General features: G+C 57.1%; 47 protein-coding genes and 1 pseudogene (1 of these 48 running past the window's edge). 25 read left to right on the forward strand and 23 right to left on the reverse strand.

The window, feature by feature from the left end:
* The first annotated feature begins 483 nt into the window (after positions 1 to 483).
* Positions 484 to 1,005 (forward strand): hypothetical protein, encoded by a 522-nt coding sequence (locus HC757_RS07260; protein WP_169563666.1) that lies wholly within the window; start codon positions 484 to 486, stop codon positions 1,003 to 1,005.
* Positions 1,006 to 1,090: 85 nt separating this feature from the next.
* The gene (locus HC757_RS07265) at positions 1,091 to 1,543 is read left to right on the forward strand and encodes a hypothetical protein (protein WP_169563667.1); all 453 of its coding nucleotides are present in this window, start codon (positions 1,091 to 1,093) and stop codon (positions 1,541 to 1,543) included.
* 1,091 nt (positions 1,544 to 2,634) lie between these two features.
* Here the strand turns inward: HC757_RS07265 and HC757_RS07270 are convergent.
* From HC757_RS07270 to HC757_RS19035, 5 genes and pseudogenes are all read right to left on the reverse strand, one after another.
* The gene (locus tag HC757_RS07270; RefSeq protein ID WP_169563668.1) at positions 2,635 to 3,012 is read right to left on the reverse strand and encodes a DUF6404 family protein; all 378 of its coding nucleotides are present in this window, start codon (positions 3,010 to 3,012) and stop codon (positions 2,635 to 2,637) included.
* Positions 3,013 to 3,145: 133 nt separating this feature from the next.
* Positions 3,146 to 3,310 (reverse strand): hypothetical protein, encoded by a 165-nt coding sequence (locus tag HC757_RS07275; RefSeq protein WP_169563669.1) that lies wholly within the window; start codon positions 3,308 to 3,310, stop codon positions 3,146 to 3,148.
* Positions 3,311 to 3,877 carry a hypothetical protein gene (locus HC757_RS07280; RefSeq protein ID WP_169563670.1) on the reverse strand — a complete coding sequence of 189 codons (567 nt, stop codon included), beginning with the start codon at positions 3,875 to 3,877 and terminating at the stop codon, positions 3,311 to 3,313.
* 584 nt (positions 3,878 to 4,461) lie between these two features.
* Positions 4,462 to 5,814 carry a glutathione-disulfide reductase gene (gene gorA, locus HC757_RS07285; RefSeq protein ID WP_169563924.1) on the reverse strand — a complete coding sequence of 451 codons (1,353 nt, stop codon included), beginning with the start codon at positions 5,812 to 5,814 and terminating at the stop codon, positions 4,462 to 4,464.
* 160 nt (positions 5,815 to 5,974) lie between these two features.
* Positions 5,975 to 6,223 (reverse strand): annotated as a pseudogene (locus tag HC757_RS19035) (hypothetical protein); the annotation flags it as partial.
* A 346-nt stretch (positions 6,224 to 6,569) separates the two neighbouring features.
* Between HC757_RS19035 and prlC the strand changes: the two are divergent.
* Both prlC and HC757_RS07300 read left to right on the forward strand, forming a co-directional pair.
* Positions 6,570 to 8,606: an oligopeptidase A gene (prlC, locus tag HC757_RS07295; RefSeq protein WP_169563672.1), complete on the forward strand. Its 2,037-nt coding sequence runs from the start codon at positions 6,570 to 6,572 to the stop codon at positions 8,604 to 8,606.
* A gap of 146 nt (positions 8,607 to 8,752) precedes the next feature.
* On the forward strand, positions 8,753 to 9,283 hold the full coding sequence (locus tag HC757_RS07300; RefSeq protein WP_169563673.1) for a thioesterase family protein: 531 nt from the start codon (positions 8,753 to 8,755) through the stop codon (positions 9,281 to 9,283).
* A gap of 6 nt (positions 9,284 to 9,289) precedes the next feature.
* Here the strand turns inward: HC757_RS07300 and HC757_RS07305 are convergent, their stop codons facing one another.
* Complete coding sequence (locus HC757_RS07305; RefSeq protein WP_169563674.1) at positions 9,290 to 9,943, reverse strand: glutathione S-transferase family protein; 654 nt, start codon at positions 9,941 to 9,943, stop codon at positions 9,290 to 9,292.
* Between the two features lie 252 nt (positions 9,944 to 10,195).
* Here HC757_RS07305 and HC757_RS07310 point away from each other — a divergent pair, with 252 nt between their 5' ends.
* The 5 genes from HC757_RS07310 to HC757_RS07330 all read left to right on the forward strand — a co-directional run bounded on the left by HC757_RS07310 (position 10,196) and on the right by HC757_RS07330 (position 17,583).
* Complete coding sequence (locus tag HC757_RS07310; protein ID WP_169563675.1) at positions 10,196 to 10,885, forward strand: DNA-3-methyladenine glycosylase I; 690 nt, start codon at positions 10,196 to 10,198, stop codon at positions 10,883 to 10,885.
* Positions 10,886 to 11,333: 448 nt separating this feature from the next.
* Positions 11,334 to 12,476: an efflux RND transporter periplasmic adaptor subunit gene (locus tag HC757_RS07315; protein WP_169563676.1), complete on the forward strand. Its 1,143-nt coding sequence runs from the start codon at positions 11,334 to 11,336 to the stop codon at positions 12,474 to 12,476.
* A gap of 12 nt (positions 12,477 to 12,488) precedes the next feature.
* A complete protein-coding gene (locus tag HC757_RS07320; protein WP_169563677.1) occupies positions 12,489 to 15,626 on the forward strand; it encodes an efflux RND transporter permease subunit in 3,138 nt (1,045 codons plus the stop codon).
* A 581-nt stretch (positions 15,627 to 16,207) separates the two neighbouring features.
* Positions 16,208 to 16,777 (forward strand): LemA family protein, encoded by a 570-nt coding sequence (locus HC757_RS07325; protein ID WP_169563678.1) that lies wholly within the window; start codon positions 16,208 to 16,210, stop codon positions 16,775 to 16,777.
* Between the two features lie 167 nt (positions 16,778 to 16,944).
* Positions 16,945 to 17,583: a lytic transglycosylase domain-containing protein gene (locus HC757_RS07330; RefSeq protein WP_244623342.1), complete on the forward strand. Its 639-nt coding sequence runs from the start codon at positions 16,945 to 16,947 to the stop codon at positions 17,581 to 17,583.
* A 28-nt stretch (positions 17,584 to 17,611) separates the two neighbouring features.
* Here HC757_RS07330 and HC757_RS07335 read toward each other — a convergent pair whose 3' ends face one another.
* Positions 17,612 to 18,454: a 23S rRNA (adenine(2030)-N(6))-methyltransferase RlmJ gene (locus tag HC757_RS07335; protein WP_169563680.1), complete on the reverse strand. Its 843-nt coding sequence runs from the start codon at positions 18,452 to 18,454 to the stop codon at positions 17,612 to 17,614.
* Between the two features lie 216 nt (positions 18,455 to 18,670).
* Here HC757_RS07335 and HC757_RS07340 point away from each other — a divergent pair, with 216 nt between their 5' ends.
* Positions 18,671 to 19,432 (forward strand): class I SAM-dependent methyltransferase, encoded by a 762-nt coding sequence (locus HC757_RS07340; protein ID WP_169563681.1) that lies wholly within the window; start codon positions 18,671 to 18,673, stop codon positions 19,430 to 19,432.
* Positions 19,433 to 19,472: 40 nt separating this feature from the next.
* Here the strand turns inward: HC757_RS07340 and amrS are convergent, their stop codons facing one another.
* Entirely contained in the window at positions 19,473 to 20,558 is a 1,086-nt protein-coding gene (gene amrS / locus HC757_RS07345) for an AmmeMemoRadiSam system radical SAM enzyme (RefSeq protein WP_169563682.1), read from the reverse strand.
* A 60-nt stretch (positions 20,559 to 20,618) separates the two neighbouring features.
* On the opposite strand from amrS, the gene amrB reads away from it, so the two are divergent.
* Entirely contained in the window at positions 20,619 to 21,407 is a 789-nt protein-coding gene (gene amrB / locus HC757_RS07350; protein WP_169563683.1) for an AmmeMemoRadiSam system protein B, read from the forward strand.
* Complete coding sequence (gene amrA, locus HC757_RS07355; protein ID WP_169563684.1) at positions 21,385 to 21,966, forward strand: AmmeMemoRadiSam system protein A; 582 nt, start codon at positions 21,385 to 21,387, stop codon at positions 21,964 to 21,966. The genes amrB and amrA overlap by 23 nt, the downstream gene beginning before the upstream one ends.
* Before the next feature lie 176 nt (positions 21,967 to 22,142).
* Here amrA and HC757_RS07360 read toward each other — a convergent pair whose 3' ends face one another.
* The 3 genes from HC757_RS07360 to HC757_RS07370 all read right to left on the reverse strand — a co-directional run bounded on the left by HC757_RS07360 (position 22,143) and on the right by HC757_RS07370 (position 24,965).
* On the reverse strand, positions 22,143 to 22,772 hold the full coding sequence (locus tag HC757_RS07360) for a c-type cytochrome (RefSeq protein WP_169563685.1): 630 nt from the start codon (positions 22,770 to 22,772) through the stop codon (positions 22,143 to 22,145).
* Positions 22,773 to 22,802: 30 nt separating this feature from the next.
* Entirely contained in the window at positions 22,803 to 24,056 is a 1,254-nt protein-coding gene (locus tag HC757_RS07365; protein ID WP_169563686.1) for a porin, read from the reverse strand.
* Between the two features lie 723 nt (positions 24,057 to 24,779).
* Positions 24,780 to 24,965, reverse strand: coding sequence for a hypothetical protein (locus HC757_RS07370; protein WP_169563687.1), 186 nt, complete (start codon positions 24,963 to 24,965; stop codon positions 24,780 to 24,782).
* Positions 24,966 to 25,148: 183 nt separating this feature from the next.
* Here HC757_RS07370 and HC757_RS18920 point away from each other — a divergent pair, with 183 nt between their 5' ends.
* Positions 25,149 to 25,358, forward strand: a complete 210-nt coding sequence (locus HC757_RS18920; protein WP_211164315.1) for a hypothetical protein — start codon at positions 25,149 to 25,151, stop codon at positions 25,356 to 25,358.
* A 280-nt stretch (positions 25,359 to 25,638) separates the two neighbouring features.
* Here HC757_RS18920 and HC757_RS07380 read toward each other — a convergent pair whose 3' ends face one another.
* Positions 25,639 to 29,934 carry an NACHT domain-containing protein gene (locus tag HC757_RS07380; RefSeq protein WP_169563688.1) on the reverse strand — a complete coding sequence of 1,432 codons (4,296 nt, stop codon included), beginning with the start codon at positions 29,932 to 29,934 and terminating at the stop codon, positions 25,639 to 25,641.
* 623 nt (positions 29,935 to 30,557) lie between these two features.
* Between HC757_RS07380 and HC757_RS07385 the strand changes: the two genes are divergently transcribed.
* The 3 genes from HC757_RS07385 to HC757_RS07395 all read left to right on the forward strand — a co-directional run bounded on the left by HC757_RS07385 (position 30,558) and on the right by HC757_RS07395 (position 32,186).
* A complete protein-coding gene (locus tag HC757_RS07385; RefSeq protein ID WP_169563689.1) occupies positions 30,558 to 31,088 on the forward strand; it encodes a DUF2087 domain-containing protein in 531 nt (176 codons plus the stop codon).
* A 2-nt stretch (positions 31,089 to 31,090) separates the two neighbouring features.
* On the forward strand, positions 31,091 to 31,507 hold the full coding sequence (locus HC757_RS07390) for a GNAT family N-acetyltransferase (protein ID WP_169563690.1): 417 nt from the start codon (positions 31,091 to 31,093) through the stop codon (positions 31,505 to 31,507).
* A 205-nt stretch (positions 31,508 to 31,712) separates the two neighbouring features.
* Positions 31,713 to 32,186 (forward strand): peroxiredoxin, encoded by a 474-nt coding sequence (locus HC757_RS07395; protein ID WP_169563691.1) that lies wholly within the window; start codon positions 31,713 to 31,715, stop codon positions 32,184 to 32,186.
* Between the two features lie 142 nt (positions 32,187 to 32,328).
* Here the strand turns inward: HC757_RS07395 and HC757_RS07400 are convergent, their stop codons facing one another.
* The 8 genes from HC757_RS07400 to HC757_RS07435 all read right to left on the reverse strand — a co-directional run bounded on the left by HC757_RS07400 (position 32,329) and on the right by HC757_RS07435 (position 43,557).
* Entirely contained in the window at positions 32,329 to 34,383 is a 2,055-nt protein-coding gene (locus tag HC757_RS07400) for a methyl-accepting chemotaxis protein (protein ID WP_169563692.1), read from the reverse strand.
* Positions 34,384 to 34,514: 131 nt separating this feature from the next.
* Positions 34,515 to 35,828 carry a two-component system sensor histidine kinase EnvZ gene (gene envZ, locus HC757_RS07405; RefSeq protein ID WP_169563693.1) on the reverse strand — a complete coding sequence of 438 codons (1,314 nt, stop codon included), beginning with the start codon at positions 35,826 to 35,828 and terminating at the stop codon, positions 34,515 to 34,517.
* A 10-nt stretch (positions 35,829 to 35,838) separates the two neighbouring features.
* Positions 35,839 to 36,564 carry an osmolarity response regulator transcription factor OmpR gene (ompR, locus tag HC757_RS07410; RefSeq protein ID WP_169563694.1) on the reverse strand — a complete coding sequence of 242 codons (726 nt, stop codon included), beginning with the start codon at positions 36,562 to 36,564 and terminating at the stop codon, positions 35,839 to 35,841.
* Between the two features lie 267 nt (positions 36,565 to 36,831).
* A complete protein-coding gene (locus HC757_RS07415; RefSeq protein WP_169563695.1) occupies positions 36,832 to 38,052 on the reverse strand; it encodes a lipocalin-like domain-containing protein in 1,221 nt (406 codons plus the stop codon).
* A complete protein-coding gene (locus tag HC757_RS07420) occupies positions 38,049 to 40,607 on the reverse strand; it encodes an ABC transporter permease (protein WP_244623288.1) in 2,559 nt (852 codons plus the stop codon). The genes HC757_RS07415 and HC757_RS07420 overlap by 4 nt, the downstream gene beginning before the upstream one ends.
* The gene (locus HC757_RS07425) at positions 40,600 to 41,268 is read right to left on the reverse strand and encodes an ABC transporter ATP-binding protein (RefSeq protein WP_169563696.1); all 669 of its coding nucleotides are present in this window, start codon (positions 41,266 to 41,268) and stop codon (positions 40,600 to 40,602) included. Before HC757_RS07425 ends, HC757_RS07420 begins: the two co-directional genes overlap by 8 nt.
* A gap of 205 nt (positions 41,269 to 41,473) precedes the next feature.
* Positions 41,474 to 42,880 carry a heavy metal sensor histidine kinase gene (locus HC757_RS07430; RefSeq protein ID WP_169563697.1) on the reverse strand — a complete coding sequence of 469 codons (1,407 nt, stop codon included), beginning with the start codon at positions 42,878 to 42,880 and terminating at the stop codon, positions 41,474 to 41,476.
* Entirely contained in the window at positions 42,874 to 43,557 is a 684-nt protein-coding gene (locus HC757_RS07435) for a heavy metal response regulator transcription factor (RefSeq protein ID WP_169563928.1), read from the reverse strand. The genes HC757_RS07430 and HC757_RS07435 overlap by 7 nt, the downstream gene beginning before the upstream one ends.
* Before the next feature lie 176 nt (positions 43,558 to 43,733).
* Here HC757_RS07435 and HC757_RS07440 point away from each other — a divergent pair, with 176 nt between their 5' ends.
* The 6 genes from HC757_RS07440 to HC757_RS07465 all read left to right on the forward strand — a co-directional run bounded on the left by HC757_RS07440 (position 43,734) and on the right by HC757_RS07465 (position 50,520).
* Positions 43,734 to 45,650 (forward strand): copper resistance system multicopper oxidase, encoded by a 1,917-nt coding sequence (locus HC757_RS07440; protein WP_244623295.1) that lies wholly within the window; start codon positions 43,734 to 43,736, stop codon positions 45,648 to 45,650.
* The gene (locus HC757_RS07445; RefSeq protein ID WP_244623296.1) at positions 45,647 to 46,621 is read left to right on the forward strand and encodes a copper resistance protein B; all 975 of its coding nucleotides are present in this window, start codon (positions 45,647 to 45,649) and stop codon (positions 46,619 to 46,621) included. The genes HC757_RS07440 and HC757_RS07445 overlap by 4 nt, the downstream gene beginning before the upstream one ends.
* 39 nt (positions 46,622 to 46,660) lie before the next feature.
* Positions 46,661 to 46,981, forward strand: a complete 321-nt coding sequence (locus HC757_RS07450; protein ID WP_169563698.1) for a hypothetical protein — start codon at positions 46,661 to 46,663, stop codon at positions 46,979 to 46,981.
* A gap of 76 nt (positions 46,982 to 47,057) precedes the next feature.
* Complete coding sequence (locus HC757_RS07455; RefSeq protein WP_169563699.1) at positions 47,058 to 47,600, forward strand: c-type cytochrome; 543 nt, start codon at positions 47,058 to 47,060, stop codon at positions 47,598 to 47,600.
* A 35-nt stretch (positions 47,601 to 47,635) separates the two neighbouring features.
* Positions 47,636 to 49,978, forward strand: coding sequence for a heavy metal translocating P-type ATPase (locus tag HC757_RS07460; RefSeq protein WP_169563700.1), 2,343 nt, complete (start codon positions 47,636 to 47,638; stop codon positions 49,976 to 49,978).
* A 59-nt stretch (positions 49,979 to 50,037) separates the two neighbouring features.
* Positions 50,038 to 50,520, forward strand: a complete 483-nt coding sequence (locus tag HC757_RS07465) for a DUF4440 domain-containing protein (protein WP_169563701.1) — start codon at positions 50,038 to 50,040, stop codon at positions 50,518 to 50,520.
* Here the strand turns inward: HC757_RS07465 and modC are convergent.
* Genes modC through modA form a run of 3 tightly spaced genes read right to left on the reverse strand, consistent with a single transcriptional unit; the run spans position 50,517 to position 53,207 of the window.
* A complete protein-coding gene (gene modC, locus HC757_RS07470) occupies positions 50,517 to 51,620 on the reverse strand; it encodes a molybdenum ABC transporter ATP-binding protein ModC (RefSeq protein ID WP_169563702.1) in 1,104 nt (367 codons plus the stop codon). The two genes, HC757_RS07465 and modC, sit on opposite strands and share 4 nt — an antisense overlap.
* A complete protein-coding gene (modB, locus tag HC757_RS07475; protein WP_169563703.1) occupies positions 51,614 to 52,366 on the reverse strand; it encodes a molybdate ABC transporter permease subunit in 753 nt (250 codons plus the stop codon). Before modB ends, modC begins: the two co-directional genes overlap by 7 nt.
* Complete coding sequence (gene modA / locus HC757_RS07480) at positions 52,356 to 53,207, reverse strand: molybdate ABC transporter substrate-binding protein (RefSeq protein ID WP_244623302.1); 852 nt, start codon at positions 53,205 to 53,207, stop codon at positions 52,356 to 52,358. The genes modB and modA overlap by 11 nt, the downstream gene beginning before the upstream one ends.
* Before the next feature lie 198 nt (positions 53,208 to 53,405).
* On the opposite strand from modA, the gene greB reads away from it, so the two are divergent.
* The 3 genes from greB to HC757_RS07495 all read left to right on the forward strand — a co-directional run.
* A complete protein-coding gene (greB, locus tag HC757_RS07485) occupies positions 53,406 to 53,891 on the forward strand; it encodes a transcription elongation factor GreB (protein ID WP_169563704.1) in 486 nt (161 codons plus the stop codon).
* A 129-nt stretch (positions 53,892 to 54,020) separates the two neighbouring features.
* The gene (locus HC757_RS07490) at positions 54,021 to 55,829 is read left to right on the forward strand and encodes a thiamine pyrophosphate-binding protein (RefSeq protein ID WP_169563705.1); all 1,809 of its coding nucleotides are present in this window, start codon (positions 54,021 to 54,023) and stop codon (positions 55,827 to 55,829) included.
* A 122-nt stretch (positions 55,830 to 55,951) separates the two neighbouring features.
* Positions 55,952 to 57,671: the 5' portion of a Tex family protein gene (locus HC757_RS07495; protein ID WP_169563706.1), read on the forward strand. It continues 659 nt past the right edge of the window; the window shows 1,720 of its 2,379 coding nt (coding positions 1-1,720); its start codon is at positions 55,952 to 55,954; the stop codon falls past the right edge of the window.

A 57,671-nucleotide genomic window follows, 5' to 3' on the forward strand; every position in this document is an offset into this window, starting at 1 on the left:
ATATATCGTTGGATATTACAGCCAGGTCAGGCCGCATCAATATAATGGCGGTCTGACACCAAGTGAGTCAGAGAGAAGGTTCTGGCTTGCGTATAAAACCGTGGCCAAAAAAGGTTGACCACTACAGATCGATCCACAGGCGACGCCGTTTTATCACGTGATAAATCGTTGTGTACGCAGGGCTTTCTTGTGTGGCGAGGATCAACTTACCGGTAAGAGCTATGAGCACAGACGCGGCTGGATTGTCGATAAAATCAAGGTCTTGTCGGCCATTTTCTGTATCGACATCTGCGCCTATGCTGAGGTCAGCTTGTCGCTGACGTGGCTTGGGCGGTGAAATTTATAGCTGAAACCTGTAAACGAAGTCCCCAGGTAAAATCAAGGAAAGACAATAGTTTAGATGGAATTAGGCGGCACTTGAATGCTTAAGGCCCAGTGTATGAGGATTCCTGTGTATGTTTTTGAGGCGCAAGGTTGTAAGCCGTGAAGAGTAATTATCCTAAATTAAAAGTTTTTTTATGGTTTTCACTGTGTCCATTTTTTGCTGGGATTATTTTTATTTCCGTGGCTGAATTGTGGGCGTTTTTTAAATATGGTGATCCTGCAGTATTCCATAAACCTGGGTGGGAGGGTGGTTTGTGGCGGTATGTAGTATTTGGGATTTTTGGATTTATTTTTTATAGTATACCTTCAACCATTCTTGCTGTATTGTATGTTTATTTTCGCTTATATACGTCTATAAAAAATTACATATTAGTTTTTATATTAGGGGGGGGAGTGGCGCACTTTTGGACCTGCATGTTTGTCATGCTGATGTACCCTAAACGTTCTTCTATTTTTTTCCCCAACTCATCCAGCTTGTTAGACCCACATTATTTCCAGTTTTTTTTGCTTGGTGCTGTTTCTTCCTTGCTGATTTCTTTTTTTACTCTTCCGGAAAAAGAGAAAAAAGAGAAAAAAGAGAAAAAAGAGAAAAAACAGCCAAAAAATAGAGAAATAAGCTGAATACCGGCATGGCAATGACGGTGGGATTGCCAATTACCAGTGTCGCTTCCCTGTATGCTTTGGGGGGAGAGGAACTTTCATTTCGTTGACCACAGCAGGTGGTTTTGATGTCGCGGGCCAAACCATCCAAGGCGGCGATTATCGCCCGGACCAGACGGTGAATGCGATGGCGACAGCCCTGACCTTTGGGCCGCTGGCCAGCAACTCATGGAAAGCTAATGCGCTGCTCGGTGCAGTGGGAGCGGGCAGCAATACGGCGACAAATAATTATTTTTACGACGAGAATAAATCTGTGAGGACAAGTGTTGTATTTGGTGGTTTATTTTATGGCTTAGGATCGGGGATGAGTAGTCGTGTGACTCAGCAGCCGTTGCCGGCTCAACTCAGTATCCCTTATTTTCAGACCAATGCAACGATAGGTGTAACCTTGCCATCGTCGCAACAGCTTAGTTCTGGCATAGAGACATTGATGCAAAATATCCCGGCGTTTATAGCCTTACCTGAATCCACTACTCAGCCGGAACATGGAGGAGACTAATGAGTAAAATTAAATATACATGGCGTGCCTATGGGTGGAGGACCATCAAAAATATTTTCACCTTCGGAGGTGGGGTCATAGTTATTTGGCATTTGGATACTTTGCTGAGTATCGTTTTTGATTACTTTCAGTGGGAGTTAGGATGTGAGTGATATGACAAAACCTAGATTAGGTGCGTTAATTCTCTTTGGGATGCTTTTGTATCTTTTGTTTGTTGATACTCTTTGTACTTGGTATTACACCAAACACCCCGAGGAGATCCCCAAGAACGATGCAAATGGGAAGGAAAGTAACGAGCATTCCTGATCCTGGCAAAGAGAAATAACAGCCAAAACATGTTGATAAATGGTCTGATTGATTACTCTCAAAATCAGACTATTTATATTGGGTTTGTGTTTCTTTTATTGCCGAACTTCGTTTGGAGAAAGTCGTGGGTTTTTAATCCACACCCGGCCAAGAGGGGGCTCAGCAGCAAGTCCCCTCTTACTTTTTTGAAAACCTGGCCAGTGCTGCCCGATGGAATCGTACTCCTTGTGCTTATTAGAAAATAACTAACGCTTCCGATGGGGCATCCATGCCCAGCGAAAGCTAAGCTGACATCCTGTCAGCCCCACGCTATTTTCTTCAACGCCCAGCGGCAACTTCGAAGGGGAATTGGGTGCACTCTTTCGGCTGTGTGTTCACAAGAGAGTTGTGACTGTTCCAACTATTTTAAATGCTTAAGGTCCAGTGTATGAGGATGTCCTGTCCATCTGTTCATCTGTTCATCTGTTCATCTGTTCATTTAATAACTCAGTTGCTGATACTTAAACCTTATTTATACCCAATAAGTTTCCTAATAAAAGGGAATATAACGTAAATTATTATTTTCCATGCAATCCAAATAACACCTAAGAATAGGCCTGCATAGATTGTGTAATAAGCCCAGTTTGGACCATGAGCAAAAGCAGGGAAAATTATTGAATTTAGGATGAAAAAATGGTTAGATTTGACCTTCCCTGTTTCATTGATACTCAATTCCTATTTAAGTTATAACGAATGCATAAACAGGAGCAAAGTCAAACAGTTCTGAGTCATTGTTTAATGCCTTGCTAGTCATTTATTTCTGCCCAGTTGGGGATCTTATTCTTTTTCTTCACCTGCAAAATATTAAATGAAACTGCAAGTCCAAATAGAACAGATACTAAAACATTTTCTAAATACAATGTCGCTACTTGTGACCCTGTTGGTAGGTTTAAACCAATATCATTGGCGAAAAGTGAAACAAAAAATAAAACAACAGCAAAAATACTGAAGAAAAAAGTTGCCTGCACCATTAAATTAACTTTGAATTCAGATGCATGAGGTGGCTTTATTTTAACACCGCATTTCCATAACCATCTGTATAACGGTGGAGCATAGGTATTTTTTGAAAAACCTTTGTCACTCATCAAACTACGATAAATTTCTACTTTGTTTTGAAATGACATATAACCCCGATTGATGGCTAACGCCTCATTAAGAGGCAAAAAAGTTGGTTAAAATAAGCGGCGAAGGAGCAAAAATCAACTGTTTTTGTCCTGCTTTATTGCCTTGTTGGTTGGTTGCTACACCATAATCTGATTATTGATTACCTGCCATCTGAAACAGAAATAGAACAAAGCCACCAAAAACTATAAGCCCAACTACGACCATGATTGTTAACGTTTTTGATTTTTGCATTGAATCGGCTAAATCTTTTGCTGGCAATAACCCTAATGCTATTAGAATATTTAGAATAAAGTCCATTTAATACTCTCTGTGTATCTTAACCTGCTTTTGCTTGTTAGCTGCATTTAGTGCACTGACTGTTTTATCAGCCAGCTCAATATATTTTTCTGCATCAATGAAATCAAAGTCAGCATCCATTCCGTGGGTAACTCGGTTTCTTAACTTACGAAGGTCCATTACGCGATTAATCATTTCTTTATCGAAATCTGGAATTTGGTATAAAAATTCTTCTAGAGCCCTTGGGCTAAACCTTGGCATTGTAGCTCCAGCCACCATTCCAAGTTCAATACAAGCAACCTCTATTGCTGTCCAAGCTTCAATTATTGCAGCTCTTGGATTTAACTTTGCAATCTGCAGCATTTCAGAAAGCCATTTACTGCTCTCGCCAGATTTTTCTATTGTGGAATCAGGTAGTTTTTGTTCAATTTCTTCCAGCTCTTCGTTAAACATCATTTTTGCAGCCGAGGTTTCAACTTTGACGAGCCTCCTTAGTACACTGCCCAGATCTTTTTTGAATTGAAACATGGCTACTAATACCACCAATGGCCAAGCTAATATTTCTAGTATTTTTACAAAGTGCTCCATACTTTCCTCTGTGAGCAGCTAACATTTTAATAGCGCGCATACGCACATGCGCATATGTACATTAGTCTAATACAAGCCACGTTATCACAAGTTACTGTTGTGTAAAGCATTAAGTTCGATTTTAGTCCAATGCCTTCCGGCTAAACGCGCAAGAAAGGTGGGACAGGCACCACTCTCCTTACTACTCTCCTCACGACTTAACCCCAATATTGCCGCAGACGCCAATGCCCTTGGGTTACTTCGAAGGTGAGCTGATGTTCTCTGTGATCTTCCCCTGAGATTTATCACCTGGTTATTGGGTCGTGTTATTAAAACTGACACTGAAGCCAGGGTGGAAAACCTGTATAGGCACTGCTGCGCCAATGACAGTCGAAAGCAGGGATGCGTTCGTCGAGCGGCCAGGGATGGCTTCACAGCGAGTCATTGGGGTAGCAGTGTGACAGCGCGTCGCCGGCGATGTATCACAGCCAAAAAAAAAGCTGCCTGGTTTCCCCGGCAGCTTTTCATTTATCAGACAAGGGCTCAGTGTCGGCCCTTGGCGCATGCTCTGTTCTTAGTGCATGCTCTGCTCTTAGCGCATGCTCTTATCTCATGGTAACGAACTCTTCGGCACCTGTCGGGTGGATGGCGACCACGGCGTCGAAGTCGGCCTTGGTGGCGCCCATCTTCAGTGCCACGCCGAATCCCTGGAGTATCTCGTCCATGCCGAAGCCTATGCCGTGGATGCCGACGACCCTCTCGTTGCCGCCGACACACACCAGTTTCATCTGACAGGCCTGACGGTGGGCGGTAACGGCCGTGTACATGGAGGTGAAGGTCGAAGTGTAGACCTTCACCTGGTCGCCATACTGCTCGCGCGCCTGCGGCTCTGTCAGCCCCATGGTGCCGATCGGCGGGTGGCTGAAGACCACTGTGGGGATGGCGCTGTAGTCCATCCTGGCCTCTGTCATGCCGTTGAACAGCCGCTCGGACAGCAGGCGTCCGGCCTTGACGGCCACAGGCGTGAGTTCGACGCCGCCGGCCATGATGTCGCCGACGCAGTAGATGCCGGGATCGTTGGTATTCTGCTGCTCGTCTGTGATTATGTAGCCCTTGGCGTCGCGGGTCACTTCGGTGTTTTCCAGGCCTATGTTGTCGGTTGCCGGTGCGCGGCCTATGGCCCAGATCAGGCAGTCGACCGTCAGGCTCTCACCGTTTTCGAGGAACAGTGTCAGGCTGCCATCGGCATGCTTTTCCACCGATTTGGGCACGCTGTAGGTGTGCAGCGTCGGGCCTTCTTCGGCCATGGCATCCACCAGTGCCTGATTGAGCATGGGATCGAAGTCGCGCAGCGGTGAGTGTTTGCGCACCAACAGATGGGTGTCGCTGCCCAGCGCATGCAGCACGCCCGCCAGTTCGACTGCTATGTAGCCGGCGCCCACCACTGCGACGCGCTTGGGCTGTTCGCGCAGGGCGAAGAAGCCATCCGAGTCTATGCCGTGCTCCGAGCCGGGAATATTGGGGATGGTCGGTGCGCCGCCGGTGGCGATGAGGATATGGTTGGCGCTGTAGCGCTCGCCGTTGACTTCCAGGGTGCGGTTGTCGACGAAGCGACCGAAGCCGTTGATCAGGGTCACGCCGTTGCCGGCCAGGCCGCGATCATAGCCGGCGTGGATGCGTTTGATATAGGCCTCGCGGCTGGCGACCAAGGTGTTCCAGTCGAAGTTATTGACCGTGACGTCGAAGCCATAGTCTTTGGCATAGAGCTGCATGGCTTCGGCGACATGGGCGCCATACCACATGACTTTCTTGGGAACACAGCCCACATTTACACAGGTGCCACCGACCTGCTTGGCCTCTATGAGCAGCACCTTGGCGCCGCGCATGGCGGCACGGTTTGCCGAGGCGATACCGCCGCTGCCTGCGCCCAGGCAGATATAGTCAAAATGTTGGGCCATCATGGTCTCCGTTTTAAATTCAAATCAGTGGGTAAGGCTTGGGGCCATTGTAGGGGGGATTAAAGTGTCAGACCAGCTTTGCTTTAGTCGCGGCTTTGGCCTCCAAGCAAAGTGGTGTCCGATAAGACCCTGGATGCCGGCGGAATATTTCCCGCCGTCCTTAGCGTCTGTGCTGGCAGTGGTTGTGATCGGCCTGACTCGGGCCTTCGGCCCCACACTTCAGGCATTGCCACTCGCGGCTGCGAGTGGCGAGTTCGCTGCGGTAGCCCTGAACGAAGCTGTTGTTTTTGACCCTGAGCTGGGCTTCGAGCTGATCCATGCGATTATCCAGCCAGCGGCAGCCGGGATCGTTGGCGACATGGGCGCGACTGGCGAGTGTTTGCTTGCGGCTCTGCGGGCGTTTCTGGGCTGTGCCGGCTATCCCGGATGGCACCGGCACATGCGTCGTCAGTCGGCGTGCCGTCACCGCATGGGGGGATGAGTCCTGGCCCAGGCACTGGCAGCTGGCGCAGCTCAGGCAGGCGGCTATGATGAGATGACCGAGTCCGGTTGACATTCCTTGTCTCCTTAATCTTCAAACCTTAATTCTCAAGCCTCAAGCCTTAATCCCTGGCCAGAGTATCGTGGCCAGAGGTTAAGCTTAGTCGCCCGGCGGGCGAGTGCCAGCGGCAGCGACTTTCGCGCGCCGGCCTTGATTAATGCCACCGGCGCCCCTATCTATAGGAGATTACCTATCAGAGTGCTAAGGACAAATCATGAGCAACCCTTTGCTGGTTCCCGCGGAGCTGCCGCCTTTTTCACAGATCAAGCCCGAGCATATCCAGCCGGCCGTCGAACAGGCTCTGGCCAAGTGCCGCGCCAAGATAGAAGAAGTGCTGACCGCCGAGGTACCCAGCTGGGATAATCTGGTGGCGCCGCTGGAGCAGGTCGACGATGAGCTGAGCCAGATCTGGTCGCCCGTGTCCCATATGAACTCTGTGCTCAGCACAGATGCCTGGCGCGCCGCTCACGATGCCTGTCTGCCGCTGTTGTCCGAATATGGCACCTATGTCGGCCAGCACCAGGGCCTGTATCAGGCCTACAAGGCTTTGAGGGCCGCGGATGAATTTGCCGGCCTGAGTCAGGCGCAGAAGACAGTGATAGAACATGCGCTGCGTGACTTCGAGCTGTCCGGCATAGGCCTGGACGATGAGCAGAAGCTGCGCTACGGCGAGATAGTCAAACGTCTGTCCGAGCTTACCAGCCGTTTCTCGAATCAGTTGCTCGATGCCACCCAGGCCTGGAGCAAGCTGGTCACCAATGAAGCCGAGCTTGCGGGTTTGCCCGAATCCGCACTGGCGGCGGCCAAGGCCATGGCCGAAGCCAAGGAACAGCCAGGTTGGTTGTTCACCCTGGATTTCCCCTCATACCTGCCTGTGATGACCTATTGTGAGAATCGCGCGCTGCGGGAGGAGTGTTATCGCGCCTTCGTGACCCGGGCCTCGGATCAGGGTCCCAATGCCGGCGAGTTCGACAACGGCCCGCTGATGGATGAAATACTGGCGCTGCGTCATGAGGTCGCCAATCTGCTGGGGTTCGACAGTTACGCCCACGAATCCCTGGCGACCAAGATGGCCGAGACGCCCGAGCAAGTGCTCAACTTCCTCAACGAACTGGCCAAGCGCACCCAGGCCCAGGCCAAGACAGAGCTCGCCGAACTCAAGGCCTTCGCCGCCAAGGAACATGGGGCCGAGGAGCTGCAGGCCTGGGATCTGAGTTTCTATGCCGAGAAACTCCAGCATCACAGATATCAAGTGTCCCAGGAGATGCTGCGGCCCTACTTCCCCGAGAACAAGGTGCTGTCCGGCCTCTTCTATACCGTCTCGCGCCTGTTCGGCCTGACGATAGCCGAACGCCAGGGTGTGGATGTCTGGCATAAAGACGTGCGTTTCTTCGACATTCTGGATGAAGACAAGGTCCACAGGGGCAGCTTCTATCTGGACCTCTATGCCCGCAGCGGCAAACGCGGCGGCGCCTGGATGGACGATTGCCGGGTGCGGCGGATGACGGCCGCCGGGCTGCAGAAGCCTGTGGCCTACCTGACCTGTAACTTCAACGGCCCGGTCAACGGCAAACCTGCGCTGTTTACCCATGATGAAGTGATCACCCTGTTCCATGAGTTCGGTCATGGCATCCACCATATGCTGACCAAGATAGAGGTCGGCGGGGTCTCGGGCATCAATGGTGTTGCCTGGGATGCGGTGGAGTTGCCGAGCCAGTTCATGGAGAACTGGTGCTGGCAGGAAGAGGCATTGGCGGAAATATCCGGTCACTATGAGACCGGCGAGCCCCTGCCCAAGTCCCTGCTGGACAAGGTGCTGGCGGCGAAAAACTTCCAGTCAGGCATACTCATGCTGAGGCAGTTGGAGCTGTCGCTGTTCGATTTCAGGCTGCACTATGAATATGATCCCAAGCTGGGAGCCAGGGTGCAGCAGACCCTGGATCGCGTGCGCAGCGAGGTGGCCGTGATAGTGCCGCCGGCCTTCAATCGTTTTCAACATGGTTTCGCCCATATCTTCGCCGGCGGTTATGCGGCGGGTTATTACAGCTACAAGTGGGCCGAGGTCCTGTCTGCCGATGCCTTCTCCCGCTTCGAGGCCGAAGGCATATTCAATGCCGACACAGGGCGCAGCTTCCTGCATAACATACTGGAGATGGGCGGATCCGAGGAACCCATGGTGTTGTTCAAGCGCTTCATGGGGCGTGAACCCAACATAGATGCCCTGCTGAGGCATTCGGGCATACAGGCCTGATCCCGGCCCGTCGGCCGTGCTATGGCTGTGGCAAATAAGGCGTCTCCGGACGCCTTATTTTTTGTCTGCTTGAGCCCGGGCGGCTCCCTTGCCCTCTGGTACGACCTCTGTTAGCCTGTGTGGCTTATTCAAGGGGAAAACGAGTTATGAATCTGTATTTTAGGTTGTTCTGGTTATTCATCTGGCGCACCCGCCACTGCAAGTCGATAGGCTTCCTGGGCACCAGTCACATCAGGTACCGCGCCCTGCCGAGCGACTGCGATGTCAATTTTCACCTCACCAACTCGCGTTATCCGGCCTTCATGGATCTGGCCAGGACCTATATGCTGGCCGAGATGGGACTGCTGAAGCGTTTTCTCAAGCTCAAGTGGATGCCGATAGTCAACGCCGCCGAGTTTACCTATATCCGCGATATCAAGCCGTTGCAGATATTCGACATAGAAACCAAGCTGGTGGGCTGGGACGAGAAATACTTTTATATAGAACAGAGGTTCGTCAGCAAGCGTGGCCTGCACTGTATCGCCTATGTGCGCGGCGTGTTCGTCTGCAAGGGCAAACAAGTGCCGATACCGCAGCTGCTGGACGCGGCGGATTTCGACGCAGCGCCCCCTGAGTTGCCGGCGGATGTGCTGCATTGGAAAGAGTTTTTGCAGCTGAAGAAGCAGCGCAACACTTAACCTTGGCTAGATCTGTGTCTGCAGCCCGTTGAGTTCATTCATATGCGCCAGATCGACTTCTTCCTGCACCAACACCCAGGCACCGCGCAGCTGTGCCTGTTGCCAGTATCTGGCCAGATGCTCCAGCTCCAACAGCGACAGCAGGTCCTGGCAACGGGACAGGCAGGGAATGAAGGCGCAGTCGGCCAGGGTCAAGCTGTCGCCACAGAGCCAGTGTTGCCCGGCCAAGCGCAGATCCAAGGCCTCCAGCGCTAACTTGAGTGATTTTTCCAGGGATTTGATTTGCAGGCTGTCTTGTTTGTCTGCCTGGGGTTGTCTGAGTTTATCCAGTTGAAATAGCGGGGCATTGAGATCTTGATCTATCAGCCTGTCATAGAGGCGCACCTCCAGGTTGCGGTCGGGATCTTCGGGCAGCAGCCGGGTGCCGGAATCGAACCTGTGGTCCAAATATTCGGCTATGATGCTGGCGTCCGGCAACAGCCTGCCATCCAGGCATTTGAGCATGGGCAGTCTGGCGAGGGGAAATAAGGCCCGGAAATGGCCCCTGGTCACAGGATCCCGCAGATCTGTCACCCTGGGATAGAAATTGACTTGCTTTTCATACAGGGAAAGCAAGACCTTCTGTGAGTAGCGGGATAAGGGGTGGTAAAACAGCTCCATAGAGCGAGCTCCATTCGTGTGCCTAAATTAACTTTAGACCTTGGTAGCCGAATAGGAAAAGGGCCTGCAAAAAATCGCCAACCCCCGTGGTGGCTGGTATTCAGGGGAGATCTCGCCCCTGGGGCCGCGGCTCAAATTGACATCCGGGCGACAGGCCATTGTTTCGCAGACAAGTATCTGACTTATAATGAGTCGCGTTTTCTTTCGCCTCGGCATAGTTGCCATAGCGCCATGACCCATGAGGAAATCAATATGCATTCAGCAGAAGCTTTTGCCGCCATTTACCGGCGTGCCTGTGACCGCAAGGGCGGCGAGGCCGGCCTGCAGGCGCTCTTGCCCCAGGTGTTGAGCGCCGAGGAGCTAGCGCAATATGCGGATGCCGAGCTGCTTTCTGCCATGAGCCGACAGGTATTTCAGAGTGGCTTCGTCTGGCGGGTGGTGGATAACAAGTGGCCCGAATATGAGACCGCCTTCTTCGGCTTCGAGCCTCACAAGGTGCTGATGTTGTCGCCGGAGCAGTTGGCGGCCAGGGCGAGCGATCCCAAACTCATTCGCCATGCCAGTAAGACCCAGGCCATCTATGACAATGCCGCCATGGTGCTGGATATCGCCAGGGAACATGGCAGCTTCGCCCACTATCTCGCCGCATGGCCAACGGCGGACATTACCGGCCTGTGGCAGGCGTTGAAGAAGCGCGGCGCCCGTTTGGGTGGCAATACCGGGCCCTATTTCCTGCGCGGCATAGGCAAAGACACCTTCCTGTTGACCGATGATGTCCAGGGCTATTTCAAGGCCCACAAGTTGGTGGATGCCGGCTTCGGCTCCCAAACCGGCCTCAGGCAAGTGCAGCAGATCTTCAACGCCTGGCAGCGCGAGTCCGGTCTCAGCCTGGCATGTATCAGCCGTGTCCTGGCCTGCAGCGTCGGCGATAATCGTATCTAAGCCGCTGCTGTGAGCCATGAAGGGCCTGTGGTCCGGCCGCCTCATGGTTCCGTTATCCGGGACCAATGATTCCAAACAATCCCGTTTATCGAGGCAATCCAAGCTGTTATCTTCCTCCTCCCTAACTGCGCCTTGGAGCGTTTTTTGCCTGGCGGCTATGCTGTTTCAAGCCGCATCAATCTCAGACCCAAAGCTCATCCGGGTCGATAGCATAAATTTAACAAACGCTCACCCTCAAGGTTTTCTGTAACATACAGATAATAAGAGTAGCGGGTGAAGGATCAGAATTTTCATTAGTTTACAATTTCAATACCGGCTTTTCTTGTTGATTACCTTAGGGTGTGAGATAAAAGCGGGATATCGAAAATTGATTAAATAGCGTTCTGCACATCCAGGAGCTGAAAAGGTTTTTCGGCTCGGTGCGCGACAGACATAGACAGGAGTTCACATGCGGCATGTATTGAAAGTTGCCTCTATTATAGGTTTGGGCTTATGGGTCGGCGGCTGCAAACCCAGCGCGGATCAAGCCTCGGCCCCGGGTCCCGCCCCCATGGAAGTGGGTACCATGAATGTCGTCGCTCAGCCCCAGGCACTCCAGGTGGAGTTGCCGGGCCGCAGTCACGCCTTTCTCGAGGCCGAAGTCCGGCCCCAGGTCAGCGGTATCATCACCAAGCGCAGTTTCACCGAGGGGGGCCTGGTCGCACAGGGCGAGTCCCTGTATCAGATAGATCCCGCGACCTACCAGGCGGCGCTGGTGAGTGCCGAGGCGCAGAAGGCCAGGGCGGTGGCGGCGTTGGCATCGGCCAAGGCCAGGGCGAAGCGTTATGCCGAGCTGGTGAAGACCAAGGCCATCAGCCAGCAGGATTTCGACGAGGCCCAGGCCGCCTACCAGGAGAGTCTGGCCAGTGTGACTGTTGCCGACGCGGCGATCAACACGGCCAAGATCAACCTGCAATACACCCAAGTGTTGGCGCCCATTTCCGGGCGTATCGGCAAGTCCAGCGTCACCGCAGGTGCCCTGGTGACTGCGAATCAGGGCCAGGCTTTGGCGACCATCCAGCAGCTGGATCCCATCAATGTCGATATAGTGCAATCCAGTGCTCAGCTCCTGAGTTTGAAAGCCAGGCTGAGGCAAGGCAAGTTACAGGCGGATGATAATGCCAGCGTCGAGCTGATACTCGAAGATGGCAGCCATTACGGGCACCCGGGCAAGTTGCGTTTCTCCGAGGTGAGTGTCGACGAGAGCACGGGCACAGTGATCATCAGGGCCGAGTTCCCCAATCCCGAGGGTATCCTGTTGCCCGGCATGTATGTGCGCGCCCTGGTGAATGTCGGCACAGATCCCGCCGCCATTCTGGTGCCGCAGAAGGCGATCACACGCAATGCCAAGGGACAGGCGGTGGCCATGTTGGTGAATGAACAGGGCCAGGTAGAATCCAGGGTAGTGAAGACGGCCGAGGTGATAGATCATCAGTGGCGAGTCACAGAAGGCATGACAGCGGGTGAGACATTGATCGTCGAGGGGCTGCAAAAGATACGTCCCGGCGCTCAGGTCACGACCAAAACCCTTTCGGCAAACCAAGCAGACTAACGGGGCGGATCTATGGCACGTTTCTTCATCGATCACCCTATCTTCGCTTGGGTCATCGCCATCATAATAATGCTCACGGGTGTCCTGGCCATCAATGGCCTGCCCGTGTCCCAGTATCCCAGCATAGCGCCGCCAACCGTGGTGATCAGCGCCAACTATCCGGGGGCTTCGGCCAAAACGCTCGAGGACTCGGTGACTCAGGTGATAGAGCAGCGCATGACAGGCCTGGATCATCTGCGCTATATCAACTCGACCAGCGACAGCTTCGGTAATGCCCAGATCACTCTGACCTTCAATGCCGAGGCGGATGCCGACATTGCCCAGGTACAAGTGCAGAATAAGCTGCAGCTGGCTATGCCCTTGTTGCCCCAGGAAGTTCAGTCCCAGGGCGTAGGGGTCAGCAAGTCCAGCGCAGGTTTCCTCATGGTGCTGGGATTCGTGTCCAACGATGGTTCCATGGACAGGAACGATATCGCAGATTACGTCGGCTCCAATGTTCAGGATCCCATGAGCCGGGTCCCTGGGGTCGGCGACATTACCCTGTTCGGCGCCAAATACGCCATGCGCATCTGGCTCGAGCCGCTGAAGTTGACCCAATACAATCTGACCAGCCAGGACGTGGTAGCGGCCATTCGCGAGCAGAATGCCCAGGTCTCGGCCGGCCAGTTGGGTGGGGCCCCTGCGGTGCAAGGACAGGAGTTGAATGCGACCGTCTCGGCCCAGAGCCGGCTGCAGACGGCGGATGAATTCAAGCAGATCATCGTCAAGTCCGAGACGTCGGGCGCCAAGGTGTACCTGGGCGATGTGGCGCGGGTCGAGCTGGGGGCGGAAAGTTACTCTGTGGTGTCCTATTACAACGGCAAACCCGCAACCGGCCTGGCGATCCAGCTGGCGACCGGGGCCAATGCGCTGGCGACCGCCGAAGCCATACGCGCCAAGATAGCCGAGATGGAGCCTTTCTTCCCCGCCGGGCTGGACGTAGTCTATCCCTACGACACCACCCCCTTCGTCGAGAAGTCCATCGAAGGCGTGGTACATACCCTGCTCGAAGCCATAGTCCTGGTGTTCGTGATCATGTACCTGTTCCTGCAGAATCTCAGGGCCACTCTGATCCCCACCATAGCCGTGCCCGTGGTGCTGCTCGGCACCTTTGCGATCCTGTCGGTCGCAGGTTACTCCATCAATACCCTGACCATGTTCGCCATGGTGCTGGCCATAGGCTTGCTGGTGGATGATGCCATTGTGGTGGTGGAAAACGTCGAACGTATCATGGCCGAGGAGGGCCTGAGTCCGTTGGAGGCGACCCGCAAGTCCATGGATCAGATCACCGGTGCCCTGGTGGGCATAGGCCTGACCCTGTCGGCGGTATTCGTGCCCATGGCCTTCATGTCTGGCTCGACCGGGGTCATCTATCGTCAATTCTCCATCACCATAGTCTCGGCCATGGGCCTGTCCGTGTTGGTGGCCTTGATCCTGACGCCTGCCCTGTGTGCGACCATGCTCAAGCCCTTGCCCAAGGGACATGCCCAGGCAGACACGGGCTTCTTCGGTTGGTTTAACCGTAACTTCAACAATATGACCTCCCGCTATCAGTCCAGTGTTGCCAAGCTGCTGAAGCGTTCGCTGCGGGTCATGAGCCTGTATCTGGCACTGGTTGTCGCCGTCGCCTGGATCTTCCTGCGCATGCCGACCGCCTTCCTGCCGGACGAAGATCAGGGCATATTGTTCACCCAGACCATATTGCCGACCAACGCCACCCAGGAAAGCACCATGAAAGTGCTGGACAAGGTGTCGGATCATTTCCTCAAGGACGAGAGTGTCAACTCTGTGTTCAGTGTCGCCGGCTTCAGTTTCGCCGGTAATGGCCAGAACATGGGGATCGCCTTCGTCAGCCTCAAGGACTGGTCCGAGCGGCATGCGCCGGGAACGGATGTCCAGTCCATCGCCGGGCGTGCCATGGGGGCCTTCTCCCAACTCAAGGAAGCCTTCGTGTTTGCCTTCGTGCCGCCGTCGGTGATCACCTTGGGCACGGCCAATGGCTTCAATCTCTACCTGCAGGATAAGAATGGCCAGGGTCATGACAAGTTGCTGCAGGCCCGCAATCAGTTGCTCGGCCTGGCGGCACAAAATCCCAACCTGGTCGGGGTGCGTCCCAACGGTCAGGAGGATGCGCCTGCCTACCAGTTGCACATAGATCACGCCAAGGTACGCGCCTTGGGGGTGAACATCTCGGATGTTAACAGCGTCCTGGCCACGGCCTGGGGTGGTTCCTATGTGAATGACTTCATCGACAGAGGCAGGGTGAAGCGGGTGTACGTCCAGGGCGACGCAGAGTTCCGCATGCAACCGGACGATCTGGATGCCTGGTATGTGCGCAACAGCCAGGGTGATATGGTGCCTTTCTCGGCATTCGCCAGCGGTAGCTGGGAGTACGGTTCGCCACGACTGGAGCGCTTCAACGGCCTGTCGGCGATGAACATCCAGGGGTCGACGGCACCCGGGTTCAGCACAGGTGACGCCATGGTACTGATGGAAGACTTGGCCAAGCAGTTGCCATCCGGCTTCGGCATAGAGTGGAGCGGCCTGTCCTACGAGGAAAGACTATCCGGCAATCAGGCCCCCGGCTTGTATGCCTTGTCCGTGTTGGTGGTCTTCCTGGTATTGGCGGCCCTGTATGAGAGCTGGTCCGTGCCCTTGTCTGTGGTTCTGGTGGTGCCCCTGGGGGTTATCGGGGCCTTGCTGGCGATGAATGGCCGTGGCCTGCCGAATGACGTCTTCTTCCAGGTGGGTCTGCTGACCACGGTCGGCTTGGCGACCAAGAATGCCATTCTTATCGTCGAGTTTGCCAAGGGATACTACGACAGAGGCGCAGGTCTGATAGAGGCGACCCTGCATGCGGTACGGGTGCGTTTGCGTCCTATCCTCATGACCTCGCTGGCGTTTGGTCTGGGGGTTCTGCCTTTGGCCATCAGCACGGGTGTCGGCTCGGGTGGTCAGAACGCCATAGGCACAGGGGTATTGGGCGGCATGGTGAGCTCGACCTTCCTGGGGATCTTCTTCATTCCTACCTTCTTCGTGGTCGTCGAACATATGTTCAGCAAGCGGGAGAAGATAGTGAAGGAACAGGACACTGTCATAGTGCCTGATTAAGCGCTTGATTTAGCTCCTGGTTAAGCGCCGGATTGCTCCGGCACTTAACACCAAAAAACCCGGCTGCCTCGCCGGGTTTTTTATTGGCGGCGGCAAGGTTGCCGCCGGCTTGAGGATTTCCCGCATTCACACAATCCGGCTGGATTGTTGTTTATGCCTGATTCCGATAATAATCAGTCTCAGACGGTTATTTCACTAGGCTATCCAAGAGATAACTCGGGTTATTCCTTTATTTTGTTGTTTTATGCTCAAATAATGCCACTGACAAATATCCAGTAATTAAATGAAATAATTGATTATTTATTTTTATATACAAAATATCCGGTCGAAAACCTCGATGAGTTTGCTTCTGACTGAGGTTAACCTGTTCTGGATGGGAAAGTCAGGGTTTTCCGGCATAAGATGCCGAAATAGCGGCGGATAATCCGGCGCAGATGTGATCTGACCAGCATTGGCCTGCGCTCCAGACACTGGACATTTTATCGCCGAAAGGTGAAATTGTTGCCGATTTATGTTTAGCTGTGTCGCTGTTTCACACTAAAAATAACAATAACGAGTGTCACTGAACTAAGGGATTATTGATGGAAGGTCTGTTGTTGGTTTTAGCCCTGGCGCTAATCATTGCCTGCCTCTGGTATGTGAGTCTGATCAAGAAGCGCGACATCGCCAGGGAAGCCCTGTCCGCCATAGATGTCCAGCTTAAGAACCGTGGTGCCCGTTTGCCGGCGATGCTCGAGATAGCCTCAGGCAGCATGCAGGAGGAGCGACTCCTGCTCGAGGATGTTGCAGAGCTGGAGACCCTGTTGTCCAGAGCCTACGATCAGACCCAGACGGAGGAGATCAGCTTGCATCTGGAGCTGGCCCAGCGACTCAATACCAGGTTGGCGCAGCTGCTTGCCGACATGGACAATTACCCGGAACTGCAATCCGACAACCGGATGCTGGAAGCCATCCAGGCCTATCAGGAAGTCGAAGAGCCGCTGGCGGCCGCCCGGCGTTTCTATAACTCGGCGGTATCCGAGTTCAACACTGCGGTCGGCATCTTTCCCGGCTCCATCATAGCCTCGGTGGCCGGGGTCAAGGTATTGCCCTACTATGAAGCCGAAGACGTGCCGAGCACCGCCTTGGATGCGGGCGACTTCATCAATTAGTGAAGGCGTTCGTGCATGAGTTAATTCGTCCATGGGCCTAGAGTGCGGCTCATAGTCCAGAGATCCTTATCCCAGAGATCCGATCCCAGAGGTACGGAGTGACGCTTACCATCTCAGCGACAGGTGATACCCGTTTCAGGTTGCGGCAGGGCAGCGCATTTGCCTGCCTGTGTGCCTGCATCCTCCTGTGCGCCTTAGCGGCCAGCTTGCCCGCCCGGGCGAGTGACTCACCCGTCAAGGCCGACACGTCGGCACGGCATAAGATCAAGGTTTACCAATACCGGCGTGGCGACGGTCCGACGGTCTTCAGCGACACGCCGCCCGGTGACGGTGACTACCGCCTGCTCCTGTATGACTGTTTCGCCTGCAAGCCGGATTCGCGGCTCGACTGGCATAGCATTCGCCTGTTCGGCAACGACTACCGCCAGGCGATAGCGCGTGCTGCCCGCAGCCACAAGCTGGAGGCGGCACTCATACGGGCGGTGATCCATGCCGAGTCGGCATTCGACACCAGGGCCCTCTCACGCACCGGGGCCATGGGGTTGATGCAATTGATGCCGGCGACGGCCGAGGCCATGGGGGTGAAAGACGCCTTCCAGCCGGAGCAGAATATTCAGGGGGGCAGCCGCTATCTGGCTAAGCTGTTGCAGCAGTTCGACGGTGACATAGCACTGGCTTGCGCCGCCTACAACGCAGGTCCAACCGCGGTGCGCCAATATCGGGGCGTGCCGCCATATCCAGAGACCCTGGCCTATGTGGAGCGGGTGCAGATCTTGTTGCAGCGCTACCGCAAGTTAGCGACCTAGGGTCTTGCGGTGCGCAGCGCCAGCCTGACTATTCTCCCACTTCCCATTTTACGCTGACCTTGCCGCCCTGGCGCCCCAGCTTGGTTTGCAGGCAGGTCAGCATTTCGGTGGCTATCTCATCCAGCTGCCATGGCGGGTTTATCACCCACAGACCGGCGGCGGTCATGCCGAACTCGTCACTGTCGGCCTCCAGGGCCTGTTCTATCCTTAGCTGGCGCTTGATGCCGCTCTGGGCCAGCAGTGACAGCATGGATTCCGTCTGGGCGCGGTCGACCACTGGATACCAGAGCATAAACACCCCGGTGGCGAAGCGCTTGTGGGCCTTGATGATGGCCTGGGCCACATCCTGGTAGTCTGTCTTGATCTCATAACTCGGGTCTATCAGCACCAGGCCACGACGCTCCAATGGCGGCACTGCGGCGATCAACCCCTTGAGGCCGTCGCCCTTGATCACCTTGACCTGTTTGTCGCCGCTGAAATATTCGTCCAGCAGCAGATAGTCTGTGCCATGCAGCTCGTGCAGCACCATGCGATCTTTTTCCCTCAGTTCCATGTCCATCAGGGCCGGCGAGCCCGGATACAGGCTCAGCTCCTCTTCGCCGCCGTTGAAGTGTTTCACCGCCGCCAGGTAGTCGTTGAGCGACTCGGGCAAGTCCGGCGCATTCCATAACTTGGCGACGCCTTCGAGGTATTCCCCCGTCTTCTGGGCAAACTCATCCGTCAGCGCATAGCCACCCGCCCCCGCATGGGTATCTATATACACCAGAGGTTTATCTTTTTTATGCAGTAACTTGAGGGTTTGCAGCAAAATGGCGTGTTTGAGCACGTCGGCATAGTTGCCCGCGTGATAACCGTGACGATAACTTAGCATCTGAATGTCCAGGTGGATGGCGGGCATTACCCGCATGAGTGTGGCAATTATAGGGACTATGGGCTGGCGGGTAAATTGCCCTTTCTGTGGCTCAGGCTGGCATGCCGGCTCAAGCCCGGCCAAGCGGCAACCAAATAGCACTCGCGGCGCGGTATTCAGTGTCGCCGGCTTTTGGCATAATGGCCCCAGGCCATTTTTGACAGCAGACACTTAGTGATGTCGATCCACACCCCCATTTTTTTCAATCCCGAGTATCCCACCCTGGCCGACATCTGTCGGCGCTGGCAGTTAAGCCTGGATGCCGACGCCGCTTTCGAACTGAGGTTCGAGCAGGATGTTCTTAGCCTGCATAAGCGCGATGAGCCCAAGCTGGACGGCATAGTGGTGGATTTCGTCTCCGGCGCCGTCGCCCATAGGCGCAAGTTCGGCGGCGGCCGCGGCCAGTCCATCGCCAAGGCGGTGGGCCTCAAGCAGGGCGTCAACCCCAGCGTGGTCGATGGCACCGCCGGCCTCGGCCGTGACGCCTTCGTGCTCGCCAGCCTGGGCTGTACTGTGACTATGGTAGAGCGCCACCCTGTGGTGGCGGCCTTGCTGGAAGACGGCCTGCGCCGCGCCTACCAAGACGCAGAGATAGGTGCCTGGATGCGGGAGCGCATGCGCCTGTTTCATGGCTCCAGCCTGGAGGCGTTGGCACAGATGGGCGAAGCCGTTGACGTGGTCTATCTGGATCCCATGTATCCCCACAGGGACAAGTCGGCGCTGGTGAAGAAGGAGATGCGGCTGTTTCAGTCGCTGGTGGGCGCGGATCTGGATGCCGACGGCCTGCTGGCACCGGCATTGGCGCTGGCCGGCAAGAGGGTGGTGGTCAAACGCCCCGACTATGCCGAAGATCTCGACGGCGTTAAACCCAGTACTGTGATAGCAACCAAGAAGAACCGCTTCGATGTGTACGTCAAGGCAGCCATGAGCCGATCATGAGCTAATAGTGACAGCCATGAGCCGAGGGCCGGAGCCGCTATCAGGCGCCGATGCGCACAGGAATGCGCCGCCGGCCGAAGTGCCCGGGTGGACCCTCGAACACCCCGGCAACGGCATGGCGGCAATAGTCACAATGGCCATTGTCATCCAGATGATATTCACCCAGCTGATACCAGTTTCTCTCTATCACCATGGCCTTGCAGTTGGGGCAGTAGGTGCTGTCCGAGCGAACATCGAATACGTTGCCGCAATAGACATAGTGCAGACCATGACTCAGGGCTATCTTGCGCGCCCGCAACAGGGTGTTGAGCGGCGTCGGTGCCTTGTCCAGCATCTTGAAATCTGGATGGAAGGCCGAAAAATGCAGCGGCACGTCCGGGCCTATGTTCTCCGCCAGCCACTGGCACATATTATTGAGTTCTGCCTCGCTGTCATTCTCTCCCGGGATCAGCAGGGTGGTGATCTCGAACCACACCCGGGTCTCATGCTTCAGGTATTTGAGGGTGTCGAGCACCGGCTGCAGATGGCCGTGACAATTCTTGTGGTAGAACTCCTGGGTGAAACCCTTGAGATCCACGTTGGCGGCATCCATGTGGCGAAAGAAGTCGATGCGTGGCTCATCACATATGTAACCTGCGGTCACAGCCACCGCCTTGATGCCTTGCTCGTGGGCGGCCTGGGCGACATCGACGGCATATTCGAGGAAGATTACGGGATCGTTATAGGTGAAGGCTATGCTGTCGCAGCCACTCTGCCTGGCCATCTTCACCAGATCCTGCGGCATGGCGGTATCACACAGGGTGTCGATTTGTCGTGACTTGCTGATATCCCAGTTCTGGCAAAAACCGCAGCTCAGGTTGCAACCCGCGGTGCCGAAGGACAGCACGCTGGAACCCGGATGGAAATGGTTCAGCGGTTTCTTCTCTATGGGGTCGATACAGAATCCAGACGAACGGCCATAGGTGGTCAAGACTATCTCGCCCTGATGGTGCATGCGCACGAAGCAGCTGCCGCGCTTGCCTTCCCTGAGGGTGCAGTGATGGGGGCAGAGATCACAGGTGACCCGGCCATCTTCATGTTTATGCCAGTAACGTGTCGGGAAATACTCGGGTGGTACGGTTTTCATGACAATTCTTTCGATCAACATCTAGGCTTTAAGTATAGTAATTCACAGGCCGAGGTGAGCATGAAATACCGACTCCCCGTGGTCTCGGGCAGTTTTTACCCTGAGGAGGCCACGGAACTCAAAGAGACGCTGGCGAGCCTATTCGCGGGCACCAAGGCAGAGACAGCTGCCGAAACACCCAAGGCGCTGATCGTTCCCCATGCAGGTTATCGTTACTCAGGCGAGATTGCCGCCGCCGGCTACGCCAGTCTGCGCGGCCCTGAGATGGGGGGCATAGAACGGGTCCTGCTGCTCGGCCCCAGTCACAGGGTAGGGTTCGAGGGCTGCGCCATCCCCAGTCACCAGTTTTTTTCCACGCCACTGGGCGATATTGGCGTCGATCGCCAGGCTTGCGCTCAGCTGCTGGAAGCCGGGCTGGTTGGTGTGCTGGACCAGGCCCATCAGTGGGAACACTCACTGGAGGTGCAACTGCCATTTCTGCAATACCTCTTGGCGGACTTCCAGATAGTTCCCCTGGTCGCTGGGCATTGCCGGCCGGAGATCATCGCCGGGATATTGGATCTCTTCGCTGCCGATGCCGGGACGCGCTTCATCATCAGCAGCGATCTCAGTCACTACCATAGCGACGCCGAGGCGCGGCGGCGCGATGGCGAGACTATCGCAAAAATACTGGCACTCAAACCCAGCCTGCAACCCCAGGATGCCTGCGGCTGTTACGGCATCAATGGCTTGCTGAGTTTTTGCCGCAGGCACCATAACAAGATGACCCTGATTAAAAGCGGCAATTCGGGCGATGTCAGCCGGGACAAAACCAGGGTGGTAGGCTATGCCAGCTTCGCCATGGTTTGAACTCGGGCCAGAGGCGCGTGAGGAATTGAAATCCCTGGTGTGGCAGGTGCTGCACGGCGCGCTGGCGCAAGACGGGGACAAGGGCTTAGTGCTGCCGCCGGCGCCAGAGTCGCCGGCCCTGTTGCAGCCGGCGGCGACCTTCGTGACCCTGCACCACAAGGGCGAGCTCAGGGGCTGCATCGGCAGTACTGAGGCCGACACCCCACTCTGGCAGGACGCCTGCGAACATGCCTATGGCAGCGCCTTCGAGGATCGCCGCTTCCCGCCGCTCAGAAAACACGAGCTCAAACACCTGAGCGTTGAAATCTCCATCTTGTCGGCGCTGCAACCGCTTGAGAACCAGGGGGAACAGGCACTGCTCGCCACCCTCAGGCCCGGAATCGACGGCCTGTTGCTGCACCAATACGGCCGCAGGGCGCTGTTCCTGCCCTCGGTCTGGGACGCCTTACCCGAGCCAGAGACTTTCCTGCAGGCACTGAAATACAAGGGCGGCTGGCCGCTGGATTATTGGGATCACACAATCGAAATCACCCTGTTCCAGACCCAGGTGGTGCGCTGAATACATACTGCTTTGGATCAAGGGTTAGCATCAGGAAAGTGGTGCGTCACTGCCCGGGAAAAACGCCAGAGCAGGGTGTCATATATGCCAAGGATGCCTATGGGCGGCGATTTCCATATCGACACCAGCAAACTCTCCATTGAGCCATTCAACTGACTGGCCCAGTCATATGACAACTACTCATTGCCGCCAGGCTGCCCAAAAGTGGCTGTTATGTATCTTAGTACAGCGCGAATATCACCCTCAGTCAGATTGCTATTCCCACCTTTTGGCGGCATAGGCATCGAACTGCCGGGACTTTGAAAACCTGAGACAACATTATTAAACAGTTCATTTTCACTCTTAGATAAGCGTCCATTTTTGCTGGTGAAATCAGGCACTCCCGGTAATCGACCCTTGCCGTCTGCACCGTGACAGGCAGTGCAATAGCTTTCATAAATATGTTTCCCAGTGCCGGTAGCGGGTAAGGGCGCCGCTAGCGGAACGGCTTTTTGACCGGCATATTCGACCTTGTCATTTGCCCCCTGTAAAAATGCAAGAATGTCACGGGTTTCCTGCCCTGTAAGTCCTGCTCTAATTCGCATATGAAATACACTCGTTACCCATTGATCATCACGAAGATCCGATGGGCTGCGCATATTGTGGCAACGGGCACAGTTTTCTGACCAAGCCTTGCTACCCTTAGCGGCATCACCTGCTGGTGAAGCAGCAAGCGCGAAAGTCCAGGGTGCAACCGCGACCGACAGAAGGGACAAAACCATGGCTTTGCTCAATAAACCAGCAAGGCAATCTCTCATGTTTTTCATGGCTATTTTCCTCGATTAGCAACCCACCAGTTAGAAACCATAAGCCATCTGAACCATGACTCTGTCTTGATCTGCATCACTCTCGAGCAATCCATCATTGAACTCATAGCTAACCTTGCCAATAAAATTGCTGCTAAAAAGGTAATTAACGCCTAAGGCTGACTGTTCTTGATCCTGACTGTCATGCGGAGAATCGAAATCGGTATAACGTGCCACCAACTCCCATTTGGATGCTGAAATACGATAGGCCGCTTGCGTATACCATGTTGTCCAGGTCGCCCCTTCAGATGCGGCAGTACCTTCCCCGGTATCGGCCCCAACTTTAGTCTCAACATATTCGCCACGTAAGTTGAACCCTTGGTATTGCCAGTTGAAGTCGGCGCCAATCACATCATAATCACGCGCCGCTTCACCGCTGAGCAAGCTACTATCCCCCTCATGGATAGAGGTTACCGTGGCTTTACCGCTGGCAGCGGAAATGCCCAGCTCAAAACCGGCGAAGGGAATGAAACCCAATCGACCTCCGATGGTTTTTTCACCGTCACTGTCTGAGCCGAATCCCTCAGCCTCAACGCCATCGAGTGCATATTCTATTTCACCATCCTCTTCTTCCATCTCGGCAACCAATTGCGGACCATTGCTCACATAGAATGCGTAGCTGGTGCGGACACTTCCTAGAGGAAAACCGCCACGCAGTTGCAAGCCCACATCGGATACAGGTGCCGCCCCATCATGACCAAATCCGGGTGGGGCAGAGGGTAATTTATTAATCCAGGACGGGTGGAGATTTTGACGAAACTGCCCAATAGGACTTAAAAACTTTCCTCCCATCAAGGTCATATAGTCGTTTATAAACCAGTCGACAACCAGGTATTCCAGGGCAACCTCAGTCTCTCCATCATCACCTACTTCAATCTCCATCTCCGATTCCAGCATCACCAGATCGCGGTACTGAAAATGAAATATGGGTGAAAAGCTACCGACAGTAAAACTCCCCTCGGTTGCTTCAGTGTTGACATACCCTACGTCAGCATAACCCGTCATATGAAACAGAGAGTCCGATTGCGGCCATTCATTGGCGGTGCCAACCTCTTGTTTTGCGTCCCGGGCCTCCTGTTTCGCTGCAAGACTTTGAATTTGTTTCTGAAGCTTATCCACTTCTGTTTGCATCTTTTTAAGATCCTGAGTTAACTCTTCCAGACTGGGTGAGGCAAACGCAGCATTAGATGCAACAAGCGCCGTTGCCCCGATAGCTAGGGTTCGTATCAAACTTTCACGTTTCATGATCCACCTCTGTTGTTAAAAGATGTTTATTTGCCTGGAGGTCGTTTATGACCAGATCAAGATTCATACTGGGCGTTGGCTTTCACGTTTTGATCTACGAGCCGGTTGTGGCCCGCTTTTAAAGGTGTCCACCACTCATGGCTAACTTTCACACCCTGTTGTTTGAGTGCGTCTTAGCGACCATCCACACAGGGTGGTGATGCGTCATAAGCCAGGTCAGGGCATGGCATTTCTCATTAAATGAAATGTCATCAAGGACAAACAGCCGCTCTTTCTCTGCGAAAGCGGCTTGAATCTTGCCTTGCTCTGTGGAACCGCGTTTAAGGTGGTGCGCAAGCGGGTTGATTGCTGATACGGCCAATAGTGTTGATGGTCATCCCCACGGCAAACCTGGCGGCGAGCTTCCTTGTGTCCAGAATTCATAACATGACGCTTGGGATTGCAGGCTTGTCGGTCAAGCCTGCGTGTTTCTGTCTTCATCGCGGATCCTTCGCGGCTGTTTGCATGACAAGAGTCCAACATCGACAATTTATCTCAGTCTAGAAGAGGCTGCTAAATCACGCCATTTACTGTGGGAGGCCATTTTTCGTTCTGAAACACAAAGGCGCTGACCGCTGGATTACTGGAACACCACTGTATGCTCTGCCTCGGCGAAGCACTTGCACCTGTTCCCATTGGCCCGATCCAGGGAGCCGGAGTGCATGCAGTTTGAGGTCAATGGGACTAACGACGATTTTCGCGCCAAAGCATGACGGCGAGCAGGGCAGAAAACACGAATACAATGGCACTCGCCCATAACGGCACCGCGATCCCGTTAATTAAGATTGGCCACCCCAGTACAAAACGAATGAACTGCAGAACCGTAACGCATGCAAATACGACAATGGCAATAATAGTGAAGGGCTTCATGGCACTTACTCCGCAGACTGAGTCTGGAGTATGGTGCACTTTTCGAAAAAGAGCCTAACGCCAGCATGTTTATGCTTTGTGCTTTTGGCAAAGTGTCAACAGACAGGAAAGGCTGGAAATCTGGCTCCTCTCAGAAAGGAAATCCGGCCACCCATAGGATAAGGGTGTGGTCGTCCCCAGAAGTTGCAGCATGATGGATGGGAGAGTTTAAACGATCTGTACCTGTTCTCGCCTTGGCGCCTGTCCTGTCTTTCTCCCCAGGGGGAAAGACAGGCGCTGCTCGCCACCCTCAGGCCCGGAATCGACGGTCTGTTGCTGCACCAATATGGCCGCAGGGCGCTGAAACAAAAAGGCGGCTGGCCGGCGCACTATTGGTACTCTTCGATAAGGTAGCCAGGTTCCAGACCCTGGTGGTGGAGTGACACAGCACTAAGAGTGCAGACACAGATCAACTGATGGCATAGACAGGCAGCTAAGCACTACCACGCCGGTGACACGCTGCACTATCTTGAAAGAAGGGGTCCCTGTAAGCTCTGCCTCGGCGAAGCACGTCCATATGCTTCACTCCCGGCTCGGCATTCTGCCTCACGCTCATAAGCTTATCGCTTTGCGATATTCGCCCATTCCTCGGAAGGTCACTGGCGCGATAGTGCCCAATGAACCCATTCTGCAATTAAGTTTCTGACCGCAATGCCCGCAGCGTCAAATCAATCACGATGATTTCAATCGCTGAGACATTAGGGAATTGGCCAGATATTCCAAGCCAATACTCTTCCAACGCCTTTTGTAGCTTAGAGACATTTATCCGCTTTCCTTCAATTTCCCAGTTCTTGTCAGATTCACTGCCTTGCCAAACTAGCAAAAAAATACCACAGCCAGCATTTTCTTCGCGCAAATAATCACCTGCCAACTGGTTTCTCAATCGCTCGCATAATTTTGGTCCCGACCAACCTTTGTCTAGTAACTTGAGTTCTATCGGTACTGGTGATTTGATGTTCGGATGCTGAAACCAAATATCTGGCCGCTGATCATTAGCCAAGTTTGCTTCTTCGGCACATGTGTAGCGGCCATGCGCTTTCTGATTCAACCAATGAGCGACAATTTTACGCATCTCAGTCTCGTCTGCTGCCCTTTGATATGTCTCTGCCAGGCTATCATTGCCAAGTTCAAGCCAGACCTTGAAATCATTCAAGCGTAACACGCCAATGTCGAAAAGCTGTCGATGAGAAGCTGGTGTCATCTCTAGTGAAGCCCCAAAGTCCCGAACCTGTTGAGACGACCAAGGTTCTAGGTCAGCATCTTCTTCCGCCCGTTTATACGCTCGCTTTTTCATCCAGGAACGATAATGTTCAACAGGATGGTTTTGAGCCAATTCGCTCAATGCAATATAAGAATCCTTGCCCGGAATTTCAGCCAACATATTGAATAACCGATTTCGGGCATCTTGGGCGTCGTCACGTAAACCAGGCGACCCTGCACGCTCGATATCATCCTGTGCCTTGATATAGTTGTGCATTAACAGATAGAGTTCTTTGAGATGACTGGCAGTACGAAATTCGCCAACAAATGCTCCCTTCCCATCATCACGTCGACCTCCCAGCAACGCCACAATAAATAGTTGGGCCGCTTGAGTTGCATCTTGTAAGGCCATGGATTCCAACCACGTTTTAACGCTTGGAATACCAGTCTCCGGCTCGGTATCGACCCAGAGTGCATACCAAGTTGGAAGCTGGTTTTCTGCGACTTGACTCAGCGCAGTTTTAGACTTCGCCAATAGAACCAACGACTCATTCGTAACACCACCATTTATGAGAATGTGAAGGCAATAATTCAAACATTGATTGTCTGACAAAGCATTACCACCTACCCATTGAAGAATAGGTTCCACCAATTGCCCGTGCAGCCATGGGGCATAATAGACGAGAGCATGCAGAATATAATTATTGGACTGTTCGGGCTGGCTACTCTCCAATTCCCAAGTAAGCTCCTGCCAAATAGCTGCCAATACCTGTTGCGGGTAAGCTCTGTGCATGGTCTCTAACCAGCTAGGAAAGCCATTCAGTTCCCATACGATATAACGAAGCGCCTGAGTTACCTCTGCTTGTGTGAGATTGTTCGGAAAATTTTTAATTTCAAGAGCTTCAATTTCGAGCCCGACCACAGCAAAAATAAGCGCGTAAGTAAAAGAGCGCGTATCGTCACCTTCCGAACGAAGAACAGGTTTGAATACTCGCCAATGCGTCATCGCTGCATCACGAAATGCAAGCGCAACCTCTTTACCAAAATCGCCGATGAGCGCTCTCCAGTTCGCCCCTTTTCCACGGCTCATCCGCTGACTGCTATCCTCTATTTCCATGAGCAGCCAAGATTGATCGTTGGAAATCTGGCCTGGCTCCAACCCTGGCGGATTGCGCACTCTGTCAGGATTGACGCGCAGCGCACCTATCCACATGGTTTTATCGTTCGCTTTCTTCTGGCGTTGCTCTTCTTGTTGACGTTCATAGCGGGCTTGTTCTTTTTGCCAATCCTGGTCTGTTTCTGAAATTGGGGGAAGCAGCAACTGTTCAAACTTTTCCTCAAGTGAGTTATTTCCTGAAACAGCTGTTTGTAAGGCATCCAACCATTCTTCAGGTTTGTCAGATTGCTTGTATATTCGACAGGCGAGTGAAAGGGCGACCAGCTTGTCATCTTCAAGTGGTCGGATACTGACAAACTTCAGAACTCGCCAGAAACTGTCCACATGAAATGCAAAGTAATGTCCCAGATACTGTACACTCCACTCGACGGTAAGCCGGTCAACTTTTCCCATCGAGTCGGCGCGAGCTTCAGTAATGCTTCGCCAAAAGAGAGCATCATTCAACTCAGGCCAGCTTGGGATCAAATCCTGGAGGTTGTTCTTATATTCGTCAACGCTTTCTCCACGCCAATACCGAACTGCAGGAGCCTTGAGTAAAATGGTTATAGCCGCGTCGTCGAAGCAAGCCGTTGAACGCATAGCTATTAATTTTTCAACAGCGTGGCTAGCCGGTATTAACAACCAGAGAAAGGCTGTCGACACCCGACATTCAGCTTGCTCGTGATATGGAGAGCGCTCCAGAAAACTGCGGAATCCAGCGATCAGTTTGACCAGCTGTTGCTCGCCAGAAGACTCAATAAATGCATGTAATGCTTGGCTTAACCCTGAAGCACTGTATCTCTCATAAGGAGCTAGCTTATCAATGGATGCCAGCAAGAGTTCGACACACTGCGAATTTTGACTGGCATACTGTAACAATTCAGCCAAGAGCTTGCGGGGAAGCAAATCTGGTACATTATTGATCGCCTGCCAAAGAGCAACTTGTTGCTCATCGGTTCCGACTGTACAAATCGCTCTTACTGACGCGATTCGTGCATAGATACCACGTTCAGAATCACTCGCAATGGGGAAAAGATCTTCGAGACAACCGGCCATACTTCCCTGCCAGATGAGCCTGCCCAGAAAGAAAATAGCATCGTCATTATGTCCATACTCTGCAACCAGTCGTTGCACATCAGTTGAGAGATCGGGTTGTGCAATCCTCGCGATGGCCGCGTTGTCGCGAGCTGATCCATCATCCTCATCCCCCACAATACGCATAACGATATCATTGAGGATCTTTTGCCTTTCACCTATCGGCAAGCGAGCAACATCTCCCCCTTCGACGGCAATTTCAGGATGTAAGGCTAGGGTTCGCTTGCGGATATGAGAATCAAACAAAATTAGCCAAGGCAAAATTGGTCTTAATCGGGGGGTAACAACCAGCTCTCCATATTGTTCCTTGAAGATCAATGACTCTATTGCGCGCCGTGAATTCCCTTCTTCAATTAGAGAGTGAAGCCACTCGGCTGTGAGAAGCTCCCTTATTTCCCTGTGACGGAAACGCACTGCGCCATAGATAACATCATTGAATATCCCACGTTCGAGCAGTGCCTTTACATCGTTAGGATTCCAATCACTCAGAACCTTCTCCGCATCAATACCCGCTTTTTCGTGGGTTTTATCGGGAACAAGAATTCCTGCTTCACCAGTTAAGGTTACAGCAGCAGCCAACAGTCGAGCACCCTCGCGCGCCTTCGTTTGATTTAACGGTTGAAGTTGTTTGCGACTGGGATCTATTTCATCAAGACGCATTCCAATATTGTGCTGTAATGATTCAAGTCTACTGCCCAGTTTTTCATCATCTTTCCATTTTTCCAGCAAACCTTCCAGATCGAAAGGCCTTGCTGCGATAGTCATCAAGTTTGTACGTTCGATATCGGCAATTAATTTATCAACGTTGGACGTAGACCTGTGTTCGGCAAACTGCCGGATAGCATCCAAGCCTAATGGCCTAAGCAGATAAGTCCTAAGAGGACCTTCAGATGTATCTTTCTCAAGTTCGGGGTCTAAGTCGTTTTCATCACTTTCATCAATTGACTCAGTTTGTTGAGATGCATAAGGAAATAGCTGTTCGATCATTGTGCGATCCGTCTTGAATCGCCAAGCGTATGGTCGACTGGAAATATAAATATGCGCTCTATGGCTGGCAGTCCTAATCCGTAGAGAAAAGAGCTTCATTGCCTTTTCAAAAGTTCTCGGGTTGTCCAATCGAGCTTCATCTACAGAATCAAGGAAGAACCAAGCCTCTTCTGAAGAGCCTAGCCATTGTTCAAATTGCAATGCAGTGCCGATCTCAAAAGCATCTTCAAAATTATCATCCAGATCTTCAATTCGAATGAAAAATGCAGCTCGACCATGTGCTACTGCATATTCAGCTTGTGCTCGCATCTCAAAAGTTTTACCAGCGCCCGCATCAGCCAGTATGACAACCCGGTATTCGACCTCAAGATCAGGCCAATCTTGATGCTTTGCTAGACCAAAAAATATTTCAAAATTGTCTTTTTCTTCTGAAACTGAATCGCGAGCGACCAGTGAGAAAGTCCGTTTCAACGGAACATAACTTGTGTCCATATTCACCCCAAGTAACAACGAATAGCACTTAGCTAGATCTAGCTACACAACTGATTTTTATTACATTACTCTTTCAGTGTGAGCTTTGCTAACTAACAATGTCAGATGTGCTACCAAATGCGGCGTGATTACCCCATCTACTCAGTTTCAAACGACAAACACACAAGTCAGGCGCACAGGCGCGGCTGTGACCGTCGGCTTTTGATCTCAAGACAGTAGGGAAGTTTTCGCCGAGCGCCCAAGGAGGGGTTTACCGCGTGTCACAGAAGAGTCTGTGTGCCATAGGCACTGAGCCGCAAAGGATATGCATTGAGTGCATACTATTTCAGTCCTTACAGCCTTGTGAACTGACGTTAAATCCAATCCGGAGCGTGACGCTACTCTCAGCTTGGCTTCCCCGTTTTACTTGTCATTATAATTTGCATGGCTAATAATGAGCGTCGGTCGGCAGTTCACCCAGGCATCGCCGCTGCGATTCATCTCGCAGAGCTAAACCTGCTAACGAATTTTTAATTTTGGTACTTGATATTGGTGTGCCTGTGTCATAAGTCGGCGGTCGGTGGCTCTGTTTGCGAGGCAAACAGACAACTTAGGTGTAGGCACCCTGATAACGGGTATCCACTATGACAAAACAAATTATCCCTTTTAGCTGCGACGATATTTCTGCGCTGGCTAAATCTCTGCGTAAACAACTCCAAAGCTGTGACAGCTTTCCCTCCCACGTCGATATGCTCAATATCCTCGCCAAGGCGACCGGATATGCCAATTTCCAACAGCTGCGCCAGGCCACAGAGGCCATGAGTGCCGCTGCCGAACGGGAGCAACTGGACATCGCTATTCCCGCCAAACTCAAACCTTTCATGACCCAAGACTATATTCTGCGCGCCTGGCCTGTTAAACGCGCCCTTCAGGATCTTAGCCTGTGGTTCTTTTGGTGCCGATTTCAGTACCAGCAAGCTTACGGTGAGTCCGAGGTCAATGAGGTGATTAAGGGTTTCCTTGGGTTTGCGGATTTTGCGCTGATCCGACGCGAACTCTGCAACCACAAGCTATTGAAACGCACCGACGATGGCCGGCATTACTGGCGGGCTGCGGCCAAACCACCTGCAGAGCTGCATCTGCTCGCCGATGTCTGGCCAGGTAAGGAGAATTGAGCATGAGTATTGAAGTGCTTAATGAAGCAGATCCCACAGTCTTCAATGCACTGATCGAGGGGGTGCGGCAGCATCTCCATGAGCAGATGGGCACAGAGACGACCCAACCCCTGACCTTGGTTGCCAGAGACCGGGATGGCAATCTTATCGGCGGCGTCTCGGGGCGCACTATCTACAGAAACTTTCTGATTGAGGTGGCCTGGGTAGCCAAAGAACAGAGGAACACGGGCCTTGGCCGCAAGCTGATGGCGAGGGCAGAGGCAGAAGCCAGAAACAGGGGCTGCCTCGTAGCCCAGGTGGATACCTTATCTGTCCAGGCGCCCGGTTTTTATCAGAAGCTGGGGTTTGCCACCGTGGGGACTGTGCCTGGCTTTGAGGGAAGTCCGGCACGGCACTTTCTGCTGAAGCAATACCTGTGATCCCTAGAGTGCGGGAGGTCGGAGGCAAGCGGGACGCTTTGACCTTCGGCTCCTTGCCTCTGGCTCAAGGCGGAACCGGGTTTCATTCGCCGTGGCAAAGCCTTAGTTTCTTTCCGTGTTTATTCGCCGCAAATGCGGCTAGACTCTGGGTTCATACCAGGAGCAGGTCTGCTGCTTCCTCGAACCTCTATTTAAGGATTGGATTATGATTGCACAAGGTCAAAAATTACCCGCGGCGACGCTCGCTCAGCTCACCAAGGACGGCATGGTTAACCATCAGGTGACCGAACTGTTCGCCGGTAAGAAAGTGGTGCTGTTCGCGGTTCCCGGCGCCTTCACTCCCACCTGCTCCGAGGCACACCTGCCGGGCTATGTGGTGTTGGCCGATGAGTTCAAGGCCAAGGGCGTGGATATCATCGCCTGTGTAGCGGTCAACGATGCCTTCGTGATGAAGGCCTGGGGCGAGGCGCAAAACGCCGGCGAGATAATGATGTTGGCCGACGGCGATGCCAGTTTCACCAAGGCGCTGGGGCTGGAGATGGATACCGCGGCGTTCGGCGGCGTGCGTTCACAGCGCTATGCCATGATAGTGGAAGACGGCGTGGTGACTCAGCTGAACGTCGAGGCGCCCAAGTCGTTCGATGTCAGCAAGGCCGAGGTGGTGTTGCAGAGCCTGTAAGGGCTGGCAAGGCAAATAGTCAACGGCGACTCGGGTCGCCGTTGTTGTTATTCTCTGCTCTCTATTCTCTATTCCGGCTCTTTCGACTCTTTTGGCCCAGGGCCCCACAGACTCGGGCCCATAGGAACTTGGCTAAACCCGACTAGGCGGCCTTGACCGTGCCGACCAGTTGCGAGAGTTTGGCGACCGCGCTTGGGCTGCCCGGCTGTCCGATGGCCTGAACCTCTGGCATTGTCCGCTCCGTTGCCGGCTTGTCTATCCCCAGGCTCAGCTCTATGTCCTCGACGCTCTGCTGTACTTCATTGGCTATGGTCCGGGTCTGCGCCGCGGCGCCGCTGGCGTGTTCCCTCAGGCTGTCCATGGCCGAGGTGAACTCATCCAGGTGGCTGACCTGATCCCTGGCGTTGGCCGAGCCCTGCTGGGCCGTGGTGGCCATCTCGCTGGCCTGGGCCTGGACGTCCTGGGCCATCTGCCACAGGCTCTGGGCCCTGGCCTTCTGGCTGTCGGTGGCCTCTTCTATGCCCACCATGCTCCGCTCCAGCGCCTGGTTCGACTGGGTCAGACGATTGAGTATGGTCATTATCTCCTGCAGGGAAACCTGGGTGCGTTGGGACAAGTTGCGCACTTCGTCGGCGACCACGGCGAAGCCGCGGCCCTGTTCCCCGGCGCGGGCGGCCTCGATGGCGGCGTTCAGCGCCAGCAGATTGGTCTGCTCGGCGATGTTGCCTATCACGTCTATGATCTTGGACACGTCCGTGACCGAGGTGCTCAGGCTGGTCAGCGACGAGTGGCACTCGATCACGGCTCGCTGGGTCTCTTCGGTAGCGCCGAGCACCGCCTCGGCTTCGGCCTGGCTCTGTTGCATGTGGGCCATGGTTTGGGCGGCGCTCTGTTCCACCAGGGCCGAGGTGGCGCTGACTTCCAGTGCCAGGGTGCGGATTTGTCCCGTCTGCGCCTGGGCGACGTCGACGATCGTCTGGGTCTGCTCCGTGCTGCTGGAGATACTATCTATCCTGGACACGAGTTGGCTCAGGGAGCGGGATACCCTGGTGATCTGTTGGCGTTGTTGCTCGTCCTCGGTTTCGAACCTTTGCAGCAATTGATTGAAATGGCCGGCGATCTGCCCGGTTTCACAGCGCCTGTCTATGGTGAGGCGCTCGCGGCTGTTGGACTCGCTCAGTTTCATGAAGGCGCGGTTGAGACGTCGCAGCGGGGTGACTACCCTCTGCTGCTGCAATACCAGATAGACGACGGCGAACAGGGCTATGATGGCCACCATGCCATAGAGGATGAGTTGCAGCTCCGACTTGAGCGCTTGGTTCTTGTCTGCCTGGCTCTGTCCAAGGGCGATAAGTTGTTGTTCTACCTCGGCTATGGCTTGGATCAACTGCTGCTGAGTCTGCTGGTTATTGTCCATCAGCCTGTGGCTGTTGCTCACTTCCTTGCCATAGCGCTGGCTCAGGCTGAGGAGCTCGGCCCTGTCGTCCTCGCCGACTTCTATCTGCTCGGCTTCGGCATCCCCCAGGGCAAATTCATCCACTTCCCCCTCGCGGTACAGGCCTATGAGCGCGAGGGCATTCAGGCTGTCGTGCCATTGCGTCAGCTCGGCTATGGTGTTGTCCAGCATGGCCTTGAGCTGCTGCTCCTTGCCAATCAGGTAAGCGTCCGTGAGTTGCGACAGTTGATAGATCAGGGGCGGCAGGGCACGGCTGAGGCGGCGGTATTCCTGTGCCAGCGCCGGGTCTTGGGCCTGGCCCTGATCGGCATAGTCGGCGAGGCGAGCGTTATAGGCGAGCATTTCAGATTCGGCATGGGCCAGCAATTGCCTGGGGTTACCCGCCAGCTTGCCGGCGGCGCGGTACTTGGTATCCAGGTCGGCTATCAGAGCCGTCAGTTTTGCCTGCACTTCCCGGGCATAGTCGGCGGCGTCACCTTGCTGCAGGCCGCTCAGTTGGCTATCTATGTCGCCGAGTCGATTCTTGGCCTGTTCCAGCAGGCTGGCATTGCCGCTGGCCAGATAGGCATCGAGATCCCTGCGGACCCCCACCAGAAACGCCTGTTGCACCCCTTGCAGCATGTGGGACTGGGCTTCTATCTGTTGACGCTGGTCACTGCTCCAGAGCACGACGGCCGCCAGGGAGCCGGCCAGCAGCAAGAGTAGGGCGGAAGCCGAGAGGGAAAGCGTCGAAATTTTCATCTGATAAGTGTCCATGCCACAGAAGTTGGCGATAGGATATTAAGCTTTGATGACAGTTAGATGACATGGATGGGAGATTAAAATGAATACTGTTCAGGCTGAAATTCGATCTATTCGAATCGAGTAGCAGCTCAGTCCAGCGGCAGCCAGACCTGGGCTTTCAGGCCGCCTTCCGGCCTGTTGGTGAGCACCACCTTACCCAGATGGCGGTCGACTATGCGCTTGATGATCGCCAGCCCCAGGCCCGAGCCCACGCTGCCGCGGGCGCTGTCGCCCTGGGTGAAAGGTTGGAATAATTTGGGGATCTGTTTCTCATCTATGCCGGGGCCATTGTCTTCGACGCTGAAGCCGAGGCGCTTGCCGTCGAACTGGGAGCCGATGCGTATCCAATTGTTGCCATAGCGATAGGCATTTTCCACCAGGTTGCTCAGCACCCGCTTGATGGCGACGCCCTGCATCAACACGGCCGGGCAGTCGGCCAGGTCCAGCTCTATCTGGATGCCGCGGTTGGCCTCGGCCTGGACCAGGTCCTGGATCAGGCTGTTGATCTGGATAGACTCGCGGCTGGCCTCCTGATCCTGGCGAATATAGGCGATGAACTGATTTATGATGGCATCCATGTCTTCTATGTCGTTGACTATGCCGTCCCTGAGGTAGGCATCCTCTTCGACCATCATCTCGGACGCCAGGCGGATGCGCGTCAGCGGGGTGCGCAGATCGTGGGAGATCCCCGCCATCAGCAGGGCCCTGTCCTGTTCCAGTTGCTGCATGCTCTGGGCCATCTGGTTGAAGGCGCTGGTCACTTCGATAAGCTCGCTGGAGCCGTTGAGGGGCAGGGGCTCGGGGAAGTCGCCGCGGGAAACCGAGATCGCCGCCTTCTGCAGCCGCCGCAGGGGGCGATTTTGCTGGCGGGCGAACCACCAGCCGCCGGCGACACTGAGGGCGCCGATCACCATGAGGTACAAGGTCAGGGGCGACAGCGCCGACTCATAGCCGGTCAGGGGGACCTTGATCCATACCGAGGGGGCCTGGGGCGGACGTATCCACACCTGGATCTCGCTGCCCTGGGTCATGCGTACTTCGGCCTCGCCCCCCAGGTATTCCGACATCTGGGAGGAGAAGAAACCGTAATAGGTCGCCCGATCGACCCCGGCTTCGCGCGCCTGTTTCTGGTTATACACATGCATGCCGTCGTCGCGGACCTTGGCATTGAGGGCATCGACCATGGTCAAATGCTCGCGGCCTATGTCGACCCCATCGACGAACAGCAGCTTCACCTGGCGGGCGATCAGCTGGTTGATCTGCTGATAGCTGGGCTTGATCACATACACGGCCACCGACAGGTAGGACACCAGCTGGTTGATCAGCAGCAGGCAGCCGATCAGCATCACAGTCTGGCTGAAGGCACTGCGCGGCAGCAGCTTACGCCACCAGGAGAAGCTCATTTGTGTGGGCTCACTTACGGGCGGCACCGTCCGGGACGAACACATAACCCAGGCCCCAGACGGTTTGAATGTAGCGGGGGTTGGCGGCATCTTTCTCTATCAGGCGGCGCAGCCGCGAGACCTGCACGTCGATGGAACGCTCCAGCGCCGAATAATCCCGGCCGCGTGCCAGATTCATCAGCTTATCCCGCGACAGCGGCTCCCGCGGATGGCTGACCAGCACCTTGAGCACGGCAAATTCACCGCTGGTGAGTGAGATAGACTCTTCGCCATGGTGCATCTCCCGGGTCGCCAGGTTGAGGGCAAACTCACCGAAGTGGATCTCTTCCTCCTGTTGCGCCGGTGCGCCCGGCACTTCCTGGGTCTGGCGGCGCATCACCGCCTTGATCCTGGCCAGCAGTTCCCTGGGGTTGAAGGGCTTGGGCAGATAGTCGTCTGCGCCCAGCTCCAGGCCTATGATGCGGTCGACTTCGTCGCCCTTGGCGGTCAGCATCACTATGGGGATGGGGTTGCCCTGCTGGCGCAGGCGCCGACAGATAGATAAGCCATCTTCGCCCGGCAGCATGAGATCCAACACCAGCAAGTGGAAATTTTCCCGCTCCAACAACCTGTCCATCTGCTCGGCATTGGCGGCGCTGCGCACCTGATAGCCTTGCTCCATCAGATAACGTTCCAGCAAGGCCCTGAGCCGCATGTCATCATCGACGACGAGAATTTTAGAGGTTTCTTGTCCCATGGAATTTCCTTGTTGCTGATTGGCGGTAAACTAGGACCAACTGGCTGATATTGAAACGGATCCGTCTAATATAGCCGCTTTCAGCGGCGGCCGACAGAGGCGAATTTATCTCCTTGCCGCGCAGCATAGAGTGCCTTGATGACGACTCGTTTGTAACACATTGATTTTTATTTATTATATGAGATTGAATTGCGCTAGCCAGTAAAATTGTAACTAAATTGCCGGGTCGGTTTCGGCCATTCTTACCTGCATGGGCCCGGTCCGGTTTCAGTCATAGCCGGTCAGCTCCAGATAACCCAGGCCACTGTGGCTGCCGGTTATTGCTATGGGGCCCTCCCAGTAGCTCAGGCTCAGTGGCATGGCGGCAGCGGGATTCAAGGGGGTGATACTCAGATCCAGGGCTTCGCTCGGGATTTGCAGGTGCCAGCTCACAGGATACTTGCCCGAGGGCGTCTGCTGCCAGCGCCTGGCCTCGAGCCTGATGTCCCCTGGGGCTATGGCGTGGCCGCTGCCATCCTTGAACATGCGTCTGGCGCTGTAGAAGTCCTGCTCACCCCGCAAGCGGTACAGCATGAGGGCGCTGCCGTCCTCCAGCCTGAGGGCAAACCAGTCCCAGCCCTCTTGTTCCCGGGTCAAGAGCTGCGAGCTCCACTCCCTGTCCAGCCAGGCTTGGCCCCGGACCCCCACTCTGTTGCCGTCGAGCTCGACCCAACCCTCGACCTCGATGAAAGGCTGGCTGTAGTAATAGGAGGCCAGTTTGGCATCGGCCCGCTTGAGGCTGTAACCCTGCTCACCCTGGAGTTGCAAGGGCGCGTTGCTCTGCAGGGATAAGCTGTAACCGAAGTCGTCGGCGGCGACCGTCAGGCGGGCGGGAAACAGGCTGGCTCCCTCACTCTGCCAGCGCCAGTCGTCCAGGCTGACGGTCAGGGGCGAGGCAGAGACGCCCGCCAGCGCCGGGTGACCGCGGGACCATTTTTCCTGCGCCAGGTGCCTGTGTTTGCCTGTCAGCGCCGCGTGGGCGGTATAGAGCTGGCGCGTCTGCCAGGCCGAGGCCTGGCTGACACTTTGAGGGCTGGCAACTTGAGGACTGGCAACTTGAGGGCTGGCAACTTGCGGGCTGGCAGCCTGCCCGGGCTGGGCGCCGGGGGTGGGCAGAGGCGTGTCGGCCGGCGCCAGTGCCAGCCGAAACTGGGTCCACTGCAGCCCCAGGGGGTCACCCTGGTCCGTGGTGAGGTTGGCGGTCAGATACCACCACTCGATCCTGAAGTTTTCATGGGCCAGATGATCCGCCGGGAAGCTCAGGGCGCGCCCGCGAAGGACAGGGCTGAAACCCGGCCCGGCCCCAGGCTCAGACTCAAGCTCAGACCCTGTCCCCGAGCCGAGCTTCAGCTGGTTTAATGCGCTTTGTTGCCGCTCCGGCGCCGGCTGACAGCCCAACAACAAAATGCCCAGCAGTGGCAGCCATAACAGTGTCGATATCTGTCTCATCTGGTTTCCTGCTGCAGGCTGTGGATCAGGGGCCTGCGGGTTTGCCAATAGAGCGGCAGGGCGACGGCCAGGGCGCTGACGGCGAGGGCAACGGCCAGCATGCGGCCGGCGGCCTGCCAGTCCCATTTCATGGGGATGCTCCAGCCGAAAGCCTGGGGCGTCACCTTGTCCAGCAGCAGATAGCCGAGCGCCGCGCCGCTCGGCAATGCCAGCAGGCCGGTCAGCAGCACTATCAGCAGCATCTGCAGCAATACCGCCAGCCGCAGTTGCCGGCGACTGACGCCCAGGGCGCTGAGGCAGGCGAGTTGCGGCTGGCGTGACTGGGTCAACATGAGACAGGCACTGAACAGGCCTATGGCGGCCACCAGCAGTGTCAGGCTGTTGAGGGCCGAGGTGATGGAGAAGGTGCGGGAAAACAGCGCCATGGCCCGGCGTTTTATCTCATCCCGGCCGAAGATGGCAGCGGCCGGGAAATGCAGCTCGTTTTGCAGCCGCAGCGCCAGTTCTGTGGCGTCGCCCGCGTAGCTCAGTGCCAGGCTGCCGGGTAAGTCGCTCAGCCCCAGGCGCTGCCAGAGCCCATGGCTCATGATGACCTCGCCTATGGGATCGCCGTAATCGTAGAACACGGCGCCTATGCGCAGCCCGGCCCGGGCATCAGAGCGCACGCCGGCATTCATGTCGGTCAGCGGCAAGCTATCCCCGGGTTTGAGCCCATGTTTGATGGCCATGGGCTCGCTTATCATCAGCAGCTCGCCTGCCTCGAAGCCGGCCCAGAAGTCCGGCAGCCGTTCCTTGAACAGGTTCATGTGCCTCAGGGAGGCAGGGTCCCGGCTGACGAGTGACACGGGGGCCCCCAGATACTGGCCCGTGACCCTCCATTGCTTATAGATGGTCCTGACCTCTGGGTCCCGTCGCAAATAGGCCTCGAGTCCTGTTAGCTCCCCGACGTCGGGGCGCAGATACAGGTCCGCATGCAGGCGTACATCCAGCCATTGCCTCAAGGTGTGCTCGAAACTGCCCACCAGGGTATTCATGGCGATATTGGCACTCAGCGCCAGCAACATGGCCATCATGGCGAGGGAGAGGGGGGCGACCAGTTGCCGGGTTTCGGCCAGGATATAGCGCCACAGTCCCGGGGGGGCCAGTGCACTCAGGCGCGCCGTGGCCAACTGCAAGGCACTGGGCAATGCCAGCGGGATGGCGATCGCCAGCAGGCCCATGAGCAGCAGGCCATGTTCGAATGTCCGGCTGAAGGGCAACAAGAGCGCCACCAGGCAGAACAGGCCCAGCGCCAGCCACAGCTGGTGCCTGTGGCGAACGAGTGCCGTGCTCAGCTGCAATTCCCGCCCGGCGCTGCGTGCCAAGGGTTGGCCTATGAGGTGCAGATAGAGCGGCACGCAGGCAAGGAAAGAGGCGCAGAAGGTCAGGGCGACGCCTTGGGCCAGCCATTGCCACTGCCAATGCCCTGGCATCAGCCTGGCGCCGTAGAGCTGTTCCAGGGTGCTGGCCACCATGGGCTGCAGGGCTTGGCTCAGCTGCAGGCCGAGAATGAAGCCGAGCGAGGCCCCCAGCAACACCAGCAGGAATAACTCCCCCAACAGCGCCAGCAGCAGCGCGTGCCTCTCTATTCCCAGCTGCAGCAGCTGCACCAGCAGGCGCTGGCGTTTCATCAGGCTGTAGCGCACGCCGTTATAGGCGATAAACAGCCCGACCACGAAGGCCAGCAGGCTCATGGCCTGCAGGTTCAGATGAAAACTGCGGGTCAGGGCCGTCAGCTCCTGGCCCTTATCCTGTTTCAGCAGCCGGACGCCGCTTGCCTGCGCCAGATGAGGGCGGATCTCATCAAGCTCGTCATAGAAGAGGGCGATATAGCTGAGCCGGCCGACTTGCTTGAGCAGCCTCTGTGCCAGTGAGATATCCGTCAGCCAGGCGCTGCCGAGTCCGAGGGCATCATCGACCGCCACGACCGTCAGTGTGACGCCAGCCAGCTCGACAGTGCCATCCTGGGCATGGCGGCTGGCCTGGGACTGACTCATGAGCACCAGGGGCTCGCCCGCCAGCAGACGGGCCAGCGGCAGCCGCTTGTCGCGCGCCAAGAGATAACCCGGGGCCTGCTGCCCGCCCTGGGAGCCCCGCAATGCCATGGCGGCCACCAGATCGCTGCCGTTGAGCTCCCTGAGTTCACCCCGGCCATCCAGCACCCGCCCCTGGAGCACGGCAAGGGCGCGGGAGAGGCCGGACCGGCGTAAGCGGAAATAGAGGTTTTCATCCAGCGTCTGGTTGCCGCCGGCGGGCAGCAGGTTGTAGCCGGCCCTCCGGCTCAGCAGTTCGGTGGCCTCGGCATAGCTGCGGATGGCGTTGTCATTGATGGCCCTGACCCCGGTCAGCAGGCTGACCGCCAACACCAGCCCCAGGAGTATGGCGCCCGCCTGCAGCGGCACCTGGCGGTAATGGGCCAGAAAGACCCGCAGACATTGCCGGCTGGATTGCAGCAGCTTAGGCTCTCTTGGGGGCTGGCGTGCCTGCCCGGGACTCTGGTCCATGGTTTTACTCATGAATGGCGCCCAGCTCCAGGCGCCAGCGGCGGCGCATGAAGTCGGCACAGGCCTGGCTATGGGTCACCAGCAACACTGTGGTGGCGGCTTCTTCGGCCAGCTCGCATAGCAGCGCCATCACCTCCTGGCCGGCCGCCGCATCCAGGTTGCCGGTCGGCTCATCGGCGAGCAGCAGCCTGGGTTTATGGGCCAGGGCCCTGGCGATGGCGACCCGCTGCTGCTGGCCACCGGAGAGATGTTCCACCTTCCGCTCCAGCAGCGTCGCCAACCCCAGCCGGCTGACCAGATGATCGCACCAGGCATTCCATGGCTGGTTGATGAGGTGCAGGGAGAAGGCGATGTTGTCGGCCGCATTCAGGGGGGTAAGCAGGTTGAATTGCTGAAACACCATCCCCAGCTGTTGGCGGCGGAAGGCGCTCCACTGGCGGTCACGCCAGCCGTCGGTGGCCTGTTGCTCGAACAGCACCCGACCCGAATCTGGGCGCTCGAAACCTGCGATCAGGTTGAGCAGGGTGCTCTTGCCGCTGCCGCTGGGTCCCTGCAACGCCACTGTGTCGCCCGGCAGCAGCTGCAACTCGACCCTGTCCAACACCTTATGGTATTGATCCCCGTCGCTGAACCCCTTGGTCAGTTGCGATAACTCGACTATAGCTGCCTTCATCTGAGGTGCCTTCATCCGGACTCCCGCTCGCCTGCGGCATCTTGGGTATGCTGAAAACCAGCATACCCAAGATTAGCCAATTTGGCAGCCAAACGGATGAAAAACAGCCATTTTGAGTTTTGTCGCCGAAGGCTGGAGGCCCCATGCCTCGCCATGGCTATTGCACATTTGCACATTTGCACATTTGTACAGTGGCGCAGTGACGCTAGCCCCTGGGCAGGCTGAGGCTGAAGCTGGTGAGCCCTAGGTGGGAGTCGACACTTATGCTGCCCTTATGCACTTCTATGATGGACTTGACGATCGCCAGCCCCAGCCCAGAACTGTCGCCGCTGCCTGGCCTGGCGGGATCGGCGCGATAGAAGCGGTCGAACAGCCGGGCCAGCTGTGCTTGGGTCAGGGGGGCACCCTGGTTGGTGATTCTGATGCCGACGAGCGCCGGCCCCTGCTCCAGCGTGACACTTATCTTGGTGTGCGCCTGGGAATACTTGATGGCGTTGGCCAAGAGGTTGCTCAGCGCCCGCCGCAGCATGTCTCTGTCGCCCTGGAGGCTGGCCTGGCCAGCGAGTGTCAGTCGCACCCCGGCCTCTTCCGCCCATGGCTCAAAATAATCGAACAGGGCCAGGATCTCTGTCTGCAGCGTCAGCCGGGTGAGGTTCGGCACTATCAGGCCGTTATCTGTCTTGGCCAGCCACAGCATGTCGCCGACCATCTTGGTCAGGCGCTCATATTCTTCCAGGCCGGAGTACAAGATCTCCCTGTACTCGTCGTTGCTGCGGCTCTGGCTCAGGGCTACCTGGGCCTGGGTGGCGAGATTGGTGAGCGGGGTACGGAGCTCGTGGGCGATATCGGCGGAGAAGTGAGTCAGGCGCCTGAAGCCGGATTCCACCTGGGTTATCATGGCGTTGAATGCAACTACCAGTTCCTTCAGCTCGGCCGGCACCCGCTCGGGTTGCAGCCGGATATCGAGCCGGTCGGCACTGATGCTGCGGATCTGCCGGCTCAGGAGCAACAGCGGCCTATGGCCCCAGGTTATCGCCAGCCAGGCGGAGATCATGGTCAACAGCCAGGCGCAGGCCATGATGAGCCAGAGCGTCTGCCTGAATTTGGCGATGAATTGGAGGTGAAAATCCATCTTGCCGGCGAGCAGGAGCTTCACCTCTTGGCCATCGCTCAGGGTGCTCGACAGGGCTATGCCCCGGTAGCTATGCCCCTGTGCCTGCCATGGTTGCAACAGCTCAGGGTCCAGCCTGGATTGCACCCTGGTGTGCAGCAGCGGGCCGAGATCCGGGCCCTGTGCCAGATAGAGGAGTTGATCTGTCCGGCTGTAGAGGGCGAAATAGACCCCGTGATGGCCGACCACGGCCCGTTGCAGCGCCGCCTGCAGCCGGGCAAGCTCGGCCTCCGGGGGCTGCTGCGCCAGTATGGAGCGCACCGACTCGGCCACCACCGCCAGCTCAGAGGCATCCTGTCTGGCAAAGTGCTGCCTCATCAGGTGATCTATCACAGTGCCCAGCAGCAGGAAGGACAATGCCAGGGTCAGGCCCACCAGCAACATGACCCTGCCGGCGAGTGACAGCCGCGACCGCCCCGGAGGCAACTTGAGGCTCAGCATGGCTCTTCGATATCGAGTCGATAGCCCATGCCGCGCACCGTGTGTATGAGCTTGGTGGGAAAGGGATCGTCTATCTTGGCCCGCAAGCGGCGGATGGCAACATCTATCACATTGGTATCGCTGTCGAAATTCATGTCCCAGACCTGGGAGGCTATGAGGGATCTGGGCAGCACTTCCCCGCGATGGCGCACCAGGAATTCGAGCAAGGTGAACTCCCTGCCCGTCAGATGTATGCGGCTATTGCCCCGGCTGGCTCTTCGTCTGGGGATGTCCAGCAGCAGATCGTCCACCTGCAACTCGTCCGGGAGCACTTGCCTCAGCCCACGGCGCAACAGGCTGCGCACCCGCGCCAGGAGTTCGGCGAAGGCGAAGGGTTTAACCAGATAGTCATCGGCGCCCAGCTCCAGGCCTTTCACCTTGTCCTCCAGGCTATCCCTGGCGGTGAGGAAGAGCACAGGGGTGGTATGTTTGGCCTCCCGCAGTTGTTGCAGCAGCTGCCAGCCGTCGATATCGGGCAACATGACGTCGAGGATCAGCAGCTCGAAGCTTTCAGTGATGGCTCTGTGGTAGCCGTCCAGGCCATTACGGCATAGCTGTACCCTGAAGCCGGCTTCTTCCAGGCCCTTCTGTAGATAGTCGCCAATTTTCTTCTCGTCTTCGACCAACAGTATGCGCATCATCTCCCCCATTTGCAGCTTGGCCTCTTTGGCTTGGCAGCTATCCTTATTATGTCACCCGGACAACTTTGTCCAGAACATGGCACCAAGATGACAGTATTGTAATCTTGGCGTCATGTCCCGGTCAGTGCCCCTGGCCTAAGCTGCAACCATATTAGAGAAAAGGTGTCGCTATTATGTCGAAACAGAGGTTTTCCGAGATGAATCGGCCGGAGGCCAGGCTTGCCAGCATGCCAAGGCGCCGCTTCGTTCAAGGGCTGGTGGCGGGGACGGTCGCCCTGAGTCTCGGCCGCCTGGGCGCAGCCTATGGCGCGCCCCAGGGCAACGCCGCGGCCGACGCCAACATACTGCATGGCACAGAGTTTGACCTGGTCATCGACAGCATCAGGGTCAACATCACAGGCCAGCCGAGGATGGCAACCGCCATCAATGGCGCGATTCCGGCCCCTACCCTGGTATGGCGCGAGGGCGATACCGTCACCATAAGGGTGAAGAATCGCCTGTCTGTGCCCAGCTCCCTGCATTGGCATGGCATGCTGTTGCCCTTCCAGATGGATGGCGTGCCTGGGATCAGCTATCGCGGCATAGGTCCGGGAGAAACTTTTACCTATAGATTCAAGGTGCAGCAGTCGGGCACTTACTGGTATCACTCCCATACCGGCTTCCAGGAAATGACCGGCATGTACGGCAGCATAGTGATAGTGCCCAGACAGGGAGAGTCGGGGGTGGCCGACAGGGATTTTGTGGTGCAGCTGTCCGACTGGACGGATGAAAACCCCATGTCTGTGTTCGCCAAGCTGAAACAGCAGAGCGACTACTACAACTACAACAAGCCAACGGTGCGGGACTTCTTCCGCGACACCTCTGTCTATGGCGTGACTCAAGCCGTCGCCATGCGCAAGATGTGGAATGAGATGCGCATGAACCCGACCGATCTGGCGGACTTGTCGGCCGAAACCTTCACCCACCTGCTCAATGGCCAGTCACCCAATGGCAACTGGACCGGGGTTTATCGCCCGGGGGAGAAGGTCAGGCTGAGGTTCATCAATGGTTCGAGCAACAGCTTCTACGACGTGCGCATCCCAGGGCTGGCGCTGACCCTGATACAGGCAGATGGCCAGGCGCTCGAGCCGGTCACTGTCGATGAGTTCAGGTTTGGCCCGGGCGAGACCTATGATGTGCTGGTCAAACCCGAGGATGAGGCCTACTGCATCTTCGCCCAATCCATGGATCGCAGCGGCTATGCCCGCGGCACCCTGGCGCTGGCGCCGGGATTGGCGGCGCCTGTGCCCGCCATGGATGCCCCCGTCTGGCTCAGCATGACGGACATGATGGGCAACATGTCCCACGGCGCCATGGCCGGCATGAATATGGATCACAGCCAACACCAGATGGGCGGCATGCAGATGGATCACGGTCAGCATCAGATGGACGGCATGAATATGGATCACAGTCAGCATCAGATGGACGGCATGAATATGGATCACAGCCAGCATCAGATGGGCGGCATGAATATGGACGGCGCCATGGCCATGGAGCATGACAGGGTCAATCCCCTCGCCATCCCTTCCCGCAAGGTGCGCCACGCCAGCAGCGAATATGGCCCGGCGGTCGATATGCGGGTCGACATGCCCAGGACCAATCTGGACGATCCCGGGGTGGGTTTGCGCAATAACGGCCGTCGGGTGCTGACCCTGGCCGACCAGCATACCAGGGGCGGCCCGCTGGACAAGCGTCCGCCGGAACGGGAGCTGGAATTGCATCTGACGGGCAATATGGAACGCTATTCCTGGTCATTCGATGGCCTGGAGTTCGGCGAGTCGACCCCGGTTCATTTCCGTCACGGGGAGCGCCTGAGGATCATACTGCAAAACGACACCATGATGACGCATCCCATGCATTTGCATGGCATGTGGAGCGAGTTGGAAAACGACAAGGGCGAGTTCATGGTCAGGCGGCATACCATTCCGGTGCAGCCGGCCCAGAGAATCAGCTTTCTGGTGAACGCCGATGCGCCCGGGCGCTGGGCCTGGCATTGTCATCTCTTGTTTCATATGGATGCGGGCATGTTCCGCGAGGTGGTGGTGGCATGAAGGACATGAATATCGGCGTTAAGACCCGCTTGGGCGTCCTGGTCGCGACCTGGCTGCTGGCTGCGACCGCCCAGGCCGACGAACAGGCAACCCCCATGGCCATGCAGCATGAAGCAGTGCCCCATGAAACCATGACTCATGAAGCCATGTCGCATGAAGCTGTGTCTCATGAAACTATGTCTCAAGAAGCTGTGCCCCATGAAGCCATGTCTCATGAAACCATGGCCCCCGAGACCGAGGAGGTCAGGGATCCCCATGCCTATGCCGATGGCTATACTCTGGATTCGGGGGCCTATGCCTTGCCCGGTCCCCGGCAGCTGCGCCTCGCCGACGAGCACGCCTTCTGGAGCCTGTTGTTCGAGCGCTTCGAATACGCCGGAGACGGCTCGTCCAGGGGGACGGATACAGGTCAGTATGATGTGCAGGCCTGGTATGGCAAGACCTATGATCGCCTGATGCTCAAGGCCGAAGGCGAGTGGGCCGCCGGCAAACTTACAGACAGCGAAACCGAGCTGCTCTGGAGCCATGCGATCGACAGTTTCTGGGATGCCCAGCTGGGGCTCAGGCTGGATTCATCCGAGGGCCAGGCGCGTCAGTGGCTGGCATTGGGGGCACAGGGCCTGGCGCCTTACTGGTTCGAGTTGGACCTGACCGCCTACCTGGGCGCGGGTGGCCGGACGGCATTGGCGCTCGAGGCAGAATACGAATTATTGCTCAGCCAGCGCCTGGTGCTGCAGCCACGGGCCGAGTTGACTCTGTACGGCAGGGACGACGAGGCCAATGGCATTGGCAGCGGACTGACGGATGCCAGCCTGGGGCTGAGGCTGCGCTATGAGTTTTCACGGCGATTTGCCCCCTATATAGGTGTAGAGTGGGCGGCCAAGTTCGGCCGGACGGCAGATTATGCGACCCGCGCAGGTGACGCGGATCGCGACACCCGCTATGTTGCAGGTGTACGCTTCTGGTTCTGAAGACACCACATAAGTTTTTAACCCAACAGGAAATATTCCATGAACAAAGCTAACTTATCCTTATCGCTATTATGTTTGAGCCTGTCGGCGTTGCTGAGTCTGCCGGCTCAGGCGCACGATCCCAAGGAGCATATGAAGGATGGCCATAAGCCGAATTGCGCCGCCATGAAGGACATGGATCACAGCAAGATGGATATGACAGATCCCCTGGTGCAGGCCATGATGCGGAAATGTACGCAGCAGATGCATGCGGAACATGCCGCCGCCGGAGACATACGCGAAGAGCAGGGGCAGCGGCAGAAACAAGAAGAAACCGAGCCCCAACCCCAGCCTGAGCCTGAGCATAAACATAAACACTGAGGCGCCGATTAGCCCAGGCCATAGCCCCTGGCCCAACTCCTAAGCTGGGCCAGGGGCGTTAACCGAAGGAAAGTACATGGATAAGTTGAAATGTCTGTTGGCGACCGTCTTTATCGCCCTCATCGCCGGGTTAGCCTTTATCTACTCGGGTTTCTATCCCATGGGGGCCGATGTGCCCCACAACCCCCTGAGCTACTGGGCGCTGGAAACCCTGCGCGAGCGCTCGATAGCGCGGGCGGCGGCGGAGATCCGGGTGCCCGCAGATCTCAACCAGGCCGAGCGCCTGTTGGCGGGCGGCGCCGACTATAACGACATGTGTGCCGGCTGCCACCTGCAGCCGGGCAAGCAACAGAGCGACTTCAGCCTTGGCCTCTACCCGGTGCCACCCAACCTGACCCAGGCGGAAACCGATGAAGAGGACGCCACGGCCGAGGCGCGGATACGTTTCTGGATCATAAAGCATGGCATCAAGGCCTCGGGCATGCCGGCCTGGGGGCCGAGCCATGACGATGACAGGATCTGGAACATGGTAGCCTTCCTGCAGCGGCTGCCCGAGCTGTCGCCCGAGCAATACCAGATCCTGACGGCCCGTGCCGAGTCCGACACAGAGCAGCACTGAGAGCAGGCATTGAGCACACAGAGCGAGGTTAAGCCATGAGCCATGACGATCACCAGGCACATTCCCATCCGGGCGGCGAACCCGGATTAGCGGATCCCGTCTGTGGCATGACGGTGACCGCCGCCAGCGAGCATGAGGCGACCCTGGACGGGAAACACTATTATTTCTGCAGTGCTCATTGCCGGCAGAAGTTTGTCGCAGATCCCCAGCGTTACCTGCAGCCCGAGGTGGGCAGCGCCGCCGGGGCGAGTGCAACGGCGGCGGCAACCGAGAGCGGGGGCGAATACACCTGCCCCATGCATCCGGAAGTGGTGCAGCTCGGTCCCGGCACTTGCCCTAAATGCGGCATGGCGTTGGAACCCATGCAGCCGGCCGCCGAGGCCGAAGCCAATCCTGAACTCGATGATTTTCGCCGTCGCTTCTGGTGGAGCCTGCCCTTCACCGTCGCTGTCGCCGTGATTTCCATGTCCGGCAGCGTCTTCGACTCCCTGTTGGGGGCGGCGCGCCCCTGGGTCGAGCTGCTGCTGGCGACCCCTGTGGTGCTCTGGGCGGGCAAGCCCTTCTTCGAGCGCTGGGGCAGCTCCCTGGTGCAGCGGGCGCCCAACATGTGGACCCTGATAGGCACAGGGACGGGAGCGGCCTACCTCTACAGCCTAATCGCCACCCTGGTGCCTGGGCTGTTTCCCGATTCCTTCCGCCTGGACGGGCGGGTGGCAGTGTACTTCGAGGCCGCGGCGGTGATCATCTCCCTCACCCTGTTGGGGCAGCTGCTGGAGCTCAAGGCGCGTTCGCAAACCGGCGCCGCCATCCGTGCCCTGCTGGGGCTGGCACCCAAGACCGCCAGACGCCTGGCCGAGGATGGCACAGAGACGGATATTCCCCTGAGCCAGGTGCAAGTCGGGGATAGGCTGAGGGTGCGCCCGGGTGAGAAGGTGCCGGTGGATGGTCTGGTGCTCGAGGGTGCCAGTGCGGTCGACGAATCTATGCTCACGGGGGAACCCATGCCGGTCAGCAAGCGGGCGGGTGATGCCTTGATCGGCGCCTCGCTCAACACCAGCGGCGCCCTGGTGATGCGCGCCGAGAAGGTCGGCGCCGCCACCGTGCTGGCGCAAATAGTGCAGCTGGTGGCCAGCGCCCAGCGCAGCCGGGCACCCATGCAGCGGATGGCGGACCGGGTGGCAGGCTATTTCGTGCTGCTGGTGCTGTTCATTTCCCTCCTGACCCTGCTGCTGTGGGGGGTGTTCGGCCCCGAGCCCAGCTGGGTCTTCGGGCTGATCAATGCGGTCGCTGTGTTGATCATCGCCTGCCCCTGTGCCCTGGGTTTGGCCACCCCCATGTCTGTGATGGTCGCCACAGGCAACGCCGCCACCCAGGGGGTGTTGTTCAAGGATGCCGCCGCGATCGAGCAGCTGCGCCGGGTGGATACCCTGATAGTGGACAAGACGGGCACCTTGACCAAGGGCAAGCCGGCATTTCATGGCGCTGTCCCGGCCGCCGGCTTCAGCGAGGATGAGCTGTTGCGTCTCGCCGCCAGCCTGGACTTGGGCAGCGAACACCCGTTGGCCCAGGCGCTGGTGGCCGAGGCCGCCAGCCGTAACCTGAGATTGAGCCAGGCAGAGGAGTTCGAATCCGCCTCAGGGATAGGGGTGCGCGGCCGGGTAGCAGGGCAAGCCCTGGCGCTGGGCAACAGCGCCCTGATGGAAGAGATGGGCGTGGCCTGGCAACCCCTGGCCGCCGAGGCCGAAGCCCTGCGTTTGGAGGGCGCCAGCGTCATCTACCTGGCGGTTGCAGCCAAGCTCGCCGGCCTCCTGGCTGTGGCCGATCCCGTCAAGGCCACCACGGCAGAGGCCATAGCCGCACTCAAGGCCAGCGGTTTGCACTTGATCATGGCGACCGGTGATGGCTTGACGACCGCCAGGGCCGTCGGCCAACGCCTGGGGCTGGAGGAGATCTACGGCGAGGTGCGCCCACAAGACAAATATCAACTGGTCAAGCGCCTGCAGGGCGAGGGCCACAGGGTCGCCATGGCGGGGGACGGCATCAACGATGCACCCGCGCTGGCGGCGGCCGATGTCGGCATCGCCATGGGCACGGGCACGGATGTCGCCATGAGCTCGGCCCATGTGACGCTGGTCAAAGGCGATCTGCGCGGCATAGCCAAGGCCAGAGCCATCTCGGTGGCCACGGTCGACAACATGCATCAGAATCTGACTTTCGCTTTTCTGTACAATGCCTTGGGGGTACCCATAGCGGCCGGCGTGTTATATCCTGCGTTTGGGGTGTTACTCTCCCCCATGTTTGCCGCCCTGGCCATGAGCCTGAGCTCAGTGTCTGTGGTGACCAATGCGCTGCGGTTGCGGCGTTTCAGACGCGACTGAACCTTTGATCCTGGGCTCTTTGGGCTCGAGTATGTCTTAATTCATCTTGGAGAAAATACATGAAGTTAGCTATAGCCGTCGGTGGTGCCCTGTTAACCCTGTGCGCCTCACTACCCCTGGAGCTGCAGGCGCACGGCGCCGAATCCCATGGGCAAGATAAGGCTCTGTTCAGCGGCTTGGAGACCCAGGCGGCCAAGGCGGTACAGCAGTTTCACAGTGCGCTGGCCAGTGGCGATGCGGCCGCGGCCAGGGCGCTGTTGGCGGATGATGTGATGATCTTCGAAGGCAAAGGCGTCGAACGCTCGGCCGAAGAATATGCCAAGCATCATATGTTGGCCGACATCCAGTTTCTGGCTTCGGCCCCGAGTAAGACCCTAGAGCACAAGGTGACTGTGATGGGGGATACGGCAATCTCCCTGGCCAGAAGCGAGAACCACGGGGAGTACAAGGGTAAGCAGGTGGACTCTGAAAGTCTGGAGACCCTGGTGCTGAGGCGCACGGATGCCGGCTGGAAAATAGTCCATATACATTGGTCTAACTAGCTGAACCGCTTAAGGAGATGAGCCGGGGCTATATCTTCCGCGCCTATGCTCAGGCCCTTGATCTGGGCGAACAGAGTCTGGCCCACGGTCAGCCCCAGTTCATCCCTGGCCCAGGGGGTGATGTTGGCCCATAGATGGGTACCGGCCAGCGCCAGCTTGAGCCGCACCCTATCCTCATCCTGCTGACGTATCTCGGCCAGGGTGACCGCCAGTATGTTGCGTATGCTGCTGCCCTCGGGACGCTGGAGGCAGACGGACACTTGCTGGCTGTGGACTCTCACCCTGACGCTGTCACCCACATTCGTCAGCCTGCCGCTGACCCAGAGTTCGGCATTGTCGCCGAGCCGTAGCCTGGTCATATTGTATTCGGGGTGAACCTCGCCTATCTCGGCGAGCAGCAAGGAGCCTTGCGCCGGAGCCTCGACCCAGGGCCGCAGCGCCTGGCTGTCCCATACCTGCTGCAGTGGTCCGCAGGCGACTTGCTGCCCACGCTCCAGCACCAGCAGGCGATCCGCCAGTTGCAATATCTCATCTAGGCTATGGCTGACATAGATGATGGGGATGGCCAGGTGTTCGGCCAGCGCCTGCAGGTAGGGCAGCAGCTCGCGTTTACGGGGGGCGTCCAGCGAAGCCAGGGGTTCGTCCAGCAACAGCAGCCTGGGGCGGCTGAGCAGGGCGCGGCCCATGGCGACCCGCTGTTTCTCGCCGCCCGAGAGGGTCGCAGGGTAGCGCTCCAGCAGCGACTCCAGGCCCAGCAGTGCGACTATCCGGTCGAAATGCACCGGATCTTTATCCTTGTTGCCATAGTTGAGGTTGCCGCGCACCTTGTAATGGGGGAAGAGGCGCGCATCCTGGAACACATAGCCGGTGCGGCGCTTTTCCACCGCCAGGTTAATGCCCTGCTCGCTGTTAAACAGCCACTCCTGCCCCAGGGCTATGCTGCCGCTGTCCGGGGTGACAAGGCCCGCCAACATGTTGATCAGCGAGCTCTTGCCTGCCCCCGAGAGGCCGAAGACGGCCGTCACCCCCTTGAGCGGCAGGCTGGCGTCGACTTTGAGGCAAACATCGCCGAGTCGTTTCTCCAGTTTAATGTTCAGCATTCTGTCCCCCTGGCGCTGTGGACCCGCCGGCTCAGGTACTGGGATGCCAGCAGGGCCAGCAGGGCTATGCCAATGGCGATGACGCACAGGCGTGCCGCCTGCGCCTCGGCCCCCGGGGTTTCTATGAAGCTGAACATGGCCAGCGGCAGGGTGCGGGTTTCCCCGGGAATGTTGGAGACGAAGGTGATGGTGGCGCCGAATTCGCCCAGGCTGCGTGCGAAGGCCAACACCATCCCTGAGATGATGCCGGCCAGGGACAGCGGCAGCGTGATGCTGCAGAACACCCGCCAGCGGCCGGCGCCTAAGGTGCGGGCCGCCTGCTCCAGGCCTGGGTCTACCGCCTCGAATGCCTGGCGTATGGCCCTGACCATCAGCGGAAAGGACACCAGCGCCGACGCCAGTGCCGCGCCGCGCCAACTGAAGCTGAAACTCAGGCCGAACCAGTCGTACAGGTATTTACCTATCAGCCCCTGTCTGCCCATGGCGACCAGCAGCAGGTAACCCGTCACCACAGGCGGCAGCACCAGCGGCAGGTGCAGCAGGCTGTCGAACAGCGCCTTGCCCCGAAACTCTTTCCGCGCCAGCAACCAGGCGCAGAAGATCCCCACAGGCAGGCTGAAGGCAACGGAGGCCAGCGCTACCTTGAGGCTGAGCAACAGGGCGGAGATTTCATACTCAGTTAAGCCTAAGTCTGATAAGCGTAGGCCGCCGGTTAAGGCGGCACCGGCCATGGCGTCAGTCAACATCCGGGACCCCGAAACCATGCTTGAGCAGCACGGCCTTGGCGGCCCGGGTCTGCAGATAGGCGAGGAAGGCCGCGGCCGTGGCGCTCGTCTTGGTCTCATCCCGGCCCACTATCAGGGCAACAGGGTATTGGATCTGCTCGTGACTCGTCTGTGGAAAAGTGGCCAGCGTCTTCACCCCGGCGCTTGGCGCAGCCACAGGGTAAACATCCGAGCGGTACACTATCCCAAGCCTGGCCTCGCCCCGCTCGACCAATGCCAGGGCGCCACGGACATTGTTGGCCCGGGCGAGCCTGGGCTCTGCCTGGGCCCAGAGCCCCAGGTGTTGCAGCGCCTGTTTGGCGTAGCGCCCCGCCGGCACATGGTCGGGATCGCCGACCGCCAGGCGTCCATCCCCCAGGGCGGCGGCGAGATCCCAGCCGGCGTCGAGCCTGAGTTCCGTCAGTGGGCTGGCCTTGGGGGCGATCAATACCAGGGCATTGGTCGCCAAGGTGCGGCGACTGTCCTTGTCTATGGCCTGTTTTTCGGCCAGGTAATCCATCCAGTCCCGATTGGCCGAGACGAACAGCGCCGCCGGCGCGCCCAGGGCTATCTGCCGTGCCAGGGTGGAAGACGCGGCGAAGGAGAACACTGTCTTGCTGCCCTGCCTGGCATCGAAGTCGGCGCCGATTTCCGTCATCACATCCGTCAGGGAGGCGGCGGCAAACACCAGTAGCCTTTCCCGGGCGGCGCACTGCTTCACACCCGCGACTGTGGCCGTGAAGATGCCGAGAAATAGGGCCATGACCAGCCCTATCCCCTTGACGGCACCCTTGGCGCGAGCGTGTCCCTTGGTCTGCCTCATCCCACTGTTCCTTAAGCCCTATTCGTGTTCCGATATATACATGAGTCTCAGTGCCCAGGCAAATCTGCGTCCGGGAATTTGCCTCTGGCGCTGGATTGCGAATATGATGCCCTTATCTAAGCCTGCCCATAGCGCTAGTCTGCATGGGCCAGGCAATGTCCCCATTAGGCTTATGAACAAGCTTGTGAGAAAAGTGCCATGAAAGCCCATTTAATTACCCGTAAAGGCTGGGAAGCCCTGGACAAAGAGCTTAAGTATCTGTGGAAGGAATACCGGCCGCAGATCACCCTCAAGGTGCAGGAGGCGGCGGCCCAGGGTGACAGATCCGAGAATGCCGATTACACCTACAACAAACGCCTGCTGCGGCAGATAGACAGCCGGGTCAGGTATCTGGTCAAGCGCCTGGAAGAGCTGAAGATAGTCGATTATTCGCCCCAGCAGGAGGGCAAGATCTTCTTCGGTGCCTGGTTCGAGCTGGAAAACGAGGCCGGCGACAAGGTGCGTTATCGCATCGTCGGCAAGGATGAGCTGGATACCAAGCTGGGCTATATCACCATAGACTCGCCCATGGCGCGGGCCCTGATAGGCAAACAGGTAGACGATGAGGTCGTAGTCCAGACCCCGTCCGGTCCCAAGGAATGGTATATCAATCTGATACGTTACCGGCCCTTCGACGAGGAGTAGCAGGGGCGGCTTGTAACGCAGGGATTACGGCCGCAGCGGCGCGCGGCGCCGGCAAAACTGATCAAGATCAAGGCCGGGGAAGGGACGTGGCTTTAGGCTGGAGTCAATATCAGCTCAGAGGAATGAGACGTGCCTTCTACCATCAGCCAAAACTTTGGTCGGGACTATTACACCAGCCTGCCTAGCCTGGGCGACAGCCTGGGTGAATTATTGTGTTTCTTCGGCGTTAAACGCCTCTATGGCGTGGGCGGCGATTTCGTTGCCAATCTGATCAATGCCTTGGATGGACATCTCGAGGTGCTGCCATCGAGTAACGAGATGCATGCAGGTTTCAGTGCCTGTGCCCAGGCCGAGTTGAATGCCTTGGGCGTCTGCCTGACCACTTATACCGTCGGCAGCCTGCCTTGTACCTCGGCGGCGGCACTCGCCAGAACCGAGGGGCTGCCCCTGGTGCTGCTCTCCGGGGCGCCGGGGGAAGAGGAGGTTGGCCGCGAGGCGCTGCACCATACGGTGCATCCCCACACCGCCTGGCATACGGATCTGGATGCGGCGCTCAATGCGTTTCGTGCCTTGGGAGTGCGGGCGGAGCGCCTGCAGGGACAGCGCCACAGCGGCCAGCCCAACATGGCAGCCGCCCAATGTCTGGAATTACTCAGCCATGCCTACCTGCAGCGCCAGCCGGTATTTATCGAGATCCCCAGGGATCTCATAGGCCAGCGGACCCAGAGATTGCAGTTGCCGGCGGAACTGGCGCAGCTGAGAAGCCGCTTGCCGCTCAACCTCGGCGGTGCCGAGATGATCGCCACTGAGATCGCCAGTCGCTTGAGCCGGGCCAGCGCCCCTCTGCTGTATCTGGGGGAGACACTGCGCCTCAACCGCCCCCTGCTGGCGCGGATACTCGATTTCTGCCATAGGTTGCAGTTGCCCTACGCCTGCAGCTGGTTTGCCAAGGGGATGCTGGATGAAACCCATCCTCTCTGCCTCGGCAGTTACAACGGCGTCTTCAGCCGCCTGCCGCATCAGGCCTATATAGAATCACAGGCGGATTATGTGCTGGAGATAGGCGGTGCCATCTTTCCCTCGGACACCAATAATGCCTTCGGCAGTCGTACCCATGGGATAGACAATCACCCCAACAAGACGATGCTCAAGGGCACGGCCCCCTGGGAGCTGGACACGAGTGCCGTGCTGGATGCCTTGACATCCATGCCGCTGCAGCCGGCATTTTCGTACCGTTTCCTGGCCGCCGAGCCCGAGCCCGAGTCAGAGCCTTCGCCACTGCCGGGGTCGGAAGTGCTGGGTTATCACAACCTGGCGCAGACAGTGAACCTGGCCCAGCAAGCTCTGCCTGAGCCTTACATCTTCCTGCCCGAGGTGGGCAATGCCTTGTTCGCCAGTTTCGAATTGGTGGCCCAGGCGAGCGACATAGGCCGCAGCTATCTGGCCAATCCCTGGTATGCCGCCATGGGCACCAGCCTGGCCTATGCCAGGGCGGTGGCGGATCAATTGGCCGAGTGCGGCAGCACACAGCCCATGCTGGTGTTGACCGGCGACGGCGGTTTCAACTTCCAGGCCAATGAGCTGATCAACCTGCAGAAACAGGGGGCCAATCTCACCCTGATTTACATGCGCAACAACATATTTCACCTGGGCAAGGCGGGCGATGCCCCCATCTATGCCTGCAATGCGGACGGTTTCGATCCCAAGTTGCTGATCAGGGCCTATGGTGGACAGGGGCATGAGTGTCACACGGCCGAGTCCCTGTTTGCCTGCCTGTTGCATACAGCGGCTGTCGGTGGCCTGCATCTGATCGAGATCCCGGTAGCCCTAAACCCTGAATATCAGAGTGAGATCGCCAGGAAACTCAATACCTATATCGGCTATCGCAATGGCAATGCCGAGGCCACGGCCGACTGGCGGCGTCTCTGCGGTCGATAGGCGCTGGGTTCGGGCGTCGGGTCTTTCTCTGGGGGGCGGCGCCTGTTAAACATGAAATCTGTCACTTGCCTGTGGTATCTTTGGCGCAATCAGGTTTCATTTTCCAGGCAAGACGTATTTTTATGCAAAATATTGCTCAGATCATCGCTCAGGAACTCAATGTCCGCGAGCAACAAGTCAGCGCCACCATAGCACTGTTGGACGAAGGCTCGACGGTTCCCTTCGTCGCCCGTTACCGTAAAGAAGCCACGGGTGGCCTGGACGATACCCAGTTGCGTACCCTGAATTCCCGCCTGAGTTACCTGCGTGAACTGCACGACAGGCGTCAGGTGATCCTCTCCAGCATAACGGCCCAGGGCAAGTTGACGCCCGAGCTGCAACAGGCGCTGGAGACGGCCGACAGCAAGACACGGCTGGAAGATCTCTACCTGCCCTACAAGCCCAAGCGCCGCACCAAGGGGCAGATTGCCACCGAAGCCGGGCTCGAGCCGCTGGCGGACATGCTGCTGGCCGATCGCCAGGCTGATATAGAGGCCAGGGCGAGCGAGTACCTGTGTGAAGGCTTCGCCGATACCAAGGCAGTGCTCGAGGGCGCGCGTTATATCCTGATGGAGCGCTTCGCCGAAGACGCAGAGTTGCTGCGCAAGCTGCGTGAGCACCTGAGCCAGCACTGTGTGCTGGAAAGCCGGGTGATCGCCGGCAAAGAGAAGGAAGGCGCCAAGTTCCGCGATTATTTCGAACATACGGAGGCCCTGGCCAAGGTGCCATCCCACAGGGCGTTGGCCATGTTGCGCGGTCGCAACGAAGGCATACTCAGCCTGTCGATGAATGCCGATCCCTCGGTCGATAAGGCCGAGGCCAAGTCGGGCAGTTATTGCGAGGTGATCATAGCCGAGCACTTCAAACTGAACCTGAGCACCAGCCCTGTGGATCTCTGGCTCAAGACGGTAGTGACGGCCACCTGGCGCATCAAGATCGCGCTGCAGATGGAGACAGAGTTCGTGTCTGCCATGCGCGAGCGCGCCGAAGCCGAAGCCATCAAGGTGTTCGCCCGCAACCTGGGCGACTTGCTGATGGCGGCTCCCGCCGGCGCCAAGGCCACCATGGGACTGGATCCCGGCCTGCGTACCGGGGTCAAGGTGGCTATCGTCGACAACACGGGTAAGTTGCTGGCCCACAGCACCATCTTCCCCCATGCGCCGCAAAACCTCTGGGACAAGTCCCTGCGCACCCTGGCCAACCTGGTCAAGATGCATAAGGTGGAGCTGATCGCCATAGGCAACGGCACCGCCTCGCGGGAGACAGACAAGTTGGCCGCCGAGCTGATCGCCAACCTCAAAGCCGGCGCCGAGGGCGAAGGTCAGCCGCAATTGGCCAAGGTGATGGTCAGCGAAGCGGGCGCCTCTGTGTATTCGGCATCCGAACTGGCCGCCAACGAGTTTCCGGATCTGGATGTGTCGATCCGCGGCGCCGTTTCCATCGCCCGCCGCCTGCAGGATCCCCTGGCGGAATTGGTCAAGATAGAACCCAAATCCATAGGGGTCGGCCAGTACCAGCATGACGTCAGTCAGAGCCAACTGTCCCAGTCGCTGGATGCCGTGGTCGAAGACTGTGTCAACTGTGTCGGCGTGGATCTTAACATGGCCTCCGCCCCTTTATTGGCCCAGGTGGCCGGACTCAACAAGACGCTGGCGAAGAATGTGGTCGACTACCGCGACACCAACGGCCAGTTCAGCAACCGCAAGCAGCTGCTGAAGGTGGCGCGGCTCGGGCCCAAGGCCTACGAGCAGGCGGCCGGCTTCCTGCGGATCCGTGACGGCGACAACCCATTGGACGCCTCAT

The sequence above is a fragment of the Shewanella salipaludis genome, from assembly GCF_012911865.1.
Classification (GTDB): domain Bacteria; phylum Pseudomonadota; class Gammaproteobacteria; order Enterobacterales; family Shewanellaceae; genus Shewanella; species Shewanella salipaludis.

Bases quoted from the DNA above. Each gene is read 5' to 3' on its own strand.
- HC757_RS07270 (WP_169563668.1), bottom strand. From the start codon at position 3,012: ATGTCATTTCAAAACAAAGTAGAAATTTATCGTAGTTTGATGAGTGAC.
- HC757_RS07275 (WP_169563669.1), bottom strand. From the start codon at position 3,310: ATGGACTTTATTCTAAATATTCTAATAGCATTAGGGTTATTGCCAGCA.
- HC757_RS07280 (WP_169563670.1), bottom strand. From the start codon at position 3,877: ATGGAGCACTTTGTAAAAATACTAGAAATATTAGCTTGGCCATTGGTG.
- gorA (WP_169563924.1), bottom strand. From the start codon at position 5,814: ATGGCCCAACATTTTGACTATATCTGCCTGGGCGCAGGCAGCGGCGGT.
- prlC (WP_169563672.1), top strand. From the start codon at position 6,570: ATGAGCAACCCTTTGCTGGTTCCCGCGGAGCTGCCGCCTTTTTCACAG.
- HC757_RS07300 (WP_169563673.1), top strand. From the start codon at position 8,753: ATGAATCTGTATTTTAGGTTGTTCTGGTTATTCATCTGGCGCACCCGC.
- HC757_RS07305 (WP_169563674.1), bottom strand. From the start codon at position 9,943: ATGGAGCTGTTTTACCACCCCTTATCCCGCTACTCACAGAAGGTCTTG.
- HC757_RS07310 (WP_169563675.1), top strand. From the start codon at position 10,196: ATGCATTCAGCAGAAGCTTTTGCCGCCATTTACCGGCGTGCCTGTGAC.
- HC757_RS07315 (WP_169563676.1), top strand. From the start codon at position 11,334: ATGCGGCATGTATTGAAAGTTGCCTCTATTATAGGTTTGGGCTTATGG.
- HC757_RS07320 (WP_169563677.1), top strand. From the start codon at position 12,489: ATGGCACGTTTCTTCATCGATCACCCTATCTTCGCTTGGGTCATCGCC.
- HC757_RS07325 (WP_169563678.1), top strand. From the start codon at position 16,208: ATGGAAGGTCTGTTGTTGGTTTTAGCCCTGGCGCTAATCATTGCCTGC.
- HC757_RS07335 (WP_169563680.1), bottom strand. From the start codon at position 18,454: ATGCTAAGTTATCGTCACGGTTATCACGCGGGCAACTATGCCGACGTG.
- HC757_RS07340 (WP_169563681.1), top strand. From the start codon at position 18,671: ATGTCGATCCACACCCCCATTTTTTTCAATCCCGAGTATCCCACCCTG.
- amrS (WP_169563682.1), bottom strand. From the start codon at position 20,558: ATGAAAACCGTACCACCCGAGTATTTCCCGACACGTTACTGGCATAAA.
- amrB (WP_169563683.1), top strand. From the start codon at position 20,619: ATGAAATACCGACTCCCCGTGGTCTCGGGCAGTTTTTACCCTGAGGAG.
- amrA (WP_169563684.1), top strand. From the start codon at position 21,385: ATGCCAGCTTCGCCATGGTTTGAACTCGGGCCAGAGGCGCGTGAGGAA.
- HC757_RS07360 (WP_169563685.1), bottom strand. From the start codon at position 22,772: ATGAAAAACATGAGAGATTGCCTTGCTGGTTTATTGAGCAAAGCCATG.
- HC757_RS07365 (WP_169563686.1), bottom strand. From the start codon at position 24,056: ATGAAACGTGAAAGTTTGATACGAACCCTAGCTATCGGGGCAACGGCG.
- HC757_RS07370 (WP_169563687.1), bottom strand. From the start codon at position 24,965: ATGAAGCCCTTCACTATTATTGCCATTGTCGTATTTGCATGCGTTACG.
- HC757_RS07380 (WP_169563688.1), bottom strand. From the start codon at position 29,934: ATGGACACAAGTTATGTTCCGTTGAAACGGACTTTCTCACTGGTCGCT.
- HC757_RS07385 (WP_169563689.1), top strand. From the start codon at position 30,558: ATGACAAAACAAATTATCCCTTTTAGCTGCGACGATATTTCTGCGCTG.
- HC757_RS07390 (WP_169563690.1), top strand. From the start codon at position 31,091: ATGAGTATTGAAGTGCTTAATGAAGCAGATCCCACAGTCTTCAATGCA.
- HC757_RS07395 (WP_169563691.1), top strand. From the start codon at position 31,713: ATGATTGCACAAGGTCAAAAATTACCCGCGGCGACGCTCGCTCAGCTC.
- HC757_RS07400 (WP_169563692.1), bottom strand. From the start codon at position 34,383: ATGAAAATTTCGACGCTTTCCCTCTCGGCTTCCGCCCTACTCTTGCTG.
- envZ (WP_169563693.1), bottom strand. From the start codon at position 35,828: ATGAGCTTCTCCTGGTGGCGTAAGCTGCTGCCGCGCAGTGCCTTCAGC.
- ompR (WP_169563694.1), bottom strand. From the start codon at position 36,564: ATGGGACAAGAAACCTCTAAAATTCTCGTCGTCGATGATGACATGCGG.
- HC757_RS07415 (WP_169563695.1), bottom strand. From the start codon at position 38,052: ATGAGACAGATATCGACACTGTTATGGCTGCCACTGCTGGGCATTTTG.
- HC757_RS07420 (WP_244623288.1), bottom strand. From the start codon at position 40,607: ATGAGTAAAACCATGGACCAGAGTCCCGGGCAGGCACGCCAGCCCCCA.
- HC757_RS07425 (WP_169563696.1), bottom strand. From the start codon at position 41,268: ATGAAGGCAGCTATAGTCGAGTTATCGCAACTGACCAAGGGGTTCAGC.
- HC757_RS07430 (WP_169563697.1), bottom strand. From the start codon at position 42,880: ATGCTGAGCCTCAAGTTGCCTCCGGGGCGGTCGCGGCTGTCACTCGCC.
- HC757_RS07435 (WP_169563928.1), bottom strand. From the start codon at position 43,557: ATGCGCATACTGTTGGTCGAAGACGAGAAGAAAATTGGCGACTATCTA.
- HC757_RS07440 (WP_244623295.1), top strand. From the start codon at position 43,734: ATGTCGAAACAGAGGTTTTCCGAGATGAATCGGCCGGAGGCCAGGCTT.
- HC757_RS07445 (WP_244623296.1), top strand. From the start codon at position 45,647: ATGAAGGACATGAATATCGGCGTTAAGACCCGCTTGGGCGTCCTGGTC.
- HC757_RS07450 (WP_169563698.1), top strand. From the start codon at position 46,661: ATGAACAAAGCTAACTTATCCTTATCGCTATTATGTTTGAGCCTGTCG.
- HC757_RS07455 (WP_169563699.1), top strand. From the start codon at position 47,058: ATGGATAAGTTGAAATGTCTGTTGGCGACCGTCTTTATCGCCCTCATC.
- HC757_RS07460 (WP_169563700.1), top strand. From the start codon at position 47,636: ATGAGCCATGACGATCACCAGGCACATTCCCATCCGGGCGGCGAACCC.
- HC757_RS07465 (WP_169563701.1), top strand. From the start codon at position 50,038: ATGAAGTTAGCTATAGCCGTCGGTGGTGCCCTGTTAACCCTGTGCGCC.
- modC (WP_169563702.1), bottom strand. From the start codon at position 51,620: ATGCTGAACATTAAACTGGAGAAACGACTCGGCGATGTTTGCCTCAAA.
- modB (WP_169563703.1), bottom strand. From the start codon at position 52,366: ATGTTGACTGACGCCATGGCCGGTGCCGCCTTAACCGGCGGCCTACGC.
- modA (WP_244623302.1), bottom strand. From the start codon at position 53,207: ATGAGGCAGACCAAGGGACACGCTCGCGCCAAGGGTGCCGTCAAGGGG.
- greB (WP_169563704.1), top strand. From the start codon at position 53,406: ATGAAAGCCCATTTAATTACCCGTAAAGGCTGGGAAGCCCTGGACAAA.